The 55740-nt window shown below is 65.0% G+C and carries 55 protein-coding genes and 1 pseudogene; 30 read left to right on the forward strand and 26 right to left on the reverse strand.

Annotation, left to right across the window (positions count from 1 at the left end):
• Positions 1–14: 14 nt before the first annotated feature.
• From F464_RS0125560 to F464_RS0125585, 7 genes are all read right to left on the reverse strand, one after another.
• On the reverse strand, positions 15–1142 hold the full coding sequence (locus tag F464_RS0125560; RefSeq protein WP_026296036.1) for an ISAs1 family transposase: 1128 nt from the start codon (positions 1140–1142) through the stop codon (positions 15–17).
• A gap of 302 nt (positions 1143–1444) precedes the next feature.
• Positions 1445–2716 carry an AAA family ATPase gene (locus F464_RS0125565; RefSeq protein WP_084600605.1) on the reverse strand — a complete coding sequence of 424 codons (1272 nt, stop codon included), beginning with the start codon at positions 2714–2716 and terminating at the stop codon, positions 1445–1447.
• Positions 2717–2804: 88 nt separating this feature from the next.
• Positions 2805–3350, reverse strand: coding sequence for a hypothetical protein (locus F464_RS29605; RefSeq protein ID WP_018992713.1), 546 nt, complete (start codon positions 3348–3350; stop codon positions 2805–2807).
• 125 nt (positions 3351–3475) lie between these two features.
• A complete protein-coding gene (locus F464_RS0125575; RefSeq protein ID WP_018992714.1) occupies positions 3476–4087 on the reverse strand; it encodes a hypothetical protein in 612 nt (203 codons plus the stop codon).
• An 84-nt stretch (positions 4088–4171) separates the two neighbouring features.
• A complete protein-coding gene (locus F464_RS30675; RefSeq protein WP_084600606.1) occupies positions 4172–4708 on the reverse strand; it encodes a metal-dependent hydrolase in 537 nt (178 codons plus the stop codon).
• A 19-nt stretch (positions 4709–4727) separates the two neighbouring features.
• Positions 4728–5675 (reverse strand): putative phage abortive infection protein, encoded by a 948-nt coding sequence (locus F464_RS0125580; protein WP_084600607.1) that lies wholly within the window; start codon positions 5673–5675, stop codon positions 4728–4730.
• 70 nt (positions 5676–5745) lie between these two features.
• The gene (locus F464_RS0125585; RefSeq protein ID WP_157354193.1) at positions 5746–6546 is read right to left on the reverse strand and encodes a hypothetical protein; all 801 of its coding nucleotides are present in this window, start codon (positions 6544–6546) and stop codon (positions 5746–5748) included.
• A 763-nt stretch (positions 6547–7309) separates the two neighbouring features.
• Here F464_RS0125585 and F464_RS31810 point away from each other — a divergent pair.
• Positions 7310–8334: pseudogene (locus tag F464_RS31810) on the forward strand (integron integrase).
• 34 nt (positions 8335–8368) lie between these two features.
• Here the strand turns inward: F464_RS31810 and leuA are convergent.
• Positions 8369–10084, reverse strand: a complete 1716-nt coding sequence (gene leuA / locus F464_RS0125595) for a 2-isopropylmalate synthase (RefSeq protein WP_018992719.1) — start codon at positions 10082–10084, stop codon at positions 8369–8371.
• A gap of 171 nt (positions 10085–10255) precedes the next feature.
• Between leuA and F464_RS0125600 the strand changes: the two genes are divergently transcribed.
• The 3 genes from F464_RS0125600 (at position 10256) to F464_RS0125610 (ending at position 11877) form a co-directional block, all read left to right on the forward strand.
• Entirely contained in the window at positions 10256–10726 is a 471-nt protein-coding gene (locus F464_RS0125600) for an Lrp/AsnC family transcriptional regulator (RefSeq protein ID WP_018992720.1), read from the forward strand.
• A 91-nt stretch (positions 10727–10817) separates the two neighbouring features.
• Complete coding sequence (locus tag F464_RS0125605; protein WP_018992721.1) at positions 10818–11453, forward strand: response regulator; 636 nt, start codon at positions 10818–10820, stop codon at positions 11451–11453.
• Between the two features lie 13 nt (positions 11454–11466).
• Entirely contained in the window at positions 11467–11877 is a 411-nt protein-coding gene (locus F464_RS0125610) for a response regulator (RefSeq protein WP_018992722.1), read from the forward strand.
• Here F464_RS0125610 and F464_RS0125615 read toward each other — a convergent pair.
• The gene (locus F464_RS0125615) at positions 11871–13307 is read right to left on the reverse strand and encodes a CHASE3 domain-containing protein (protein ID WP_018992723.1); all 1437 of its coding nucleotides are present in this window, start codon (positions 13305–13307) and stop codon (positions 11871–11873) included. The two genes, F464_RS0125610 and F464_RS0125615, sit on opposite strands and share 7 nt — an antisense overlap.
• 202 nt (positions 13308–13509) lie before the next feature.
• On the opposite strand from F464_RS0125615, the gene F464_RS30125 reads away from it, so the two are divergent.
• From F464_RS30125 to F464_RS0125675, 12 genes are all read left to right on the forward strand, one after another.
• Entirely contained in the window at positions 13510–13929 is a 420-nt protein-coding gene (locus F464_RS30125; RefSeq protein ID WP_018992724.1) for an EF-hand domain-containing protein, read from the forward strand.
• Positions 13930–13983: 54 nt separating this feature from the next.
• Positions 13984–14622 carry an MlaC/ttg2D family ABC transporter substrate-binding protein gene (locus F464_RS0125625; RefSeq protein WP_018992725.1) on the forward strand — a complete coding sequence of 213 codons (639 nt, stop codon included), beginning with the start codon at positions 13984–13986 and terminating at the stop codon, positions 14620–14622.
• A 25-nt stretch (positions 14623–14647) separates the two neighbouring features.
• Positions 14648–14956 (forward strand): BON domain-containing protein, encoded by a 309-nt coding sequence (locus F464_RS0125630; protein ID WP_018992726.1) that lies wholly within the window; start codon positions 14648–14650, stop codon positions 14954–14956.
• A gap of 23 nt (positions 14957–14979) precedes the next feature.
• Complete coding sequence (locus F464_RS0125635) at positions 14980–15252, forward strand: hypothetical protein (protein ID WP_018992727.1); 273 nt, start codon at positions 14980–14982, stop codon at positions 15250–15252.
• A 61-nt stretch (positions 15253–15313) separates the two neighbouring features.
• Positions 15314–15511, forward strand: coding sequence for a glycine zipper 2TM domain-containing protein (locus tag F464_RS0125640; RefSeq protein ID WP_018992728.1), 198 nt, complete (start codon positions 15314–15316; stop codon positions 15509–15511).
• Positions 15512–15714: 203 nt separating this feature from the next.
• Positions 15715–17490 (forward strand): glyoxylate carboligase, encoded by a 1776-nt coding sequence (gcl, locus tag F464_RS0125645; RefSeq protein WP_018992729.1) that lies wholly within the window; start codon positions 15715–15717, stop codon positions 17488–17490.
• 88 nt (positions 17491–17578) lie between these two features.
• Positions 17579–18358, forward strand: coding sequence for a hydroxypyruvate isomerase (gene hyi / locus F464_RS0125650; protein WP_018992730.1), 780 nt, complete (start codon positions 17579–17581; stop codon positions 18356–18358).
• 54 nt (positions 18359–18412) lie between these two features.
• The gene (glxR, locus tag F464_RS0125655; RefSeq protein WP_018992731.1) at positions 18413–19297 is read left to right on the forward strand and encodes a 2-hydroxy-3-oxopropionate reductase; all 885 of its coding nucleotides are present in this window, start codon (positions 18413–18415) and stop codon (positions 19295–19297) included.
• A 275-nt stretch (positions 19298–19572) separates the two neighbouring features.
• Complete coding sequence (locus F464_RS0125660; protein ID WP_018992732.1) at positions 19573–20841, forward strand: glycerate kinase type-2 family protein; 1269 nt, start codon at positions 19573–19575, stop codon at positions 20839–20841.
• An 88-nt stretch (positions 20842–20929) separates the two neighbouring features.
• Positions 20930–21328: a GlcG/HbpS family heme-binding protein gene (locus F464_RS0125665; RefSeq protein WP_018992733.1), complete on the forward strand. Its 399-nt coding sequence runs from the start codon at positions 20930–20932 to the stop codon at positions 21326–21328.
• 147 nt (positions 21329–21475) lie between these two features.
• Positions 21476–22894 carry a pyruvate kinase gene (pyk, locus tag F464_RS0125670; protein ID WP_018992734.1) on the forward strand — a complete coding sequence of 473 codons (1419 nt, stop codon included), beginning with the start codon at positions 21476–21478 and terminating at the stop codon, positions 22892–22894.
• A 103-nt stretch (positions 22895–22997) separates the two neighbouring features.
• Positions 22998–23387 (forward strand): DoxX family protein, encoded by a 390-nt coding sequence (locus F464_RS0125675; RefSeq protein WP_018992735.1) that lies wholly within the window; start codon positions 22998–23000, stop codon positions 23385–23387.
• A gap of 92 nt (positions 23388–23479) precedes the next feature.
• Here the strand turns inward: F464_RS0125675 and F464_RS0125680 are convergent, their stop codons facing one another.
• The 7 genes from F464_RS0125680 to F464_RS0125710 are packed head-to-tail and all read right to left on the reverse strand — an operon-like array spanning position 23480 to position 31491.
• Positions 23480–24043: an NADH-quinone oxidoreductase subunit B family protein gene (locus tag F464_RS0125680; protein WP_018992736.1), complete on the reverse strand. Its 564-nt coding sequence runs from the start codon at positions 24041–24043 to the stop codon at positions 23480–23482.
• Positions 24043–25587 carry a hydrogenase large subunit gene (locus tag F464_RS0125685; RefSeq protein ID WP_018992737.1) on the reverse strand — a complete coding sequence of 515 codons (1545 nt, stop codon included), beginning with the start codon at positions 25585–25587 and terminating at the stop codon, positions 24043–24045. The genes F464_RS0125680 and F464_RS0125685 overlap by 1 nt, the downstream gene beginning before the upstream one ends.
• A 2-nt stretch (positions 25588–25589) precedes the next feature.
• Entirely contained in the window at positions 25590–27044 is a 1455-nt protein-coding gene (locus tag F464_RS0125690) for a hydrogenase 4 subunit F (RefSeq protein ID WP_018992738.1), read from the reverse strand.
• Positions 27044–27703, reverse strand: a complete 660-nt coding sequence (locus F464_RS0125695; protein ID WP_018992739.1) for a formate hydrogenlyase — start codon at positions 27701–27703, stop codon at positions 27044–27046. Before F464_RS0125695 ends, F464_RS0125690 begins: the two co-directional genes overlap by 1 nt.
• Positions 27704–27709: 6 nt before the next feature.
• The gene (locus F464_RS0125700; RefSeq protein WP_018992740.1) at positions 27710–28657 is read right to left on the reverse strand and encodes a respiratory chain complex I subunit 1 family protein; all 948 of its coding nucleotides are present in this window, start codon (positions 28655–28657) and stop codon (positions 27710–27712) included.
• On the reverse strand, positions 28654–30654 hold the full coding sequence (gene hyfB / locus F464_RS0125705; RefSeq protein ID WP_018992741.1) for a hydrogenase 4 subunit B: 2001 nt from the start codon (positions 30652–30654) through the stop codon (positions 28654–28656). Before hyfB ends, F464_RS0125700 begins: the two co-directional genes overlap by 4 nt.
• Before the next feature lie 15 nt (positions 30655–30669).
• A complete protein-coding gene (locus F464_RS0125710; protein ID WP_026296332.1) occupies positions 30670–31491 on the reverse strand; it encodes a spermine/spermidine synthase domain-containing protein in 822 nt (273 codons plus the stop codon).
• A gap of 112 nt (positions 31492–31603) precedes the next feature.
• Here F464_RS0125710 and F464_RS0125715 point away from each other — a divergent pair, with 112 nt between their 5' ends.
• Positions 31604–31786 (forward strand): hypothetical protein, encoded by a 183-nt coding sequence (locus F464_RS0125715; RefSeq protein ID WP_018992743.1) that lies wholly within the window; start codon positions 31604–31606, stop codon positions 31784–31786.
• A gap of 76 nt (positions 31787–31862) precedes the next feature.
• Here F464_RS0125715 and F464_RS0125720 read toward each other — a convergent pair whose 3' ends face one another.
• Positions 31863–32714, reverse strand: a complete 852-nt coding sequence (locus F464_RS0125720) for a UDP-2,3-diacylglucosamine diphosphatase (protein WP_018992744.1) — start codon at positions 32712–32714, stop codon at positions 31863–31865.
• A 4-nt stretch (positions 32715–32718) separates the two neighbouring features.
• Positions 32719–33945 (reverse strand): glycosyltransferase family 4 protein, encoded by a 1227-nt coding sequence (locus F464_RS0125725; RefSeq protein WP_018992745.1) that lies wholly within the window; start codon positions 33943–33945, stop codon positions 32719–32721.
• Between the two features lie 95 nt (positions 33946–34040).
• Here F464_RS0125725 and F464_RS0125730 point away from each other — a divergent pair, with 95 nt between their 5' ends.
• The 4 genes from F464_RS0125730 (at position 34041) to F464_RS0125745 (ending at position 37592) form a co-directional block, all read left to right on the forward strand.
• Positions 34041–34298: a DUF3862 domain-containing protein gene (locus F464_RS0125730; protein ID WP_157354196.1), complete on the forward strand. Its 258-nt coding sequence runs from the start codon at positions 34041–34043 to the stop codon at positions 34296–34298.
• A 188-nt stretch (positions 34299–34486) separates the two neighbouring features.
• Entirely contained in the window at positions 34487–35689 is a 1203-nt protein-coding gene (locus F464_RS0125735; RefSeq protein WP_018992747.1) for a cation:proton antiporter, read from the forward strand.
• Entirely contained in the window at positions 35686–36813 is a 1128-nt protein-coding gene (locus F464_RS0125740; RefSeq protein WP_018992748.1) for a YbdK family carboxylate-amine ligase, read from the forward strand. Before F464_RS0125735 ends, F464_RS0125740 begins: the two co-directional genes overlap by 4 nt.
• Positions 36810–37592: a gamma-glutamyl-gamma-aminobutyrate hydrolase family protein gene (locus F464_RS0125745; RefSeq protein WP_018992749.1), complete on the forward strand. Its 783-nt coding sequence runs from the start codon at positions 36810–36812 to the stop codon at positions 37590–37592. The genes F464_RS0125740 and F464_RS0125745 overlap by 4 nt, the downstream gene beginning before the upstream one ends.
• Here the strand turns inward: F464_RS0125745 and F464_RS0125750 are convergent.
• Positions 37589–38509 carry a DMT family transporter gene (locus F464_RS0125750; protein ID WP_018992750.1) on the reverse strand — a complete coding sequence of 307 codons (921 nt, stop codon included), beginning with the start codon at positions 38507–38509 and terminating at the stop codon, positions 37589–37591. The two genes, F464_RS0125745 and F464_RS0125750, sit on opposite strands and share 4 nt — an antisense overlap.
• Before the next feature lie 353 nt (positions 38510–38862).
• Here F464_RS0125750 and F464_RS0125755 point away from each other — a divergent pair, with 353 nt between their 5' ends.
• On the forward strand, positions 38863–40065 hold the full coding sequence (locus tag F464_RS0125755) for an ammonium transporter (RefSeq protein ID WP_018992751.1): 1203 nt from the start codon (positions 38863–38865) through the stop codon (positions 40063–40065).
• A gap of 135 nt (positions 40066–40200) precedes the next feature.
• Here F464_RS0125755 and F464_RS0125760 read toward each other — a convergent pair whose 3' ends face one another.
• The 5 genes from F464_RS0125760 to F464_RS0125775 all read right to left on the reverse strand — a co-directional run bounded on the left by F464_RS0125760 (position 40201) and on the right by F464_RS0125775 (position 48790).
• On the reverse strand, positions 40201–42411 hold the full coding sequence (locus F464_RS0125760; protein WP_018992752.1) for an OsmC domain/YcaO domain-containing protein: 2211 nt from the start codon (positions 42409–42411) through the stop codon (positions 40201–40203).
• Between the two features lie 498 nt (positions 42412–42909).
• Positions 42910–43542 carry a hypothetical protein gene (locus F464_RS31215; protein WP_157354199.1) on the reverse strand — a complete coding sequence of 211 codons (633 nt, stop codon included), beginning with the start codon at positions 43540–43542 and terminating at the stop codon, positions 42910–42912.
• 630 nt (positions 43543–44172) lie between these two features.
• Positions 44173–46221 carry a M1 family metallopeptidase gene (locus F464_RS0125765; protein WP_018992753.1) on the reverse strand — a complete coding sequence of 683 codons (2049 nt, stop codon included), beginning with the start codon at positions 46219–46221 and terminating at the stop codon, positions 44173–44175.
• Positions 46218–47438 carry a ChaN family lipoprotein gene (locus F464_RS0125770; protein WP_018992754.1) on the reverse strand — a complete coding sequence of 407 codons (1221 nt, stop codon included), beginning with the start codon at positions 47436–47438 and terminating at the stop codon, positions 46218–46220. Before F464_RS0125770 ends, F464_RS0125765 begins: the two co-directional genes overlap by 4 nt.
• 242 nt (positions 47439–47680) lie before the next feature.
• The gene (locus tag F464_RS0125775; protein WP_018992755.1) at positions 47681–48790 is read right to left on the reverse strand and encodes an NAD(P)/FAD-dependent oxidoreductase; all 1110 of its coding nucleotides are present in this window, start codon (positions 48788–48790) and stop codon (positions 47681–47683) included.
• A gap of 238 nt (positions 48791–49028) precedes the next feature.
• On the opposite strand from F464_RS0125775, the gene F464_RS0125780 reads away from it, so the two are divergent.
• Positions 49029–49475 (forward strand): SRPBCC family protein, encoded by a 447-nt coding sequence (locus F464_RS0125780; protein ID WP_018992756.1) that lies wholly within the window; start codon positions 49029–49031, stop codon positions 49473–49475.
• 51 nt (positions 49476–49526) lie between these two features.
• On the opposite strand, the gene F464_RS0125785 is transcribed toward F464_RS0125780, so the two are convergent.
• Positions 49527–50717: a benzoate/H(+) symporter BenE family transporter gene (locus F464_RS0125785; protein ID WP_018992757.1), complete on the reverse strand. Its 1191-nt coding sequence runs from the start codon at positions 50715–50717 to the stop codon at positions 49527–49529.
• Positions 50718–50843: 126 nt separating this feature from the next.
• Here F464_RS0125785 and F464_RS29625 point away from each other — a divergent pair, with 126 nt between their 5' ends.
• The 7 genes from F464_RS29625 (at position 50844) to F464_RS0125820 (ending at position 54404) form a co-directional block, all read left to right on the forward strand.
• Positions 50844–51506, forward strand: coding sequence for a helix-turn-helix domain-containing protein (locus tag F464_RS29625; protein WP_018992758.1), 663 nt, complete (start codon positions 50844–50846; stop codon positions 51504–51506).
• 232 nt (positions 51507–51738) lie between these two features.
• A complete protein-coding gene (locus F464_RS0125795; protein WP_018992759.1) occupies positions 51739–52317 on the forward strand; it encodes a YceI family protein in 579 nt (192 codons plus the stop codon).
• Between the two features lie 18 nt (positions 52318–52335).
• Positions 52336–53208, forward strand: coding sequence for a gamma-glutamylcyclotransferase (locus tag F464_RS29630; protein WP_198292347.1), 873 nt, complete (start codon positions 52336–52338; stop codon positions 53206–53208).
• A gap of 203 nt (positions 53209–53411) precedes the next feature.
• On the forward strand, positions 53412–53648 hold the full coding sequence (locus F464_RS29635; RefSeq protein WP_018992761.1) for a hypothetical protein: 237 nt from the start codon (positions 53412–53414) through the stop codon (positions 53646–53648).
• Between the two features lie 60 nt (positions 53649–53708).
• The gene (locus F464_RS0125810; protein ID WP_018992762.1) at positions 53709–54038 is read left to right on the forward strand and encodes a hypothetical protein; all 330 of its coding nucleotides are present in this window, start codon (positions 53709–53711) and stop codon (positions 54036–54038) included.
• Positions 54005–54163, forward strand: a complete 159-nt coding sequence (locus tag F464_RS30770; RefSeq protein WP_198292348.1) for a hypothetical protein — start codon at positions 54005–54007, stop codon at positions 54161–54163. Before F464_RS0125810 ends, F464_RS30770 begins: the two co-directional genes overlap by 34 nt.
• A gap of 61 nt (positions 54164–54224) precedes the next feature.
• Positions 54225–54404 (forward strand): hypothetical protein, encoded by a 180-nt coding sequence (locus F464_RS0125820; protein ID WP_157354204.1) that lies wholly within the window; start codon positions 54225–54227, stop codon positions 54402–54404.
• Between the two features lie 85 nt (positions 54405–54489).
• Here the strand turns inward: F464_RS0125820 and F464_RS0125825 are convergent, their stop codons facing one another.
• Positions 54490–55563, reverse strand: a complete 1074-nt coding sequence (locus F464_RS0125825; RefSeq protein WP_026296334.1) for an ABC transporter ATP-binding protein — start codon at positions 55561–55563, stop codon at positions 54490–54492.
• Between the last annotated feature and the right edge of the window lie 177 nt (positions 55564–55740).

A 55740-nucleotide genomic window follows, 5' to 3' on the forward strand; every position in this document is an offset into this window, starting at 1 on the left:
CAGGGCCATCGCACTTATCCGTCATGAGCCGGCGTAATCCCGAGCATCGCCATCCTGTATCCGTCATCCCAGGAGGCCAATTTGCGTTTCTTGCTGAGGCTGATCTTGCCGAAGGAGGCCGTCGCGGTCTCTGCCTTGAGGAGATTGAGCACGATGCGTTTCAGACGCGAGAGGTTGTCGGCGGCGTGATCCTTGCGCACGGTGGCAGCGTCCTCGCGGAAATTCACGTCGAGCATCCAGTGCACGCGGTTCTCGATGCCCCAGTGCGCGCGCACGGCAGAAGCGAAGGCTTGCGCCGAGAGCATGCGGGAGCTGATGTAGTAGCGGCGTTCCGGCGCCGATTCCTTGTCGCCGACCTTGCGCAGCGATTCAACCATGCCCAGCATGCGGCAGCCGGGCCAGCGTGCGGTGTCCACGTCGCCCGCGTTGGGCGCGACCCAGAACCCTTGCCAGACGAAGCGGCCGTGGGATTGCTCGGTGCACTGGGCATATTGCCCGGCCTGTTCCATTGCTTGACGCTGGGCGAGGCCGAAGCGCTCGTGCAGCAGGCTCTGCAGGCCCGGCTGGTTGCCTTTGACGGCCAGCAGGTAGTCGGCCTTCTTCTCCAGAATCTTCGCGGCGATCTCGCTCTGGCAGCCCATCGCGTCGAGGCTGACCAGGTAGCCCTTGATCAGCAGGGCGTCGAGCAACTCGGGAATGGCGCTGATCTCGTTGCTCTTGCCATCGACTTTCTGCTGCCCCAGCACGAGGCCGCATTCCGTGGCAAATGCGCTGACCATATGGATGGGTCCGTTCTGACCGTCGCCCGAGCCGCGCACGGTCTTGCCATCGACGGCGAGCGTGCCGCTGCCCACCGCCGCCGGGACGATCCCGCCCACCCAGCGTCGGAAGGCGTCTTCGAAGGTGCGTGGATCGAGAATGCGGAACACCCGGTTGAAGGTGTCGTGGGACGGGATGCCGCCCGCGAGTTTCAGAAAGCGCTTGAGCCAAGCCTCCTTGTGCTCGGCCCAAAACGCCATCTCTTCGAAGCTGTTCATGTCGCACAGCACTGCACAGACGGCGATCGCCAGGATCTCCTGCAGGTCATGGCGACACGCATAGCCCGCTCGGCGCGGATCTTCGATTTGGGCAAGGCAACTCATCAAAGGCATCGGCGCCGGCGCTTCCATTCGCATCGTCCAAAGGACGAGAGTAGACGCCTTTTGCGTGAGGTCCACAAGACGTCTGCGCAAGTGCTTGAGCGTGAACGACTTTCAATGGCGACGGATGCAATTTGGATTCACAGGGAGGGCCAATGACAATTAAGTGCAATGGCCCTGCCCACGATCCTAAGCATTACCCATCCAATATTTGCAACGTCTTGCATTTTTTTTGGATTGTCTAACGTGGCGCTTCAGCGGACGGCAAAATGCGCAGCATTTTGACGGTCCGCTGCAAGCACTGGTTATGCATCTTCTTGGTCGCCAGGCTTTAGTTCAAACGGCCGGGCCGCTGCATATGCTTTGAAGACGCTGTCCGCAAACTGGTAGTAGCGTTCTCTCGTTTTTCTCAACACAGAACCATATTTGTCGCTTCCGAGGTGACCCACATATACAGATACAGTGCCTGACTCTATGCCTAGTTCCTTACCTATCTCAGCATAGAGCCCTGTAGTATGGATTTCTTCCTCCGTTCGCTCTGCGAACTTCTTCAGGATCACCTCCCTCGTATACGAGTGGCCGATAGCGGTCTTGTACGTCGTCTCTTGTACCGGAGCAGACCCTTTTAATGCAATTTCGGACAGAGCTTCCTTCGCAAGCCCCTCAGAAATGCAGTCCGTGCCAGTTGCAATCGCACGCAATAACGAGTGCTTTCCAACAAGGTGGACGTAGAAGGGATGGCCACGAGCAATTTTTATGATCCAACTACGAGCAGCTGGATCAAATACGTACTTATTGCCTAAAAGACTTTCGGCTCGATCAAAAATCTCGTTCAACTCGTCGTCGCGCATGGGCTTCACATGAACCGACCCATCCGCCAACTGCCGCGCGACAGATTCGTGTTCGGTCACTAAATCCTGCACCGTCGTAGCCACGCCCACCAACGCGAACGTTACGCCTTCTGGTCCGAGCGTTTTGAGTAGCGATGCGAGGCCGGTGCGGTTCTTTATCCGATCGAACTCATCGATGATGATAAGAAGCCCGTGTTTTGCCACACCGGCCTTGACCACTGCCCTGCATGCGCTTGTAAAGACGGAAACGATGTCCGATTCCATCTCTTGGGCCCTTTCGGTAATGGCATCTGTCTTCTTTCCTCCAAGCTCTATAACCTTGACAGAGAACTTAGACCCGACTTCGCCAGAAACCTTTTTCTCGACCACTTTAAAGGGCACCCAGGGCGCCAATGCCTCCTCGTCAGAGAGAAGGCGAAGCATGAGAATTTCGATGTCTTTGATCGAGTCGTCACATGCCAAGTACACGGGTACGAAATCTAAGGTTTCAAATGGAGGCTGCTTAAGTCTCGCAATAAGGTCCGCATCGTTCGTTGCCAATTTTGCCAGTTGCCGAGCGAGAGAAGATTTTCCTACGCCCCGTTGCCCGTATAGAACAATTTGTGCGCCGTGAGATTGAAGCGCTGTTGAAAGTGCCGTTAGTTCATCGTCACGACCCGCAAATCGATCGATATCTTTCACCTCCTGCGCTGGAGTGAATACGTTGATCGGATTAATGTCAGTCATGAGCCCCTCCAAAAATGATTTTTCGCTGCATAACGTTTGAATTCACCGGCCTGCGCGGCTTTTCGCGCAGGTCCGCTCGACTGAAAGGCTAGGCGGCTGCACGGCGCACCTCGAACTGTCTGTCTATCCGATTGCGCAGCCGAGCAAGCTCCTCCTTGTATGTGCCCTCCGCCTGTTCAAAAGAAAGCTCACGGAAGCTAAGCTCGAGCACGAAGGACTTTTGCATACGGGACGATATCTTCTTCCGGTAACGCTCAAACCTATCAAGCGCGAAGTAGTCGTAGATTGGATCACTACGTCCCAGTACCTTCGGCGCAGATATGCCCTCTACGAGTTCGTGAACTTTATGGCCGATCTTGTTGCGGACATCAATGATTTGTTGAAGGTCAATGCTCTCCTTCTCGGTAATGACATCTTCCTGTACCAAGATAGCGAGCGCCTTTTCCATTGGCCTTTTGGCATTGAGCGGCAGGCGACCGCCCCGTCCGCCGGTAGCGGAGGCCAGCCTGTCGGTCGCTCGAATTGAACCGATAACGAATGTTCGAAGAGACTCCACCTGATGCAACAGCAATACCATTTGGAGCGCGCGGTACTTCAATATGTTCTTTTCGAGAGCCGGCAGTGCGGGGCGCATATTTCTAGCCGCCTAACGTCGGAGTTGACCGGCACGCAGCGGCATTGCGCCGCGAGGCGTACGCTCACCAGCACGCCTCGCGGCGCAATGCCGCTGCGTGTCCGTGTCGAACGACCTGTTAGCCTTCATCGGCGCCTCGGTAGACGCAGTGGGTTTTCAACCCGCCAGTCACCGTGATACGGAAAGTGCTCCAAGTGGAACCTGATGGTTTCAAGAGCGAACTTGCGGAATATCCTGTCGTTCCACAGGGCGGTGATCTTCTTCTTCGGCTCACGGCGAACTTGCCTGGTGCGGTCATAGACCCATCCCTGGTAAGGATCCAATTTCGGACGATCGCGCCCCTCCCAGTGTCCGTGGGGCACCGCTGGGTACGGATCAGCATCAAGGGGCCGGAACTCCCATTTCGCTAAGCCGGTATGCGGCCCAGGATAAAGGTAAAGGAAGTCAGGCTCGTCATCGAAGTCGCCGCCATTCCCGCCACCAGGGCGCAGCGTGGTCCGACCTTGTTCATTTGACCCGGAGGTGATCTCACCTTCCTCCCAGTCGTCTTCCATAGGCCACTCGCTCAAAGCGAGTATGCGTTCGGCCGAAGTCCGTGTGGGATTCTTCGGAGCGCACATGGCACAAAGCGCTAACAGCCTGTCCATGGTCTCTGTCCAGCTCGCCAAACCGGCGAACTGCGAGAGCCTGATGATTTCGAGCAGATCAGCAGCCGCTCGATACGAGAGGTGTTCCATGAAGGCTAACGTAGAGCTAACCGGCGCTGCGCGGCTTTATCGCGCAGCGTCCAGCGACCGAAGGGAGCGAGGTTGAGCGTAGTGTTAGGGAACAGTGGGGGCATTGGTTGCCGTTACTGTGATTTTGTGATGGCGTGCCTTACGCCAGAGATAAATAGCCCAAACAACCACGGCAATTTCGATTGCAAATGACCAATGCAGCAGGAAGTTTAGCCACCACGGTTTATAGAGGGCTGGAACGGTAAAGAAGGCGAATGGCTCGCTGCCCCAAGGCGCAAACCACCAAATGTCACCAACGATGGTGTCCAGAATCATATGGACAAACCCATTCAACGAGAATATTGAAGCGCACGCTGCGTAATTCTTTTTTGATGCGGTGAAAAGCCAAGCTGAGGACGCAGTCAGTAGTACGAGCCAGACAACCGGGTAGTGTGTGAAGTAAGTGTGGTGATGGTGTTGCCGGTGGTCAACGAGGTGGAAATAGAACATGTCTAAGTCGGGAGCCACGGCGCCGATTACACCGGCCAAAATAAACGCCTTCGCCGACACCTCCGTTGGTTCCGCATAGCGAATTAATAGCCTTGAAATTATGTAGCCGGCAGGCAAGTGGCCGATGAGCATGCGTGCCCTAACGTGGAGGTCAGGGGCGCTGCGCGGCTTTATCGCGCAGCGTCCCCTGCACCGAAGTGTTAGAGGTCTTGGCAACCTTTCGCAGAAGCACCAGCGTCCAAGACCGGAATGCAAAGCGTGAGGCGCGAACTTCTGTGTCTCCGGTATTTTCGTACTCGAAGTCAATGTACGGAAACTGTTCTTTGACGCTGAACTTTCTGTCGAAGGTAAAGAACAGTTCGGGAATGTTCTTGATCGGCTTGTACTTTTCGAGGATGCCTGTTCGCTCCCACTCTTGGCCAAGTTGGCAGATCACATTAAGTGCGAGAAGGCCTTGCTCGTAGTTTGAAAGCTTAGATCGAAGTACTTTCGCTAGTGCGATCTTTTCCGTGCTCGTAAGGTCAGCGTTGTCGATGAACGAGTAGGCCGAGTAAAGGTTGCGAAAGTAGTGGGACAGGCGATTTTGATGCCCAGCGAAGACTCTCTTTGGATTTTTGTTTTCTTGCCGCTCACGATGAACTGCATCATGCACTTTCTTAATCAGAGCTTGATCGTAGTTTTTGAGGACATGCAGAGCGAGTAATTGCGGACCAAAGAACGTGTATGTGTAAGCGATGTCAATTCGGTTTGAAACGCTCCAGATTGTGTCGCCTGGGACTGCCTCCCTTGTCAATTTGTAGATTGCGTAGAACTCGCTCAATACAAGGACAAAAGTATCACGGCCAGAAAAGCTATTAATTCGCATTGAAGTAACGATCTCCTCATGCGTGCGCAGCATCTCGGCAAAGACTTGGTAGGTTTTTGAACGGTAGTCAGTGCGGCGAGATGCGCGCCAAGTGAGGAGAACAACAAACAGTGTCAATACACCGACGACCGTTCCCCAGAAGCCACCCACATAATCGCCAAGCAGTCCGTAGTACTCCATTGCGTCTTTCGCTGGCGGGGTGGATGCGTCGGGAATGATCTGATTCCAATGCATGGGTAAGACCTCTAACGTTCGAGTTCAGGGGCGCGCCGCCGATAGGCGGAGCGTCCCCTGCAACGAAGGGTTAGCCACCACGGCCACTCCTTCCATCGAGAATTTCTCCCGGTTTGAATCGCTCGCAGTAAACCTCGATTCCAAGCTTCATTAGAAGTGCGGTTGCGGGCACCGCCACGGCTTTAGCCGCGAAGCCGATGTCTATAAGAGCAGCCGTAATGGCCATTGCATAGTACTTCTTGCTTAGGACGTGTGCCATCCCGTTCGTGTACCACGCTTTGTATATTTCGCTCTGCGGGTCGCACAACGCTTTCCAAATGACTAGTTTCAACGATGCAAAGAAACTGCGACCATGTTCAACCGTCTTTTCTATAGCGGCTGGCGACGGAAGGAAGCGAACTTCCTTCATCGTAAGTTGCTTGCGGGCTGCGCGATCTACGCGATAGACGACCTCGATGACTTCTCTTGGAATCGCAGATGCAATTTGTGCATAGAGTTCATCGTCGGATTTTGTCTTTACAGCTTCAATTGCGGCGGCATCGATTTCGTCAGCGTTCAATGACTCGTGTGCAAGATCGCGTACAGAGGACATATAGCTTTCGAGTTGATACCTGGCCGCAACGCTTTCTATGAAGTGACGACGACGATCAGCATCCTTGATCGCTTTGCCTTCGAGAACCTTGGTAATTAGAGGTTCTGCTTCAGAGACCTTTTGTTGCCGCAGAAGACATACGACAAGTAACGCAGTTGCTTCCAAGTGTACGCGAGTACTTTCCGCTGTCTTCGCCCGCACACCGCGAAACCCAAGCTCTGCTGTATTTAGCTCCCCAGCGTTTAAGGCTGCTTCAAACAGCCAGTTTTTCGAGCGCATGAGGCGTGTTTCGTGGCCTGTCGAACGAAGCAGAGATTGGATATCGGCGGCAAAAACCTTCGCACGTCTGTAGTCCGCAGCGTAAACGGCTGCCCTCAACGCCGGCTCCAGAACAGCTAGCCGATCTTTCTGTACTTGCGTCAGTAGTGGTGGCGTTGGCATCGGTAGTGGTGGCTAACGTCGAAATTGAGCGGCCTGCGCGGATTTTCGCGCAGGTCCGCTCGAATGTAGGGTTGGGCGTCTCATAGGTCTCGGTCTTGTGTGACGTGCCATGCAAAACAGGTGGCTAGTTTGCCAGGGATGCCCTTTGCGTTCCGACGAACCCACTTGGCAATTTCTCGGCCCTCGTACTTCGTTGCGGCCCCGCCCCACGTTGCCACGTAGGCAGTTTTCGTTGGGTCACCGGGGTAGAAGAGAAACGTTTCATCGGAAACGTGCGTATCAACGTAGACAATGAACCAACCGCGATATCGGTACGACTGAAGCACCGCAACCGACGCGATGTTGAGTTGTTTTGCGATGACCGGCGCCAACTCAACTTTGCGTTCCTCGGTTAGCGCTCGATCAACATCGGAACATGGCGCAGCGGATGCGCAGGCGGAGGCCACTACAAGAAGGAAGAAGGCGAGGCGGTTCACTGAGACGCCCAACGTGTTGTAGACAGCAAAGTTGCTGCATAAGTAAGTTACGCGCTGTATAAATTGGCGCGCACGTCACCGGTAGATGCCATTGTAATCGCACTCTTATTGGCTATACTGTACTTATGAACAGTATCCACGACACGACCAAACCCGCCGTGAAGCCTTCTGGGGACCATCCGAGGCCCGCACGGCTTCTCGATCAGGTACGGGAACGTATCCGGTACAAGCACTACAGCATACGAACGGAACAGGCGTATGTCTATTGGGTGCGCCTTTTCGTCCGGCATCAGGGCTTGCGCCATCCGTGCGAGATGGGTGCTGCCGAGGTCGAGAACTTTCTGCGCTGGCTGGTCAGCGAGCGCGCCGTGGCGCCTTCGACACACACTCAGGCGCTTTCCGCACTCCTGTTCTTGTACCGCGAAGTGCTTGGGATGAACTTGCCATGGATGACCGAGATTGGCCGCCCCAAACAGCGCGAGCGCGTTCCGGCGGTGCTGTCGCGCGGCGAAGTGGCCAGATTGCTCGCTGCGATGGACGGCGTGGAGGGCGTGGAGGGCGATCTTGCCCGACTCCTGTACGGAACGGGCATGCGACTCATGGAGGCTCTTCGCTTGCGCGTGAAGGATGTGGGCTTCGAGCGTAACGAGATTACGGTGCGCGAGGGCAAGGGGGAAAGGACCGGCGCGTGATGCTGCCTGCAATGCTTGCGCCTGCGTTGGCCGCACAGTTGGAATATGCGCGAGGAGTGTGGCGGCAGGACCGGGCGGCAGAAATCCCCGGTGTTTCGATGCCCGACGCACTGGCTCGGAAATATCCACGGGCGTCCGAATCATGGCCTTGGTTCTGGGTATGGCCGTCGGACAGGCTTTCACGGGATCCGCAATCCGGAATCGAGCGCCGCCATCATCTATATGAACAGCGGCTCCAGCGAGCGGTGCGTCGGGCGGTGCGTGACTCGCATATCGACAAACCGGTGAGCGTGCACACCCTGCGCCACTCTTTCGCCACCCACTTGCTCGAAGGGGGCTACGACATCCGCACGGTTCAGGAACTCCTGGGCCATGCGGACGTTTCGACAACGATGATCTACACGCATGTGCTCAATCGGGGCGGACAAGGCGTCGTCAGCCCTCTGGACAGACTGTAGCGCAAACGCCTGAGCGTCTGCGCTACCGATCCTGTCAGGCCGCTTGCGGCTTTTCGCTGGCGAGGGCGGCTCCGCCGGCGCGATTCAGCGCGCTGACCATCGCCTTGATCGATGCAGTGACGATGTTCTCGTCGATGCCGACGCCGTAGCAGTCGCCGCCCGCGCCGGGTTTCGCGACTTCGATCAGCGCGTAGGCGCGGGCGTCACCGCATTGGGCGCTGCTGCCGAAGGAGCGTTCCTCGTAGCTCCTGACCTGCAACTCGATGTCGAGGTTGTGGAGCGCGCGCACCGCGGCGTCGATCGGGCCGTTGCCTTCGGCGACGAGCGTCTGCTCCTGGCCATTGACGTCAAGCGTGAGGCGGATGCCCTGGGCGGCGTCGTGCTCGAAGAGGTGGTGCGCGACGTAGCGCACCGACTTGTCGTTGGCGAGGTAGGTTTCGGAGAAGAGGCGCCAGATGTCGGCGGCGATCACTTCGCCCTTGTGGGTGTCGGCGTGCTTCTGCACGACGGCCGCGAACTCGACCTGCAGGCGCCGCGGCAGGACCAGTCCGTATTCGGTTTCGAGCAGGTAGGCGATCCCGCCCTTGCCGGACTGGCTGTTGACCCGGATCACGGAGTCGTAGCTGCGGCCGACGTCGGCCGGGTCGATCGGGAGGTAAGGTACGTTCCACGGACCTGCTTCGCCGCTGAGCGCCTTGTGGGCAGCTGCTGCAAAGCCCTTCTTGATGGCGTCCTGGTGGGAGCCGGAGAAGGCTGTGAACACGAGATCCCCGACGTAGGGGTGGCGCGGGGAGATGGGGAGCTGGGTACAGTGCTCCACTGTTCTGGCGACGGCGTTGATGTCCGAGAAGTCGAGGCCCGGATTGACGCCTTGGGTGTAGAGGTTGAGCGCGAGCGTGACGATGTCGACGTTGCCGGTGCGTTCGCCGTTGCCGAAGAGGCAGCCTTCTACGCGGTCGGCGCCGGCCATGAGGGCGAGCTCGGCTGCGGCGACGGCGGTGCCGCGGTCGTTGTGCGGGTGCACGCTGATGAGGACGCTGTCGCGGCGGGCGACGTTGCGGTGCATCCATTCGATCTGGTCGGCATGGATGTTGGGCGTGGCGACTTCGACCGTCGCGGGGAGGTTGAGGATGACCTTGTTGTCGGGGGTCGCGCCCCAGGCTTCGGTGACGGCGTTGCAGACTTCGAGCGCGAAGTCGAGTTCGGTGGCGGTGAAGGTCTCGGGGCTGTACTGGAGACGGATCTCGGTTTCGGGCTGCTCGGCGGCGAGCTGCTTGATGAGCTTCACTGTGGAGACGGCGAGCTCGACGATCTGCGGCTTGCTCATGCCGAAGACGGTTTCGCGGAAGGTTTCGGAGGTGGCGTTATAGACGTGCACGATGGCGCGCTTGGCGCCGCGGATCGATTCCATGGTGCGACGGATGAGTTCTTCGCGCGCCTGGGTGAGGACTTCGATGGTGACGTCGTCGGGGATGTGATTGCCTTCGATGAGTTCGCGCACGAAGTCGAATTCGATCTGCGAGGCGGACGGGAAGGCGACTTCGATTTCCTTGAAGCCGATGTCACACAGCGTGTGGAAGAGCTGCATCTTCTTCGCGGCATCCATCGGTTCGAAGATCGACTGGTTGCCGTCGCGCAGGTCCGTGCTCATCCAGACGGGATGTTTGTCGATGACGCGGCCGGGCCATTGGCGGTCCGGGAGGTTCACCGGGGGGAAGGGACGGTACTTGCTGGACGGGTCGGTCAACATGGTGGGGTCCGGGGGCGCTGAAGTTATTGTCGATGAGGAGCATGGTACGCAAAAGGGATTGGCAGAGGCTTGCGTTTTTGCAGTGCATCAAGGCTATTTTTGGCAGATTATTGCGCGCTGATCACATTTGCAGATATAACGACAACCACACACCGATAATCTGGCAATCTCATGGAACTCGACCGCTACGACCGCGAGATCCTGCGCGTGCTGCAGCAGGACGGACGCATCAGCAACCAGGATCTGGCCGACCGCATCGGCCTGTCGCCCTCGCCCTGCCTGCGGCGCGTGCGTGCGCTGGAGGAATCCGGCCTGATCGCCGGCTATCGTGCGCAGGTGAATGCGAAGGCGTTGGGCCTCACGCTGATGGCGCTGATCCAGATTTCGATGGACCGCCACACGCAGGAGCGCTTCACGGACTTCGAGGCGGCGGTGCTGGATATCCCGGAAGTGCTGGAATGCCTGCTGATTACCGGGCAGGCATCCGATTACCAGCTGAAGGTCGTGGTGCGCGACATGGACGCCTACCAGGAGCTGCTGCTGAACCGCATCACGCGCATTCCCGGCGTGACGGGCGTGCATTCGAGCTTCGTGCTGCGGCGGGTGGTGGACCGGCAGGCATTGCCGGTGGGGGATGCGTAGGGCGGGTGCGGGTGCTGGGCGAGGATCCGGGCCTGCGAACGGATGCGGGGTTCGGCGGACTAATCCGGCAGGAACCACTTCGGGAGGCTGAATGCTGCGAATCGCCATCGTCGATGACCACCAGATCGTGCGCGCGGGTTTCCGCGAGATGCTCGCGGAAGAGCTGGATCTGGAAATCGCTTTCGAGGCCGCGTCGGGCGAGGATGCGCTCGACGCGCTGCGCGAGACGGGCTGTGACGTCGTGCTGCTGGATCTGGCCCTGCCCGGCCAGAGCGGCGTGGACGTGCTGCGCGCGATCCGCCAGCGCTTCGAGGGCGTGCGCGTGCTGGTGCTGTCGGGCTTCCCCGAGGAACGCTACGCGATGGCGATGATCCGCAATGGGGCCGACGGCTATCTGTGCAAGGACTGCGAACGCGACGAGCTGATCCGCGCGATCCGCACCGTGGCGGAGGGGCGGCGCTACGTGTCGGCGCGCACCGCGGAGCTGCTCGCGGAGGAACTGGCGGGAGGCAGCACGGCGCTGCCGCACGAATCGCTGTCCGACCGCGAGCTGCAGGTGTTCCTGCGGCTCGCGGTCGGGGAGTCGGTGTCGGACATCGCGGATTCGCTCGCGCTGAGCGTGAAGACGGTGAGCACCTACCGCTCCCGCCTGCTGGAGAAGCTGGAGGTGGCGAGCAACGCGGAACTCGCGGCCTACGCGATCCGGCACGGGCTGCTGGTGGAGTGAGGGCGGCAGGACGATGACGCCACACGCCCGCCCGCCGCTGAGAATCCTGCTGATCGAGGATTCGCCGCTCCTCGGCAGCCTGCTCGGGGCGATGCTGGAGGAGCTGGAGGGCGTCGCGGTCGTCGCGATCGCGGCGGACGAGGCGGAGGCGCTGGCGGCGCTGGAGGAGCGGCGCCCGGATCTGGCGATCGTCGACCTGAATCTGCGCGAAGGCAGCGGGCTGGGGGTGTTGCGCGCACTGCGGACCAAACCCGAACGCTACGGCCGGCCGGCGACGGCGGTGTTCACGAACCACGCCCACGCGCATCTGCGCGAGCGCTGCCGCACGCTGGGGGTGGATCGCTTCTTCGACAAGGCGCTGGAGATGGACGCCCTGCTCGACTACGTCGAGGCCGTGCGCCGCGCGGGGACTGAGGCTCACTGAGCCGCGTCGGCGGCCGCTTCTCCCTGCGCGGCGTGCTCGTACGGCAGACTCGCGCGGATGCGCGTGCCCTGGCCGGGGCGGCTGTCGATTGCGAGTTCGCCGGCGAACATCTGCACGCGGTGGCGTATTCCGGCGAGGCCGTGCCGCCCGCGGGCCGCGGCCGCATCGAACCCGGCGCCATCGTCCGCGACCGCAAGCTCGGTGCGCTCGGGCGTGATCTGCAGGGACAATTCGACTCGGCGCGCATGCGCATGGCGGCGCACGTTGGTGAGCGCTTCCTGCGCGATGCGGAAGAGCGCGAGCGACACCTCGGACGGCAGCGGCACGTCACCATCGGGGAGATCGAGGGCGACCTCGACGCCGGCGTTCTTGGCGAATTCCTCGCCCAGCGTGCGCAGCGCGGCGACGAGTCCCAGTTCCTGCAGCAGCGGCGGGCGCAGGTCGTCGATGATGCGGCGCTTGAGCGTGATGCCGCTGTCGAGCGTGCGCAGCAGACGGTCGAAGCGTTCGCGGTGCGGGGCAAGTGCGGCCGGGTCGAGCTTGCGGGCGATCCACGCGACGTCCATGCGCACTGCGGTGAGCAAGGCGCCCAGTTCGTCGTGGAGTTCGCGCGCGAGCCGCGCCTTCTCGGCCTCGCGCGTGTTCGTGAGGTAGCTCGCGAGGTCGGAGAGCTCGGCCGTACGTGCGCGCACCTGCCTTTCGAGGCGGACGTTTTCCTGGGCGAGCAGTCGCGCGATCTGTTCGCGCAGGCGCACCTGCGCACGCAGCACGAGGAACAGGATCAGCAGCAGGGCGAGCGCAGCGCCCGACAGCGTCGCGACCACCCAGCGCGTGCGGTCGACGTGGGCGATGGATTCGTCGAAGGACTGCTGGCCCTGTGCGCGCGTGCGGCGCTTGATCTCGCCCAGCGTCTTGCGGATCTCGTCCATGTAGCGCCGCCCGTCCGCGGAGGCCGAGCGGTCGATGAGCTGGCCGCGCTCGACTTCGTCGGAGAGGATGCGCATGCGCAGCGTGATGAGCCCCGTGAGCTGCGCGAGGATCTGCTTGTTCTCCGGCCCCTTGCCGAGGTCCAGGTGGATGTCGTCCAGGGTGTAGCTGACGGTCGCGAGGCTGTTGAGATACGGCTCGAGATAGGCGCGGTTGCGCGTGAGCAGGTAGCCGCGCACGCCGTTTTCGGCTTCGACGAGCTGGATCATCAGGCTGTCGACACGCCCGGTGCGCTCGGCGTGCAGTTGCAGGTTTCCGAGCGCCCGCAGGCTGGTGCCGGCCTGCCAGAAACTCGAGCCGAAGAGCGACAGCACCAGCGCGCAGCCCAGGGCCAGCAGGCTGTGGCGTCCGAAGCGCGCGATGCGCTCGGCGCGCATGTACGCGCGAAAGGACGCACCAAAGGACGCTCGAAGGGACGCCTGTAAGGGCGTGATCAGTTTCATGGCGAATCTCCACGGCGGGCCGCGTGCGCCCCGCGTCTTGCAGGAATCGTCCTACACGCGATTCCGCCTCGTCCGACAGACCCTCCCCGGCGCGATCCCTAACATGGATCTTGCTCGCAGCGAGCCCCGCATATGGCGCGAAGCAGCACTGCCCGGCGGGGCCGCGAACGAACAATAGCCCCACAACTGCAGGAGAAGATCGATGAAAAACATTCTTACCACGCTCGCCCTGACCGCCGTGACTGCCCTGCCCCTCGCAGCGACCGCTGCCGATCCGGCCCAGCCCGCGAGTCCGGCGCAGCGCGCGACGCCGGCAGTACCCGCGACGCCGATGCAGTCCGGCACGCCGGCCGAGCGTGCAACACCCGCCCAACCCGCAACGCCGGCCGAACCCGCGAAGACCCCGCCCAAGGGCGTGCCGCCCGAGGCAGGCCGCACCGAACTGCCGCCGATGTTCAAGGAACTCGACCAGGACAAGGACGGGCAGATCTCGAAGGACGAGAGCAAGCGCTCCGCCGAGGCTCAGGCGAACTTCGATTCGATGGACAGCGACCACAACGGAAAGATCTCGCTGGTCGAGTGGAACGCGGCCGACAAGGCGAAACAGCGCTCGAAACAGTAAGCGCGGCCGGGTGAATCACCCGCACGACCGCGGCCCACTGCAAGGAGACCTTCCATGATCCGACAACTGAGAACCTGCCTCGTCTGCCTGCCGCTGATGCTGGCGCCCCTGGCGCTCCACGCGCAGGAAACCAGCCCCGATGCGCTCGTGAAGGGCGTGACGGAGGACGTGCTGACCGTGCTGCGCGAAGACAAGGCGCTACAGGGCGGCGACCAGCGCAAGGCAATGACGCTGATCGAAGAGAAGATCGGCCCCCACTTCGACTTCCCGCGCATGACCAGCCTGGCGGTCGGCCAGGGGTGGCGCCAGGCGGCGCCCGAGCAGCGCGAGGCGCTGACCCGCGAGTTCCGCACGCTGCTGGTGCGCACCTACGCGAACGCGCTGACCTCGTACAAGAACCAGACGGTCAGCTACAAGCCGGCAGCCCCCGGGCGTGAGGACGGCGGGGCGATGGTACGCACGCAGATCAACCAGCCGGGCGGCCAGCCGATTGCAGTGGATTACCGGCTGGCGAAGAACTCGGGTGCGTGGAAGGTGTTCGACGTGAGCATCGACAACGTGAGCCTGGTGACGAACTACCGCGGCAGCTTCGCGACCGAGATGTCGAAAGGCGGCCCGGACGCATTGATCCGCACGCTGCAGGAAAAGAACCGCGGCGCGGCCCCGAAACCCGCCAAGGGCGGCAACGCGTGATCCACACTGAAGAGGAGGACTCATCATGAAACGCATCATCACCCGAACGACCGTGCTCGTCGCGGTACTGACCGCGCTGACGGCCTGCAGCGGTTCGCCGACCCGTGAAAGCACCGGCGAATACCTCGACGACAGCATGATCACGACCAAGGTCAAGGCGGCCTTCGTCGACGACAAGGCGGTCAATGCCCTGGACATCAAGGTCGTGACCTTCAAGGGCGCCGTGCAGCTTTCGGGCTTCGCGAACAACCCGCAGGAAGTCGACCGGGCCGTGCAGCTCGCCCGCAACGTGAAGGGCGTGACGTCGGTGAAGAACGACATCCGCCTGAAGTGAAACCGGACACACAGGAGAACACCATGAGCACCAGGAAGACTTCCCGCAAGCTTGCCCGCCCGTTGCTGATCGCGGCCCTGATGGCGCCGCTGATGCTCACGGCCTGCGGCAAGAAGGAAAGCGGGACCTCGATGCCGTCCGGTTCGGCGGCGCAGCCTGCGTCGCCACCGATCAGCTCGCCGCCGCCGGCAACGCCGGAAACACAGGCGCCGCCGCCCGCTTCGACGCCACCGGCAGGCAATTCGACCTCAACGCCACCGGCCGCCCCTGCGACGGGCAGCGAACCGGCGAAGTAAGCGCGGCACATCCGGCCCCGCCGCCCGAGGCGGCGGGCCGGCCTTCCGCAAGGAGGAGATCATGAAAAGCCAAAGCCTGAAATCGATACTCGTCATCGTGGCCACTGCCTTCAGCCTGTCGGCCTGCTCGACGACCGGCGGCACGGTCCTCGGCGCTGCCGTCGGCGCGGGGGTCGGCCACGCCGTGACCGGCTCGACTGCCGGCGCAGTCGGCGGTGCGGCCGTCGGCGGCATCATCGGCCACGAAATCAGCCACTGATACCGACATCCCTGTCATCCGAAGCCCCCGGCCACCCGCCGGGGGCTTTGTCGTTTCTGCGCGCACTCTTCTGCCAGCACTCGATACTTCAAGTATCGACAGAAAGGACCCCCGCTCCAATTCAGTCCGACCGCATTCCTCCCTATCCTGCACTCAAGGTCAATCAACGGCAATCAGCCGATTCGGAAACAGGAGGAGACACCATGGCCCGCATGAGAGCAGTCGATGCTGCCGCGGCAGTGTTGCGCAAGGAAGGCATCACGACCTTGTTCGGCATTCCCGGCGCGGCAATCAACCCGCTGTACTCGGCGCTGCGCAAGGACGGCAGCTTCAGGCACTACCTTGCCCGCCACGTCGAGGGCGCCTCGCACATGGCCGAAGGCTACACGCGCACCAAGGCCGGCAACATCGGCGTGTGCATCGGCACCTCGGGCCCGGCAGGCACCGACATGATTACGGGCCTGTACTCGGCGTCAGCCGATTCGATACCCATCCTCTGCATCACCGGCCAGGCGCCGCGTGCGCGCTTGTACAAGGAGGACTTCCAGGCCGTCGACATCGAGTCCATCGCCAAGCCCGTCACGAAGTGGGCCGTGACCGTGCGCGAGCCGGCGCAGGTGCCGCGCGTGTTCCAGCAGGCTTTCCACCTGATGCGCTCGGGCCGCCCCGGCCCGGTGCTGATCGACCTGCCCTTCGACGTGCAGATGGCCGAGATCGAGTTCGACATCGACACTTACGAGCCGCTGCCGGTGTACAAGCCCGCGGCGACCCGCGCCCAGGCCGAGAAGGCGATCGCGATGCTGAACGCCGCCGCGCGTCCGCTGATCGTCTCGGGCGGTGGCGTGATCAACGCCAACGCTGCCGCGAAGCTGCAGGAATTCGCAGAGATCATGGGCGTGCCGGTGATCCCGACGCTGATGGGCTGGGGCTCGATCCCCGACGATCACGCACTGATGGCCGGCATGGCGGGCCTGCAGACCTCGCACCGCTATGGCAACGCGACGATGCTGGCGTCCGACTTCGTGATGGGCATCGGCAATCGCTGGGCGAACCGCCACACGGGATCGGTGGAGGTGTACACGGAGGGCCGCAAGTTCGTGCATATCGACATCGAGCCGACGCAGATCGGCCGCGTGTTCGGGCCCGACTACGGCATCGTTTCGGACGCCGGCCTTGCGCTGGATCGCCTGATCGAAGTCGCCCGCGAGCTGAAAGCCGAAGGGCGGCTGCCCGACCGCCGACAGTGGGTCGAGGAATGTCAGGGCCGCAAGCGCACGATGCTGCGCAAGACGCACTTCGACGAGGTGCCGATGAAGCCGCAGCGCGTGTATGAGGAGATGAACAAGTCCTTCGGCCGCGACACCTGCTACGTCACGACCATCGGCCTGTCGCAGATCGCCGCCGCGCAGTTCCTGCATGTGTACAAGGAGCGCCACTGGATCAACTGCGGCCAGGCCGGCCCGCTCGGCTGGACCGTGCCGGCGGCGCTCGGCGTGTGCGCGGCGGACCCGAAGCGCAAGGTCGTCGCGATCTCGGGGGACTACGACTTCCAGTTCATGATCGAGGAGCTGGCGGTGGGGGCGCAGTTCAAGCTGCCCTACCTCCACGTGGTCGTGAATAACGCCTACCTCGGCCTGATCCGCCAATCGCAGCGCGGCTTCGACATGGATTACTGCGTGCAGCTGGCGTTCGAGAACATCAACGCACCGGAGACCGAAGGCTATGGCGTCGACCACATCGGCGTCGTCGAAGGGCTGGGCTGCAAGGCGATCCGCGTGCGCCAGCCCGAGGACATCGGCCCCGCCTTTGCGCAGGCCAAGGCGTGGATGGAGGAGTTCCGCGTGCCGGTGGTGGTGGAGATCATCCTCGAGCGCGTCACGAACATCGCGATGGGGACCGAGATCAACGCCATCAACGAGTTCGAGCCGCTGGCCGAGCGGCGCGAGGATGCGCCGACGGCCGTGGCCTTGCTCGATTGAACTCCCGCAGGGCGGGAGGAGCGAAGCGCATCCCGCCACGCGGCGCCCGAATCAACCACGAATCAAACGCTTACGGGAGAACCTGAACATGCCCAGATTCGCTGCAAACCTGACGATGCTCTTCAATGAGCTCGCCTTCCTCGACCGCTTCGAGGCCGCCGCCGATGCCGGCTTCAAGGGCGTCGAATACCTCTTCCCCTACGCCTTCAAGAAGGACGAACTCGCCGAGAAGCTCGATCGCTACGGCCTCACGCAGGTGCTGCACAACCTGCCGGCCGGCAACTGGGACGCCGGCGAGCGCGGCATCGCCTGCGACCCGTCGCGCGTCGGCGAATTCCAGGACGGCGTCGGCCGTGCGATCGAGTATGCACAGGCGCTGGGCTGCGGGCAGGTCAACTGCCTTGCCGGCAAGACGCCCGCCGGCGTCGACGCGGGCCGCGTGCGCGAGACCTTCATCGAGAACCTGCGCTTCGCCGCGGGCGAGCTGAAGGAAGCGGGCATCCGCCTGCTGGTCGAGCCGATCAACACCTTCGACATCCCCGGCTTCTACCTCAACCGCACGGCGCAGGCGGCGGAGATCCTGGAGGCGGTGGGCTCGGACAACCTCTTCATCCAGTACGACATCTACCACGCGCAGCGCATGGAAGGCGAACTGGCGAACACGATCAAGCGCTACCTGCCGCAGATCGCCCATATCCAGCTCGCCGACAACCCGGGCCGCAACGAACCGGGCACGGGCGAGATCAACTGGCGCTACCTGTTCGATTTCATCGACCGCAGCGGCTACGAAGGCTGGATCGGCTGCGAATACAAGCCGGCGACGACGACGCGCGAAGGATTGGGCTGGATCGAGGCGCTGACGCGCTGAGCGCCCCCGCCCCACAGAGACCACATCACATATAAAAGGAAAGGAGAAACCACCATGGCAAACATCGGATTCATCGGACTCGGCATCATGGGCACGCCGATGGCCCAGCACCTCATCGACGGCGGCCACACGCTGTTCGTGAACACCCACGGCAAGATGCCGCGCACGATCATCGACGCCGGCGCGACCGCCTGCGAGACCGCGCGCGAAGTCGCCGAAAAGTCGGACTTCATCATCCTGATGGTGCCCGACACGCCCAACGTCGAAGAGGCGCTGTTCGCAGCCAATGGCGTCGCCGCAGGCCTCACTGCCGGCAAGATCGTCATCGACATGAGCTCGATCAGCCCGGTCGCGACGAAGGTCTTCGCGCAGAAGATCAACGATCTGGGCTGCGAATACCTCGACGCGCCGGTCTCCGGCGGCCAGGTCGGCGCGAAGGCCGGCACGCTGTCGATCATGGTCGGCGGCAAGCACTCGACCTTCGAGAAGGCGCTGCCGCTCTTCCAGCTGATGGGCAAGAACATCACGCTGGTCGGCAAGAACGGCGATGGCCAGACCTGCAAGGTCGCCAACCAGATCATCGTCGCGCTGAACATCGAGGCGGTTGCCGAGGCGCTGCTGTTCGCGGCGAAGAACGGCGCCGACCCGGCCCGCGTGCGCGAGGCGCTGATGGGCGGCTTCGCTTCGTCGCGCATCCTCGAGGTGCACGGCGAGCGCATGATCAAGCGCAGCTTCGAGCCGGGCTTCCGCATCGAACTGCACCAGAAGGACTTGAACCTCGCACTGACCGTCGCGCGCCAGATCGGCATGTCGCTGCCGAACACCGCGACCGCGCAGGAACTGTTCAACGCCTGCGCCGCGCACGGCGGGGCCGGCCGCGACCACTCGGCGATGGTGCAGGCGCTGGAGAAGATGGCGAACTTCGAGATTGGGCAATGAGCGATCAGTAAGTCGCCCCACCGTTCGGACCGAACCTGTCGAAGCCCTGCCAACGCCCTTGGACAGGCTCGGTCCGAACGGCAATGTTCGATTGCCCAACTTTTCCCGCATGAGCCGCCGCCCGCTGGGGAATACGCGTAATACCGGATGTTCCCCGCACTGCGCTCGGAGGAACATCCCGTGGCGGCTTGCCGACAAATGCGAAAGTGCGCTGTCGAACGCGCTGAACGTGCTGCCGCCCGCCCCTGCCCTCCTTCCCCGATACGGATCCTGCCATGAGCACTAAAACCGACATCCGCGCCCTGCTGCGACAGATGTTCACCGCGGCAGTGGACGCCGCCCAGCCCGAACACTGCATCCCGCGCCACCTGCCCGCGCCGCCGAAAGGGCGCACCATAGTCATCGGCGCCGGCAAGGCCTCGGCTGCGATGGCGCAGGCATTCGAACGCAACTGGCCGGGGCCGCTCTCCGGTCTCGTCGTCACCCGTTACGGCTACGCCGTGCCCTGCGAGCGCATCACCATCGTCGAAGCGGCCCACCCCGTGCCCGATGCCGCCGGCCTCGCCGCGGCGCGCGCGATGCTGGAAACCGTGCAGGGCCTCACCGCGGACGACCTCGTGATCTGCCTGATCTCGGGCGGAGGCTCGGCGCTGATGCCGCTGCCGGGAGAAGGCATCACGCTGGAGGACAAGCAGGCGATCAACCGTGCGCTGCTGAAATCCGGTGCGACGATCTCGGAGATGAACTGCGTGCGCCGCCACCTCTCCGCGATCAAGGGCGGGCGGCTGGCCGCGGCCTGCCATCCGGCGCGCGTCGTCAACCTGTTGATCTCGGACGTGCCCGGCGACAACCCGATCGACATCGCCTCCGGCCCCACCGTCGGCGACCCGACGAGCTGCGCCGATGCGCTGGAGATCGTCGCGCGCTACGGCATCGATCTCCCGGCCGCGGCGCACGCGCTGCTCGAAAGCGGCGCGGGCGAATCGATCAAGCCGGGCGACGCGCGTCTCGCACGCGTGACCACCACACTCATCGCCACGCCGCAGATGGCGCTCGAAGCCGCGGCAAAGGTCGCCGCCTGCGCCGGGTTCACACCGGTGCTGCTCGGCGACAGCATCGAAGGCGAGGCGCGCGACGTCGGCAAGGTCATGGCCGGCATCGCATTGCAGGCGCGCCGCCACCGCCAGCCGGTCGCTGCCCCCTGCGTGCTGCTCTCGGGCGGCGAGACCACCGTGACCGTGCGCGGCAATGGCCGCGGCGGGCGCAACGTCGAGTTCCTGCTCTCGCTCGCGGTGGCGCTCGACGGCGAACCGGGCGTGCATGCGGTCGCAGGCGACACCGACGGCGTGGACGGCCTCGAAGAGATCGCCGGTGCCTTCGTCACCCCCGACACCCTCGCGCGCGCCTGGGCGCAGGGCATCCGCCCGCGCGACAGCCTCGCGAACAACGACGGCCACGGCTTCTTCGAGGCGCTCGGCGACTCGCTCGTGACCGGGCCGACGCTCACCAACGTAAACGATTTCCGCGCCATCCTGGTGCTGTAAACCACCGTCCCCGCAGGGCGGGAGGAGCCGAAGGCGCATCCCGCCGCGCGATTCGATCGACACACTGAACAAACACAGGAGAACACTCATGAAAACCATCAAGGCCCTCACCCTCGACGACGTCAAGCGCATCGCCGCCGCCGCCGAAGCCGAAGCGCTCCGCAACGGCTGGGCCGTGACGATCGCCGTGTGCGACGCTGGCGGCCACGCGCTGTGGCTGCAGCGCCTGGACGGCGCCCCGCTCTCGAGCTCGCTGATCGCACCGGAAAAAGCGCGCACCAGCGTGATGGCGGGCAAGCCGAGCAAGGCGCTGGAGGATATGATCAACGGTGGCCGCTATGCCGCGCTGGCGATGCCGGTCGTGCCGCTGGAAGGCGGCGAACCGATCATCATCGACGGCGCCGTGATCGGCGCGGTCGGGGTATCGGGCGTCAAGGCCTCCGACGACGCGCAGATCGCCCGCGCAGGCATCGCTGCCGTCGTCTGACCGGACAATGAACGCAGGGCGGGAAGCGAAGCGCATCCCGCCAGTCCCAACGGCCGGAAATGCCGCAACCGCCGCGTGGCGGGATGCGCTTCGCTCCTCCCGCCCTACGAATCGATTCGAGCACCACAGAACAACGAGGAGACACCCATGAGACGCCACCGCCAGTCGCGCATCCTCGCGACGCTCGGCCCGTCGAGCTCCACGCCCGAGCGCATCCGCGCGCTCGTCGACGCTGGCGCCGACGTGTTCCGCCTGAACTTCAGCCACGGCACCCACGCCGACCACGCAGAGCGTTTGCGCCAGATCCGCGAGATCGAACGCGAGGTCGGCCGCCCGATCGGCATCCTGATGGACCTGCAGGGGCCGAAGCTGCGCATCGGCAAGCTCGCCGAAGGCAAGGTCATGCTCGCGGCAGGCAGCCGCTTCCGCCTCGACCTCGACCCGGCCGAGGGCGACGCCACGCGCGCCAGCCTGCCCCACCCCGAGATCTTCGCCGCGCTCGAGACCGGCACCGAGCTGCTGCTCGACGACGGCAAGCTGCGCCTGCGCGTGGATGCCTTCGGACCCGATTTCGCCGACACCACCGTACTCGTCGGCGGCGCGCTGTCCGACCGCAAGGGCGTGAATGTGCCCGGCGTCGTGCTGCCGATCTCGCCGCTGACGCCCAAGGACCTCGCCGACCTCGACTACGGCCTGTCGCTGGGCGTCGACTGGGTCGCGCTGTCCTTCGTGCAGCGCCCCGAGGACGTCCGCGAGGCACGCGAGATCGTCGGCGACCGCGCGTGGATCATGGCCAAGCTGGAAAAGCCCGCCGCGATCGAGCGCCTGGACGAGATCGTCGCGCTGGCCGACGGTGTCATGGTCGCGCGCGGCGACCTCGGCGTCGAACTGCCGCCGCAGCAAGTGCCCATCCTGCAGAAACGCATCGTCCGCGCCGCCCGCGCCGCCGGCAAACCGGTCGTCGTCGCGACGCAGATGCTCGAATCGATGATCAGCTCGCCCGTGCCTACCCGCGCCGAAGCCTCCGACGTCGCCACGGCGATCTACGACGGCGCCGACGCGGTGATGCTGTCCGCCGAATCCGCATCCGGCCAGTATCCGGTCGAGGCGGTCACGATCATGGATCGCATCATCACCCAGGTCGAACAGGATCCCGAGTGGCGCACCGGGCTCGCAGCGAGCCACACGCCCGCGCAAGCGAACACCCCGGACGCCATCTGCGGCGCACTGCGCGGCATCACCGCGCTGCTCGCCCCGGCGGCGACGGTCGCCTATTCCAGCAGCGGCTTCAGCTGCCTGCGTGCGAGCCGCGAGCGCCCGGGCACGCCTATCCTCGGTCTCACGCCGCATCTCGCCACCGCCCGCCGCCTCGCGCTGGTGTGGGGCGTGCATCCGGTGCCCTTCGAGGACGTGCATGACGTCGGCGAAATGGTGCAGCACGCCAGCGCCGCCGTGGTCACGCACGGCTTCGCGCAGCCCGGCGACGACGTCGTGATCATCGCCGGGTTGCCCTTCGGCCGCAGCGGCAGCACCAACCTGCTGCATGTCGTGAAGATTCCGAAGTAAGCCCGTCCGGCAGGCCGTTCCACACCGGGACGGCCTGCAAATGCGTCGCATTTCGACTACATCGATAGGAGGGCACTACGCCCGATCCTACAAGGAGAAGTCGATGAAAGACGCAACCGTGCTCGTTGCACGCATTCTTCTCGCGTTCATGTTCATCATCGCCGGCTGGGGCAAACTCGGCGCCGGCTACGCGGGCACACAGCAGTACATGGCCTCGATGGGCGTCAGCGGCGCCCTGCTGCCGCTCGTGATCTTCGCCGAGCTCGGCGGCGGTCTCGGTGTGCTCTTCGGCGCCCTGACGCGCCTCGCGGCCGCCGGGCTTGCTGCGTTCTGCATCCTCAGCGCGATCTTCTTCCACACCAACTTCGCCGACCAGACGCAGTCCATCATGTTCATGAAGAACTTCGCGATCGCGGGCGGGATGCTGGTGCTGGCCGTGCATGGCGCAGGCGCCTGGAGCCTCGACGCGTGGTGGCAAGCGCGCAGGAGCTGAACCGGTGGGGCGGCGCCACGGCCACGCGACCGGCGACACGGATCGCGCTCGGCTGAACGTCGGGTCGAGACGCGATCGCCCCGCCCGCCTCTTCAGTTGAAACCGGGCTCGAAATCCGCGGACGCAGCCTCGCCCGCCCCGATCGGCGGCCGCGCCTGCACCGCGGCGAGAATCCCCGCCAGGATCTCCGCCGGCGGCGGCGGACAGCCCGGCACCGTCACGTCCACCGGGATCACGTTAGCCACGCCGCCGCAGCTCGCGTAGCTCTCGCCGAAGATCCCGCCGCTGCAGCCGCAATCCCCCACCGCGACGACGAGCTTGGGCGCCGGCGTCGCGTCGTAGGTGCGCCGCAGCGCGACTTCCATGTGGCGCGACACCGGCCCGGTCACCAGCAGCATGTCGGCATGGCGCGGGCTGGCGACGAAGCGGATGCCGAGGCCCTCGATGTTGTAGTAGGGGTTGTTCAGCGCATTGATCTCGAGATCGCAGCCGTTGCACGACCCGGCATCGACGTGCCGGATCGCCAGCGCGCGGCCGAGGATCGCGAGGAGGTCCGCGTGGATCGCGTGTGCGGCACGGTGCGCGCCCTCCAGCGGTTCGGGCGGCGGCTCGGTGACACGGCCGCGGCGGGCGATGTACTTCAGGATGTGCCACATTACAGATCCTGCCCCGAGTAGCTCAGATTGAAGGACTTGTTGATCAGCGGGAAGTCGGGAACGATGTTGCCGATGATCGCGTGCTCCAGCACCGGCCAGTTCTGCCACGACGGATCGTGGCAATGGCAGCGTGCGATGCGCCCCTGCGCGTTGGTCTCCAGCGCGACGAACACTTCGCCGCGCCAGCCTTCGATCCAGCCGGCGCCGACACCGTCCCGCACGACGAGGACCGGCTCATGCACCGCCCCGCCCGGCAGACCGGCGACGAGCGCGTCGATCATCCGCAGCGACGCGAAGCACTCCTCGAAGCGCATCGCGACGCGGGCCGCGACGTCGCCGTTGCGATGCGTGCAGGCCGTGACCGCGAGACCGTCGTAGGGCGGCCACGGAAAGTCCGCCCGCAGGTCGGCTGTCTGCCCGCTCGCCCGTCCCGCTAGCCCCGTCAGGCCCAGGCGCTGCGCGAGCTCCGGCGTGACGCGGCCGGTCGTGACGAGCCGGTCCTGCAAGCCGGCGTGTTCGTCGTAGATGTCCTTCAGCTCGGCGACCTCGCGCGCGATCGCCGTCACCTGGCGGCGCAGCTTCACGCAAGCGTCCGCATCGAGGTCGCGCGCGACCCCGCCGGGACGGACGCAATCCATCAGCAGGCGATGGCCGAAGCACTCGCGGTTCAATCGCAGCCAGTCCTCGCGCAGACGCGAAAACTGCGCGAGGGCGAAGCCGAACGCCGCGTCGTTGCCGAGTGCGCCGAGGTCGCCGAGATGGTTCGCGACGCGCTCGCGTTCGAGCAGCAGCGCGCGCAGCCACGCCGCGCGCTGGGGCGCCTTCACGCCGGCGAGCGATTCCGTCGCCATCGCGTAGGCCCACGCATACGCAACGGTGCTGTCGCCCGACACCCGCCCGGCCAGCCGCGCGCCCTCGTCCGTGTCCATGCCCATGAAGCGGCGCTCGATGCCCTTGTGCTTGTAGCCGAGCCGCTCCTCGAGCCGCAGCACCTTCTCGCCCACCACCGAAAAGCGGAAGTGCCCCGGTTCGATCGTGCCGGCGTGCACCGGCCCGACCGCGATCTCATGCACGCCGTCGCCGTCGACAAGGACGAAGGGGTAGGCATCGGCCTGCGGCTCGAAGTGCTCCTGGCCAGTGTTCCCGATGCGCAGCGGGAAATAGTCCGCCGGCCACGCGCCGTGACGCAGCCACGGGCGGTCGTCGGCTGCATCCTCGGCCTCGATGCCGACCAGGTCGCGCGCGGCGCGCTGCATGCGGATCGCCGCAGGGAAGAAGCGCGAGATGTCCGGGTAGGCGGGTTTCGCCGCATCCAGCCCGAGCTTCGCCCACAGCAGCCCGTCCGCTGTCGCATACGCCGCCGACACCGCGAAACCGTCGCCGGTGGCACGCTCGTCGCTGCCCCACAGGCTCACGAGCCGCCCCCTGGCCTCCGCCACGGCCAGCGCGAGCGCGCTCCACTGCGCGGCATGCACCCGCGCGCCGAAGATCGGCAAGGGCGCATCGAGTCGGTCGAAGCGGCAATCGAGTCCGAAAAACTCCATGCTCAGCCTCCGATCATCTGGGCCGCCTGGCGGTACCAGCCGTCGAGGTAGGGCGGAATGTAAAGCCCGAGCAGCAGCGCGAGCCCGAGATGGACGAACACCGGCAGCAGCGCCGGCGGGTGGGCGAGCGGGCGCAGCGAGGTCTCGCCGAACACCATCGGCTGCACGCGCCCGAAGATCGCGGCGAACGCGACGCCCAACGCCACGAGCAGGAAGGGCGTGGCCCACGGCGCCTCGCGCATCGCCGTCGTCAGGATCAGGAACTCGCTTGCGAACACGCCGAAGGGCGGCATGCCGAGGATCGCCAGCGAACCGAGCATCAACCCCCAGCCGACCGTCGGATTCACCTTCAGCAGGCCGCGGATGTCCTCCATCGCCTGCGAACCGGCCTTCTGCGCGGCGTGGCCGACGGCGAAGAAGATCGCGGACTTCACCAGCGCATGCACCGTCATGTGCAGCAGCCCGGCGAAGTTCGCGATCGGGCCGCCCAGGCCGAACGCGAAGGTCATCAGCCCCATGTGCTCGATCGACGAGTACGCGAACATGCGCTTGACGTCGCGCTGGCGCGACAGGAAGAAGGCCGCGACGACAACCGTGACGAGGCCGAAGCCGATCATCATGCGCCCGGGCAGGCCGTTCGCGAGCGCCCCGTCCGCCAGCACCTTGCAGCGCAGCAGCGCGTACAGCGCCACGTTCAGCAGCAGGCCCGACAGCACCGCCGAGATCGGCGTCGGGCCTTCCGCATGCGCGTCGGGCAGCCAGTTATGCACCGGCACCAGGCCGACCTTGGTGCCGTAGCCGAGCAGCAGGAAGACGAAGGCCAGCGACAGGATGCCGGGATCGAGCAGGTGCTTGGACTGCGCGAGGTGCGTCCACAACAGCGCCCCCTCGCCGCCCCCGATCGCGCGCTCGGCGGCGAGGTAGAGCAGGATGGTGCCGAACAGCGCCTGCGCGATGCCCACGCCGCACAGGATGAAGTACTTCCACGCCGCCTCCAGGCTCGCCGGGGTGCGATACACCGACACCAGCAGCACCGTGGTCAGCGTCGCCGCCTCCATCGCCACCCACAGGATGCCGAGGTTGTTGGTCGTCAGCGCGACCAGCATCATGCCGTTGAAGAGCTGGTACATGCTGTGGAAGAGCCGCATGCGCCCGGGCGTCATCTTGCCGTGGTCGCGCTCGATGCGCATGTAGGGCCGCGAGAACAGCGAAGTCGTGAAGCCGACGAAGGCGGTCAGGGTGACGAGGAAGACGTTGAGCGGATCGACGAAGAACCACTCGCCCCACACCGTGAGCGGCCCGTCGCGCACGACGATCACCGTGAGCCAGACGGAGGCGGCCAGCGTGAGCAGGCTCATGCCGGCGTTCAGCTCCCCGGCCCGCTCGCGGTGGCCCCACAAGCCGAGCAGCACGCCGCCCAGCAGCGGAGTCGCGAGGACGAGGACTAGGGGATCCATCAGTCTTCCTTCAGCTTTTCGAGATGGCGGATGTCCAGACTGTCGAACTGCTCGCGGATCTGGAACATGAACACGCCGAGGATCAGGATGCCGACCAAGACGTCGAACGCGATGCCCAGCTCGACGATCATCGGCATGCCGCTGGTTGCCGCGGTGGCCGCGAAGAACAGGCCGTTCTCCATCGACAGGAAGCCGATCACCTGCGGCACCGCCTTGGCGCGCACGATCATCATCAGGAAGGACAGCAGCACGCAGGCGAGCGCGATGCCCAGCGTGCCGCGCGCGACCGACTCCGACAGCCCGGCGATCGGCGCGGCGAGATTGAACGCGAAGATCACCAGCACGATGCCGATCAGCATCGTCGTCGGGATGTTGAACAGCGTCTCGACGTCCCAGCGCACGTTCAGGCGCCGGATCACCCGGTGCAGCAGGATCGGAATCAGGACCACCTTCAGCACGAAGGTCAGCACGCCGGAGAAGTACAGGTGGTGCTGGCCGGTGAGATACCCGACGATCAGCGTCGCCGCCGCGAGCGCCGCGCCCTGCAGCGTGAACAGGTGGATCAGCGTGAGGATGCGGCGCTGCGCGATCATCGCGAACGCGAGCACCAGCAGCACCACCGCGAAGAGGTTGATCGACTGGGAGAGGAGCGTGTTCATGAGCGTCTATGCTCCAAGCAGCACATGCACCAGCAGCGCGATCACCGCGAGCAGGAAGGCCGTCGCGAGGAACTCCGGCACGCGGAAGAGCCGCATCTTCGCGTTGATCGTCTCAATCAGTGCCAGCAGCACACCGCCGACCGCCAGCTTCACGACCAGCATCGGAATCGCGAACAGGATCGCCAGCGGCGTACCCGCCTCCGCGACGCCCCACGGCACGAACAGCGCGAGGCCGATGCACGAATACGCGAACAGCTTCAGCGACGCCGCCCATTCGACCAGCGCCAGATGGCGCCCCGAATATTCCAGGATCAGTGCCTCGTGGATCATCGTCAGTTCGAGGTGCGTGGCGGGGTTGTCGACCGGCACGCGCGCATTCTCCGCCAGCGACACCATCGTGAATGCGACGCCCGCCACCGCCAGGCTCGGGTAGATCGCGAAGGGCTGGTGCGCGAGCGTCTCGACGATCATCGCAAGCGAGGTCGACTGCGTGATCAGCGAGGCCGAGAACAGCACCATCAGCAGCGCCGGCTCGGCGAGGAAGCCGATCAGCATCTCGCGCCGTGCCCCCAGCGTGCCGAAGGAGGTGCCGATGTCCATCGCCGCGAGCGAGATGAACACGCGCGCCAGTGCGAACAGGCCGACCAGCGCGATCGCGTCGGCCGCGGGCGCCAGCGGCAGGTCGGTCGACAGCGTCGGCGCGATGCCGCACGCGAGCGCCATGCAACCGAACATGATGTAGGGCGCGACGCGGAAGATCGGCGTGGCGTGCTCGGCGACGACCGATTCCTTGTTGAAGAGCTTGTGCAGCACGCGGTAGGGCTGAAGCAGGCCCGGCGCGCGCCGGTTCTGCAGCCACGCGCGCCACTGGTTCACCCACCCCGTCAGCAGCGGCGCCAGCGCCAGCGCGAGGAGAATGGCGAGCAACTGCGCGAACAGGCCGACGATGCTCATGATTTCACCACCACCAGCAGGACCATCAGGGTCACGAAGCTGTACAGCAGGTAGATCGCGATGCGCCCCTGCTGTAGCCGCCCCACGACGCGCGCGATGCCGGCCGTGAGGCGCGCGACCGGCAGGTAGAGCCAGTGCCAGAAATGGTCCTCGATCGTGACGCGATAATGCGGTTTCGCGTCGAACGGCGAAGGCAGTTCGCGTCGCATGCGGAAGAAGGGCTCGAAGATCTGGCGGATCGGCTGGCCGAAGCCCTCGGCCGTATCCTGCATGCGCGCCGTTTGCGCCGGATAGCCGCAGTCCCATGCCGGCGCGCGGCGCAGGCGTCCGTGATAGAACTTGCGCACGAGCACCGCCGCGAACAGCACCGCGACGCTGACGACCAACAGGAACACCAGCGGGCTGTAGCTCGCACGGTCGGGCGAACTCGGCGACAGCAGCAGCCAGCCGTTCGCACGCACCGTCTCGGCGATGCCGCCGCCCACCAGCAGCTGTGTGACGGGGTCGATGAGACCGATCGCCGCCACCGGGAACAGGCCCAGCAGCACACAACCCGCACCCAGCCAGACGAGACCCGCGCGTTCGAGCGGCGATGCCGGATGCGCGTCGGCGAGCTTGGGCTCGCGTGGCTGGCCGAGGAAGATCACGCCGTAGAACTTCACCATCGTGTAGCCGGCGAGCGCCGCGACCAGCGCGATGCCCGCGGCGAGCACCGGCACCAGCATGTTGAGGAAGGAGTCCGGCAGGCCCGTCGTGAACAGGAAGCTCTGCAGCAGCAGCCATTCCGACACGAAGCCGGAGAACGGCGGCAGCCCCGAACTCGCCAGCACGCCGACGAGCGACAGCCACGCCACCCAGGGCATGCGCCGCATCAGGCCGCCCAGCTTGCCCAGACTGCGCTCGCCGGTCGAGTGCAGCACCGAGCCGGTCGCGAGAAACAGCAGACTCTTGAAGAAAGCATGGCCGAGGGCGTGGTACAGCGCCGCCGTCAGCGCCAGCGCCGACAGCGCCTTCATGCCGTAGGCGTTGAACAGCACGCCGAGGCCGATGCCGACGAAGAGCAGGCCGATGTTCTCGATCGACGAATACGCGAGCAGGCGCTTCATGTCCGTCTGCACCGCGCTGAACACGACGCCGTACAGCGCGGTCGCGAGGCCGACCGCCAGCAGCAGCACGCCCCACCACCACTGCTGCGCACCGAGCAGGTCGAAGCTCACGCGCAGCAGGCCGTAGATCGCGGTCTTCAGCATCACGGCGCTCATCAGCGCGGACACGGGCGACGGCGCTGCCGGATGGGCTTCCGGCAGCCACACGTGCAGCGGCAGGATGCCCGCCTTCGCGCCGAAGCCGACCGTCGCGAGCAGGAAGGCGACCGACGCCCACAGCGGCGACAGCGACTGCGCGCGCATGTTGGCGAAGGTGTAGTCGCCGGTGTTCGCCTGCAGCACGCCGAAGCACAGCAGGATTCCGATTGCGCCGATGTGGGCGATGAGCAGGTACAGGAAACCCGCCTCGCGGATCGCCGGCACGCGATGGTTGGCGGTGACGAGGAAGAACGAGGACAGCGCCATCGTCTCCCACATCACCATGAAGGCGTAAGCGTCGTCGGCCAGCACGACCAGCGCCATGCTGGCGAGGAATAGGTGGTATTCGAGGCACATCAGGCCGGGCGGCGTGCCCTCGCCGTGGCGGAAGTAGCCCGCGGCGAAGACCGAAACCCCGACCGAGATCGCGCCGATCACGAGCAGGAAGAAGGCCGACAGCCCGTCGAGCCGCAGGTGGAAAGGCAGGTCCGGCAGCCCGATGGCGAGCACCGCGGTTTCCGGAGTGCCGAGCAAGCCGGCGAAGGCGAGCCCCGCGAGCGCCATTCCCAGAGCGGCGCCGGCCGGAAAGAGCACGCGGGCGACGAACGCGGTGTTGCGCAGCACGCCGATCCCGGCAAACCCCAGTATGAGCCAGCCGGCGATAACGATCAGGATCCAGTCGAGAAGCAGCACGCCCCCTCCCCGATATCAGCGGCGGCGACGGTCGACGATCCAGTCGTCGGGGCCGCGCTCGCGTCGTCGTTCGAGACTGTGCTGGATGCGCTGTGCGAGCGGGACCAGCCCGATGGGATGCGCGGCCGAGAGCGCCTGCGCACGCTCCAAAAGTTCCCTGCGCCCAGGCGGGAAATGCCTGTCCTTGCTCGCGAAGACGATGCGATTCGAATCCTCGCCCGCACGCACGACGACGACACGGCCATCGAAGCTTTCGCGGATACGCGACGCGTGCACGCCGTAACGCGGATCGCCGGACCACAGGTTGAGGACCACCATCCCGCCCTCCGCAAGCATCGCGCAGCAGTGATCGTAGAAACCGGCCGAGCACAACTGGCCCGGAATGCCTGCGACATCGAATCCGTCGACGATCAGCACGTCGGGCGACTCGCCCGGATTGCGCACGTAGTCCGCACCGTCACGACACAATACCCGCAAACGCGGGCCATCCTGAGGAATTCCGAACGCTTCGCGCAACGCAATCACATCCGGATTGATCTCGACCGCCGTGACAGTCGTTTCGGGCAAGTTTTCGAGGCAATACTTGACCAGCGAACCGCCGCCCAGGCCGATCATCGCGATGTGGCGCGGGGCCGGGTGCAACAGCAGGAAGCCCATGATCGAGCGCGTGTAATCGAGCACGAGCGCACCGGGATCATCCACCGCCATCTGGCTCTGGATCGTGACGCCGTCGAACTGCAGCGAACGCTGGCCGTCGACTTCGACGATGAAGGGTCGCCCGTCACCGCGCCGGGACATCAACCCGCACCAGCCGACCATATCCTCCCTGTCGCCCACTTGCTGCACTCCCTGAGTGTGCCATTGCGTTTGCATCAGTTGCACACTACATTATTATCCTTGCTGCTTTCAATGTTAATTTGATGTTAATCGCAACTCCGGCCACCGCGTGATGAAAGAGAACCGAACCGCCCGCCTGACCCTGCTGATCGATCCGGAAAAGAAGAAAATCTTCGAGGAAATCTGTGCCGGCAAGGACTTGACGCCCTCGCAGGTGGTACGCCGACTGATCCGCCAGTACGTGCAGGAGAATGCCGGCAACAGGACGCTGCCGGAGTGGCTGAAGGACGACTGAGGCGTTCCGCCCGGTTCCGATTTCCGGCGGGATGACCGCCGGGCAAATCCCCCGGGCGTCCGGGTGCCCCGCCCGCTCAGGGCATGCGCCGGCGGATATCGCCCGATGCCGCCGGGTCGGCCATGCGGGCCGTCACCAGCCCCGGCAGCTCCTCCGCGCGGTCGAACAACCGTTGTGCGGCAACGAGGGCACGCGGCATGCCCCAGCGCACCACCGCCATGCGCCCGTCGAAGTGCTCGACGATCGCGCTGCAGCTGTCCACCCAGTCGCCGCAGTTCAGGTAACGCACGCCCTCGATCTCGCAGTCCGCGGCCCAGTGGATGTGCCCGCAGATCACCCCGTCCAGCCCCTTGCGACGCGTCGCGTGCGCGATCGACGCCTCGAAATCGAAGATGAAGCTCACCGCGCGCTTCACCTTCTGCTTCGCGTAGCCCGCCAACGACCAATAGCCCGGCCGTCTGAGCACGCGCCGCACGCGCGACAGCCACAGGTTGATGCGCACCAGCGTGTTGTAGGCCACGTCGCCCAGCAGCGCGACCCAGCGGTGATGGCGCGTGACCTGGTCGTACTCGTCGCCATGCACGACCCAGTAATGGCGGCCGTCGGCTGCCTCATGCACCCACTCGGATTCGACGCGGATGTCGCCGAACGCGATCCCCGCATACTCGCGCAACGCCTCGTCGTGGTTGCCGGGAACGAGGAACACCTTGCAACCCTGGCGCGCGCGCCGCAGCACCTTCTGCACCACGGTGTTCTGCATCACATTCCACTGGATGCCGCGGTTCATGGCCCAGAAATCGACGATGTCACCGACCATGTAGAGGTAGTCGGACGGATGCTCGCGCAGGAAGTCGAGCAGCGGCCCGGCCTGGCACGCGCGAGTGCCGAGATGGACGTCGGAGATGAAGACGGAGCGGACCTGGGGCATTTCGCTAGCGCACCGTGGCCTTGAAGGGAAGAAAGTCGGGAAGCGCGGACTGCGCCTCGTCCACCACACGCTGCAGCAAATTTGCAAAACGGTCGTTGATGCGCTCCCACTCGAGCGATTCGCTGCGCTTGCGGGCCGCCAGCGCGATCCGCGCGCGCAGCTCCCCGTCCGACGCGGCGACCACCGACTCGGCCACGAAGGCCGTCGCCGCACCGGGCCGCACCAGCATTCCGTCGCCCCCGCTGGAGATCACCTCGGCGGCCGCGGCGCAGTCGTAGGCGACCACGCACAGCCCGCTCGCCATCGCCTCCAGCGTGACGTTGCCCCAGGTTTCCGACAGGCTGGGGAACAGGAACAGGTCGCCCGACGCGTAGTGCGCGGCCAGATCCCCGCCCCGGCGCGCACCGGCAAACACGACATCCGGGTTGCCCTCCTGCAGCGCCTTGCGCAGCGGCCCGTCGCCGACGATCACCAGCCGCGCGGCGGGCCTGCGGCGGCGGATCGCGGCGAACGCCTCCAGCACCAGCGGCAGGTTCTTCTCCGGCGCGACGCGCCCCACCCATACCACCACCGGATCGTCCGCCCCCGCACCCCAGGCCTCGCGCAGCGCCGCGCTGCGGCGCGCCGGGTTGAACATATCCGTATCCACCCCGCGCGCCACCACCTCCACGGAACGGTAGCCGCGCGCGCGCAGATCCTGCGCCATCGCGCGCGTCGGCACGAAGGTCACGGCGGTACGGTTGTGCATGCGCTTGAGCCACGCGGCGACGGGTCGCTCCAGCCAGCCCACGCCATAGTGCGCGCTGTAGCTGTCGAAGTTGGTATGGAAGTCCGACGTCACCGGAATGCCGAGACGGATCGACGCCGACACCGCCGACCAGCCCAGCGGCCCCTCGGTCGCCACATGCACGAGGTCCGGCCGCTGGCGCGACCACAGGCGGAAAAGCCGCGTGCGTGCGGGCAGCCCGAAGCGCAAGCCGTCGTAGTTCGGGATCTTCATCCCGTGCGCCAGCACCTCCTCGAAACCCGGGCCATCCGCCGCCCGGTCAGACAGGGCCTGGCGCGGGCGCACGAGCTGCACCCGGTGCCCGCGCGCGATCAGGCCATCGACCATGCGCCCCAGCGTCATCGCCACGCCGTTGATCTCCGGCGCCCAGGTCTCGGTGACCAGCGCGATGCGCAGGCTGGGCCGCAGGCAGCGTTCTTCGGTCACGAAATCGACGTCTTTCATGAACCCGAACGCTAACGGGCGGAAACGAAAAACTCGTGACCAATGGATTAAGCTTCGGTTACATGGCCCTACTCACAACCGGACACATGATCGACATGAAACGCACCGCACTCCTCGGACTCGCCACCCTGGCCCTCACGCTGGGGGCCTGCAGCAAGCTCACCGTCGAGAATTACGACAAGCTGAAGATGGGCATGACCTATAACGAAGTGAAGCAGCTGCTCGGCGCTCCGGACAAGTGCAGCGACCTGCTCGCGGTGAAAAGCTGCACCTGGGGCAACGACGCGCGCTACGTGCAGGTGAATTTCGTCTCCGATCAGGTCGTGCTGTTCAACTCCGCAAACCTGCGCTGAACTCCGTCCCGCCCCGCCGCCTGCGAACGGGTTCCGGGCGGGCACACAAATCATTACATTTGCACAAATCAATATTTCTAAAATAAAATTAATAGTCTCGATGCCTCTCCATCCTTCCGGATAAATCGCTCCCCCGCCGCTGTCGGAGGGAGATAGAACATCAAACCGGCTTCGGAGGACTCCCCCTGATGGACCTGCTGATCTGGCCGGACTGGCCACTGGCGCCTGGCGCCCTATTCCCCGTTGCGGTCGCCCTCGTGCTCACCGCCCTCGTGGGCGAAGCCGGCGGGCGCTTCGGCGTGCCGCGCGTAAGCGGCTATGCCCTCGCCGGCCTCGTGCTCGGCCCGCTCGTGCTGGGCTGGTTCGACACCAACGACCTGGCCGGCCACCGCCTCATCATCGATTTCACGATCGCGCTGGTGCTGTTCGAGCTCGGCATCCGGCTCGACCTGCGCTGGCTCGCCGCGAACCGCTGGGTCGTCGCGGCGAGCGCCGGGGAAATGGCACTGACCTTCGCCCTCACCTACGGCGCGTTGTGGGCCGTGGGCACCGGCGCGGGTATCGCGCTGGCCGTCGCCGCGATCGCCGTCGGTACTTCGCCGGTCATCCTCATGCACGTCAGCAACGAGCTGCGCGCCGCCGGCCAGACCACCGACCGCCTGCTCGCGCTGTGCGCCCTGAACGTCGCGGTGTCCGTGATCCTGCTGAAACTCCTCGTCGGCGCCCTTCACGGCGTGCACTCCGGCTGGCAGCTCGCGCTGCTCCACCCGCTCTACCTGCTCCTCGGCTCGGCGCTCGCCGGTGCGGTCATCGCCGCGGCCTATCTCGGCCTGCGCAAGCTGGTCGACCCGGCCACCGAACAAGGCCTTGTCGCGATGGTCGCGCTGCTGCTCGCCGCCATCGCACTGCTCAGCGCGCTGCGCCTGCCTACCGCGCTCGCGCCGCTGTTCGCCGGTGCCCTGATCAAGTGGCGCGACCGGCGCCCCCACCTGTGGCCAAAGCAGTTCGGCAGCTTGGGCGGCATCCTCGTGATCGTCGCCTTCATGCTCGCCGGTGCCGCCGTCACCGCCGGCGAACTCTTCGCCGGCGCCGCCATCGGACTCCTGGCCATCGCCGCACGCGCGCTCGGCAAGCTCGGCGGTGCGATGGCCTTCGGCCCGCCCAGCGGGCTCGACCTGCGCAAGAGCATCGCCCTCGGCGTCGGCCTGATGCCCCTGTCGATGCTCGCGCTGCTGCAGGCCGAGGATGTGCGCCTGCTGTATCCCGAATTCGGCGCCCGCCTGCTGCCAATCGTCATCGCGATGACGGTGGTACTGGGGCTCCTCGGGCCGATCGCGACCCGGCGGGCACTGATCCGCGTCCGCGAGACCCGCGGCGGAGAAACGTCATGAACCTGGAAAACTTTGCCTCCTCGCGCGCCCTGTCGCTGGGGGTCGAACTCGAACTGCAGCTCGTCAGCACGCACGACTACGATCTCGTCTCCTCCGCCGAGGATCTGCTGCGCGTGATGGCACGCAAGGACGTGCCGGGCGAGGTCAAGCCCGAGATGACCTGCTCGATGATCGAGGTGTCCACCGGCATCTGCAACGACTACGCCAAGGTCGCCGAGGAGCTCGAATCGCTGCGCGGCGCCCTCACGGAAGCCGCCCGCAAACTCAACATCGGCATCTGCGGCGGCGGCACCCACGCCTTCCAGGACTGGAGCGAGCGCCGCATCTTCGACAAGCCGCGCTTCCACTACCTCTCCGACCTGTACGGCTACCTCGCCAAGCAGTTCACCGTGTTCGGCCAGCACGTGCACATCGGCTGCCCGGGCCCCGACGCGGCGCTCTACCTGCTGCACGGCATGTCGCGCTACATCCCGCACCTGGTCGCGCTGTCGGCCTCCTCGCCCTACGTACAGGGCAAGGACACGGGCTTCCAGTCCGCCCGCCTCAACTCGGTGTTCGCGTTTCCGCTCTCGGGACGCGCGCCCTTCGTCGAGACCTGGCAGGAATTCGAGGCCTACTTCCGCAAGATGAGCGACACCGGCGTCGTCCAGAGCATGAAGGACTTCTACTGGGACATCCGCCCCAAGCCCGAATACGGCACCATCGAAGTGCGCGTGATGGACACCCCGCTCACCGTCGGCCGCGCCGCCGCGATCGCCGCCTACATCCAGGCGATCGCCCGCTACCTGATGATCGAGCGCCCCATCCGGCTCTCCGAGGACGACTATCTCGTCTACACCTTCAACCGATTCCAGGCCTGCCGCTTCGGCTTCGCCGGCACCTACGTTCATCCGGAAACGCATGAACACTGCACCATCGCCGAGGAAATCGAAGCCAGCTTCGCGCGCATCGAACAGCACGCCATCGAGCTCGGCTGCGACGGCCCGCTCGGCGAACTGCTGCGCCAGGTGCGCGAAGGGCGCAACGACGCGGCCTGGCTGCGCGAGCGCCACACCGCCGGCGCATCCCTGCCCGAACTCGTGATGGATCAGTGCGCGCGCTGGATGGGAGGAGACGCGATGTGAGCAGGGCGCCGCTGCGCATCGGCCTCTCGGCCCGCCTGCTGCACACGCCGCCGGCGGAACTCGGCTTTCCGGGTAAAACCCTGCAGTACCTGGAACAGTCGATGGCCCACTGGATCATGTCGCACGGCGCACTCGTCCTCATGGTGCCCACCATAGGCCAGCACCTCGGCCTGCGGCGGGCGCAGATCTCGGTGCACGACTACGTCAGCGCGCTGGATGGGCTCGTGCTGCAGGGCGGCGCCGACGTCAGCCCCACCACCTACCGCCAGGAACCGCTGCGCCCCGAATGGACCGGCGACCGCATCCGCGATCTCTACGAGATCGAGCTGCTGTGGGAGTTCGTCATCCAGGGCAAGCCCGTGCTGGGCGTATGCCGCGGCGCGCAACTCATCAACGTCGCGTGCGGCGGCACGCTGTGGCAGGACATCTCGGAATACGTGCCCGGCGCGGCCGCGCACCGCGATGTCGACCTCTACGACAAGCATCACCACGAGATCGACTTCGTCGCCGGTAGCCGCCTCACGACGCTGTATGACGGCACCGCCGGCGGCCTGGTGAACAGCATCCATCACCAGGCCGTGCGCGACCTCGGCTCCGACCTGCGCATCGAAGCCTACTCGCGCGGCGACAATGTCGTCGAGGCGATCCGCTGGCAGGGCAAGGGCTATCTCTTCGGCTGCCAGTGGCACCCCGAATTCCACGGCGGGGCCGGCGCCCTGCTCGACGGCAGCCCGATCCTGCAGGACTTCCTCGAAGCCGCCGAACGCGCCCGCAGCTAGCCGCGGGCTCCCGATTTCGTGCGCGCCGCCACCGCATTGCGCCCGCGCATGGCGACGACGCTGACCCCCACCAACGCGGCGGCGATGCACACCATGCCCAGGGACTCCATCGTGTCTGGCCGCTCGCCGAGCTCGACCCAGCCGCTCAGCACGCCCACCGCCGGCACCGCCAGCGAGGACAAGCCCGCCAGCCCGGCCGGCAGGCGGTCGAGGATGAAGAGCCACAACAGCCACGCCAGCGCCGTCGCGAACAGGGCGTTATAGGCCAGCGCGCCGACGAAATACGGTGTGATACGGGGCGGCTCGGACGGCAGCACCCAGGCAAGCACGCACAGCACCAGCGAACCGAGCAGCATCTGCCACGCCGTCAGCGACAGCAGGTCGACCTGCACCTTGGCGCGCAGGCGCTTCACCAGCACCGCGCTGATCGCCCACACCAGGCCGGCCGACACGCCGAGGGCCGCGCTGATCACGTCGCCACGCATCCGCCACGGCTCGAGCACCAGCACCAGCCCTGCGAGCGCGAGCGCGTTCGCCAGCCACTGGACCCCACGCATCCGCTCGCCGAGAAACATCCACGCCATCGCCATCAGCCAGAACGGCATCGTGTAGACCAGCACGGCCGTCTTGCCCGCACCGCCGCCCACCAACGCGCACTGCAGCAAGGCCGTGAAGGCGGCGGTCTGCAGCAGGCCCAGCCACAGCGTCGTGCCGGGCGCGACGAGCCGCAGCGAACGGCGACGCAGCGCGAGCACCGCGAACAGCGAAAGCGCGCCGATCAGCGTACGCAGCGCCGAGAAATCGAAAGGGGCTACGTACTGCATGACCCGTTTCATGACGACGTAGTTGTACCCCCAGATCAGGGACACCAGGAGCATGGCTCCACCGGCAAGGATCAGGCTACGGTCGCGATTCATTCGGCGCTTTCGGGAACAGGAAAATTCGACGGAATACACATTGTAGACACTTCGTTATTTTTTAGTATACAAACTTGTCGACAACAGGACCAACCAACGGCCCCCGTCATCTCGTTTCCGGATCGCGCACCGGTGCGCAGCGAATCGACCCGCCCGGCGATGCACCACGATCAAGCCCCACAACGGATCGCGCTGCACCGTCACGGTGCATCTTACCGATTTCAATGCACCATTCGCGGGACACTCGGGCCGCATTTTTGTGCATTGAAATTGCAAGCCTTTGATTTTTCGTGAAAGCAACTTTGGCACATCTGTTGCTATAACGCACCAGTCCAAGCCACCGGAGCACTTTGATGGAGCAGTTCAAGACTTCTGCGGATGTCCTTTTCGTGTTGCTGGGCGCCATCATGGTGCTCGCGATGCACGCGGGCTTCGCCTTCCTCGAACTCGGCACGGTGCGCAAGAAGAACCAGGTGAACGCACTCGTGAAGATCCTCAGCGACTTCGCGATGTCCACGCTGGCCTACTTCGTCATCGGCTATTCGCTCGCCTACGGCAACGGCTTCTTCGTGAACGCCGAGCAACTGGCCGCCAACTCCGGCTACGAGCTGGTGAAGTTCTTCTTCCTGCTGACCTTCGCCGCCGCGATTCCCGCGATCATCTCCGGCGGCATCGCCGAGCGCGCGCGCTTCGGGCCGCAGCTCGTCGCCACCTTCCTGATCGTCGGCATCCTCTACCCCTTCTTCGAAGGCATCGTGTGGAACGGCAACCTCGGCCTGCAGGACTGGCTCGAAGGCACGTTCGGCGCGAAGTTCCACGACTTCGCCGGCAGCGTAGTCGTGCACGCATTCGGCGGCTGGATCGCGCTCCCCGCGGTGCTGCTGCTCGGCGCCCGCCGCGGCCGCTACCACAAGAACGGCCAGATCTCGGCGCACCCGCCGTCGAGCATCCCCTTCCTCGCGCTCGGCGCGTGGATCCTCGCCGTGGGCTGGTTCGGCTTCAACGTCATGAGCGCCCAGCGCCTCGACGCCATCAACGGTCTCGTCGCGCTGAACTCGCTGATGGCCATGATTGGCGGCACCCTCGCCGCCCTCGCGGCCGGCAGGAACGACCCCGGCTTCGTGCATAACGGCCCGCTCGCCGGCCTCGTCGCGGTGTGCGCCGGCTCCGACCTCATGCACCCGCTTGGTGCGCTCGCCGTCGGCGCCATCGCCGGCGTCCTCTTCGTCAATCTCTTCACGATCGCGCAAAACCGCTGGAAGATCGACGACGTCCTCGGCGTCTGGCCGCTTCACGGCCTTTGCGGCGCCTGGGGCGGTATCGCTGCCGGCATCTTCGGCAGCAAGGCGCTCGGCGGCATCGGCGGCATCAGCTTCGGCGCGCAGCTAGTCGGCACCCTGGGCGGCATCGTGATCGCCCTGGCGGGCGGCACCCTCGTCTATGGCCTGATCCGCGCCACCCTCGGCCTGCGCCTCGACCCCGAGGAAGAATTCGCCGGTGCGGACCTCTCGATCCATAAGATCTCGTCGACCGCTGAGCGCGAGACGGCATGGTGACCACCGGTTAGGGAAAATAAAGCCGGCACCCGAGCGCTCAGGCCACGCGACAGCAGAGGGTGGCCTTGCGCGCCAGGGTGCCGCAGCGCGCCGGGAGCCGCCCGGCCGCTCTTGCGCTTGATCCGCCCGTGACGCTCAACCCGGAGCGGACTTGGCCGCCACCTTGGCCCGCGCCATGTGCAGCTTCCTGTAGCTGTCGATCAGGCGCTGATGCCGATCGAGCCCTTCCAGTTTCATGCTCGTCGGCGTCAGGCCGAAGAAGCGCACGCTCCCGTCCACCGATCCCAGCACCGCATCCATCCGCGGGTTGCCGAACATCCGCCGGAAATTGACCTCGTAATCGTCCAGTTCCAGCTCGTCGTCCAGCATCACCTCCAGCACCACGTTCAGTGCCTGGTAAAACAGAACGCGCTCGACCGTGTTTTCGTTATATTGCAGGAAGGCCTCCACCCGCTCCTTCGCCGCTTCAAATTGCTGCAAGGCGAGGTGGATCAGCAGCTTCAACTCCAGAATCGTCAGCTGACCCCAGACCGTATTCTCGTCAAACTCGATGCCGATCAGGGTAATGATGTCGGTGTAGTCATCCAGCTCGCTGTCTTCCAGACGTTCAAGCAGCGCCTCCAGGCCGGCATCGTCGAGACGATGCAGGTTCAGGATATCGGAGCGGAACGACAGCGCCTTGTTGGTGTTATCCCAGATCAGGTCTTCCACCGGATAAATTTCCGAATAACCCGGCACCAGGATGCGGCACGCCGTTGCGCCGAGCTGGTCGTACACCGCCATGTACACTTCCTTGCCCATGTCGTCGAGAATGCCGAACAAGGCTGCGGCCTCCTCGGCATTGGAGTCTTCACCCCGACCGGAAAAGTCCCACTCGACAAAATCGAAATCGGCTTTGGCACTGAAAAAGCGCCACGACACGACGCCGCTGGAATCGATGAAGTGTTCGACGAAGTTGTTCGGCTCGGTGACGGCGTTACTTTCAAAGGTGGGCTGGGGCAAATCGTTCAGGCCTTCAAAACTGCGCCCCTGCAGCAACTCCGTCAGGCTGCGTTCGAGCGCCACCTCCAGGCTCGGGTGCGCCCCGAACGAGGCAAACACACCGCCAGTGCGGGGGTTCATCAAGGTGACGCACATCACCGGATACGTCCCGCCCAACGACGCATCCTTCACCAGCACCGGAAAGCCCTGCTTTTCCAGCGCCTCGATGCCGGCCAGAATGCCGGGATACTTTGCCAGCACTTCGTGCGGCACGTCGGGCAGCGCGATTTCACCTTCCAGAATTTCACGCTTCACCGCCCGCTCGAAGATCTCCGACAGGCATTGCACCTGCGCTTCGGCCAGCGTATTACCGGCACTCATGCCATTGCTGAGGAACAGGTTGTCGATCAGGTTGGACGGGAAATACACCACCGCGCCGTCCGACTGACGCACATACGGCAGCGAACAGATGCCGCGCTGCACATTGCCGGAGTTGGTGTCGTACAAATGCGAGCCGCGCAGCTCGCCATCGGGGTCGTAAATCTTCCGGCAGTATTCGTCGAGGATTCCAGCCGGCAGCGCTTCGTCAGGGCCGGGTTCGAACCAGCGCTCATCCGGGTAATGCACAAACGCCGCGTCGGCAATATCCTCACCCCAGAACTGGTCGTTGTAGAAATGATTGCAATTCATCCGCTCGATGAATTCGCCCAAGGCCGACGCCAACGCGCTTTCCTTGCTTGCCCCCTTGCCATTGGTAAAACACATCGGCGACTGTGCATCGCGGATATGCAGCGACCACACATTGGGAACAAGATTGCGCCACGAAGCAATTTCTATCTTGATGCCCAGACCCGCCAAAACCCCGGACATATTGGCGATGGTCTGCTCCAGCGGCAGATCCTTTCCCGCGATATAGGTGCTCGTTCCGGAGTCCGCATCGAGCGTCAGCAAGGCCTGCGCATCGGCGTCCAGGTTCTTGACCTCCTCGATCACGAACTCGGGCCCGGTTTGCACCACCTTTTTAACGGTGCAACGCTCGACGGAGAGCAAGATCCCTTCCCGGTCCTTGGCCGAGATATCCTCCGGCAACTCGACCTGGATCTTGAAGATCTGCTTGTAGCGGTTTTCCGGATCGACGATATTATTCTGCGACAGGCGAATGTTGTCGGTAGGAATATTGCGGGTATCGCAGTACAGCTTCACAAAGTAAGCCGCACACAAGGCGGATGAAGCCAGAAAGTAATCGAACGGACCAGGCGCCGAGCCATCGCCCTTATAACGGATAGGCTGATCGGCCACCACCGTGAAGTCGTCGAAGCGGGCTTCAAGACGAAGCTTGTCGAGAAATTTAACCTTGATTTCCATGCGGGGATCCTGAAATAGCGCTCAAAAGCAGTTGCGCGCCATTATCGCCGTTTTCGCAGCGGAAAACCCGTGTTCTCGGCAGTTGGGGATCCGGGTATTGGCGCCGGCAGCAGCATGCACGGCCGCGATGAACACTCAAAGATCGGGCACAGGCACCACGAAGCCAAGCCCGACCCGCTCGATGAGCCCGACCTGCGCAAGCCGCACTTTTGCTGGCGTCGATCCCGCTGCCGCCGGTCGCCCGCCTGTCACCCGGCCGCACTGCTCAAGCTCTACATCTGCGGCCCGGCGACTCGGCCGAACCTGACAGTTGGCAGGTCGATGATGGGTAGCCGCTTCCGACCCACAGGAGACATTCGTTGACTTAGCTCCTAACGGCAGTTTTCTGAGTTAGTCGGCCTATCACGCCAGCCTGAAACCTTCTCGGCTGACCTGCCATAGGCATTGTTGTCGCCATGCGGTGGCGGTGCGTCGGATACGCGCTCGGGTTCGCGTCCTCTAGTTGCTCGGCAAGGCCTTGTCGCTATTATCTATGCTATCAAGCTTCTCGTTTATTTCCTGCCAGCACATCAATACTAAAAATGCGTAGGCCAATATAAGCAATGGGAGAAAAATATGTGCGCCGCGATTATGGCGAACCAGCCTTTCCGGCCTCGCGTAAATATAAACGCCTGTGTCGTAGGACATTCCGTCTCTTGCCGGGCTATCAAGAAACTCGTAAGCGAGTACACCGAAGGAGCTGTTGAAGTATACCCGTACGTGGTCGCCCGTCGTCAGACGCGGCGAGAAGGGGAATCCGCAAAGTATGAGTTGGGTTTTGAATCCGCAATGTACTTGTCGTGAACCAAACCCTCCATCAATAAAGTAAAGAGGCGCCAACAGCCTGCTCTTTCCTGAGCGCACTTCGCCTTCTTGCCTCCAAGTTCCGTCAAGAATCTCTAATGTTTCCTTTGGTGGAACGCCTCTCACGTAATAAGTGAGCAGTGGGCTCAGGAGGTATGAATATAAAATCGATAGGAAAATTAGTGTTACCCAACAAGGCAGCGGATTTATATTCGGGTGCCCCTTCAAAGCGAGTGCCTGCAGTAGGCGCCGAGTGATTGTCAATTTGCGCTCCAAAGCATCTTTCACTGGATATTGCTGCAAGCAACGCCGATACATTCAGGCTACCCGTGATCAACGTGATGCGGTGAGGACGTTGAAGCGGGGGCGACTCTCTGAAAGCGGTTCAGCATTAGTCTCCCGGTCAGATAGGCGCCTTGGGTAGCTGTTGCAGGCGCATGCATAATATCCCATTGGAATCAATCAGCAAATGCAAAGAAAAGCATTGTGGGCTGTCTTAGGGCACTTACTTAACATCAATAGCAGGGCGGATTACAGGTACCCGAGGGGGGGGGGACGCCCCGTCGGATCAAGTAACGTGACGAGGTTGTCTGGCCGGTTTCAGAACAAGTTGTCGTTCTATCGGCGCCAGTGTCGGAATGATGACTGTCCGGTTGTGGCCGGATACAGAATTTCAGGACTCGCGCCGGAAAGTTGGCGTTGCCGGACCATGAGTGACAAGAGTAATCGTCGGCTCCCGGCATACGGTGCGGCAAATGGGCGCCAGCACGAGTGGACGAGAACGGCGCGGAGACCAGGCTTGAGCGAGTTTGTTCTTTAGCCCCCGAGGCTGCGTCCTGATGTCCTGATACGCATCGCTGACATCGGGCAGATGTGGCGGCCGGCCGCTATATTTCGGGTGCGGAGAGGCAAAGCGCGTCACCGGGCGGCGCGGACCGGGACGAGATGCGCGGATGCGGGCCACACGCCGCGTTCCACTGCCCGTGCATTCTCGAACACCAGCCAGCTCTGCGCACCGTAGTGCGGCAGAGGGCGCAGCAGCGCCTGCAGCGCTTGCGCATCCCGCACCGACACCACGGCCACCGGCGCGGCAGCTGCGTCCGTGACGGTCCACACCTGGGCGCTGCCGCGGCCGGCCAGGCGCTCGGGCCGGGATGGCAGGCCGGCGCGCGCGAGCGCTTCATCCACGTCCGCGTGCAGGCCGGCCAGCAGCACCGGCTCGCTTCCGTGGGTGATTTCAGAGGGCGCGATGGTCTGCGGCTTCGCCTCGAAGAAGCGTTGGGCCAGCGCAGCGGCGGCCTCGCGCACGTGCGGCGCGGCGGAAGCCAGCGCCAGCCGGGGCGCCCGGGCGCCTATCCACTGCCGCAGGATGGGCGGCAGCTGCTCCGGCGCGAGCACGCGCCAGACTTGCAACTGCGGATCCAGGCGCACGCCTGCGGGCGGCGTCGCCACCTCCATCGTGACCACCTGGCGCTCGGCCGCGACGTCGATCCAGCGCAGCTCGCTGCGGTCGGGGAAGACGAGCTCCACCGGCAGGCGCAGCGCGTAGGCCGGCGCCTTTTGCTCCACCGCCAGCGACAGGCGGTGCCGGCCGCCTTCGCCGCGCGCCTCGGCACTGGCAATCCTGATCTCGGGGCCGCCGGCCCTTTCGAGCCATTGGTCGAAGAACACTTTCAGCGGGCGGCCCGAGGCGCGCTCGAAGGCCGCGCGCAAGTCGCTCCAGGAGGCGGTGCGGAAGCGCTGCGCCTGCCAGAATGCGCGGATGCCGCGCTGGAATGCGTCCTCCCCGATGAGGTCGCGGAGCATCACGAACAGCATCGCTGCCTTGCCATAGCCGACCGCCGCCGCGGCGCCATGGGTACGGGAGCGGAAATCGGCCAGCGGCTGCCCCTCGCCGGCAGGCACGGCGGCGAAATCGCGTAGCCATCCCAGCCGCATCGCGCGTGCCGCATCGGCGGACTCGGACGCCTTGTAGGCGTAGTCCGCCATGAAAGTGGTCAGCCCCTCCGACCAGTTGCCCCGCGCATAATCGACGTAGACGCCATTGCCCCACCAGTTGTGCAGCACCTCGTGCCCGAGCGAGGTGGCGCGGATGAACGGCAGCTTCAGCACCTCGGCGCCGAGGTAGGTCAGCGTGGGCATGCCGAAGCCGGTCGGCAGCGGGCTCGCCACCACCGAGAACTCGGTGAACGGATAGGGGCCGATCTCCTCGCCATAACGTTCGAGGTAGCGCCGGGTGTCGTCGAGGTAGCCGTCGGCAAGGCCGGGGGTCGCGTCGAGATCCCGGAAGAAATAGGTGCGCAGGCGGACCGGCGCCGCAGCGGTCCGCGCCATCATCCGCTCGCGCACGAGCCAGGGGCCCGCCATGAGGTCGATGCCCTCGGCGGGCTCGCCGAACTCGAAGCGCGCCCGGTAACGACCGGACCCGTGGCCCGATCCGTCGGTGGGCAGATCCTCGGACTGCAGGCGTCCGGGCACCACCGCGCGCTGGTCGGCCGGCACGCTCACGGTGACCCGGTACGCGAACAGGGCCGCCGGCCGCGGGTACCATGCGCCGCCCGCGGGCAGGAAGCTCCCCTGCGGCGAGGCCATGGGGGGCAGGCCTTGCAGCACGTCGCGGTGATCGAGTTGGGCGTCCAACGCGGGCAAGGTGCCGGCGTATTCGAGGTGCAGCCTGGCCGCAGTGGGCGGGAGCGCGACGTGCCAGACGCGGCTAGCCCCGACGTGTCCGCCCGCGCGGACCGGCAGTGGCGCGCCGTCGGCGGAGGCTGCGGTCACGTTCAAGGTTTCGTGCAGTTCGAAGCGGAAATCGCGCGTCGCCGGAACGATGTCCGCGCGCACGGCGAGGCGGCGGGTGCCGGGGTCAAGTTCGACCGCGAGTTCCAGGTCCGGTGAGCTCGCCCCCGCCACGGACGGGCTGGAGGCGAGGACGCCCAGCACGGCGAGTGCGGCGAAAATAGCCCTCATGGCGTGGCGGGAAACTTGACGACGAAGTCGAGCGTGTCGGCGCCGCGCTTCACCCGCAGCGGCAGCCAGGTGCCCGGCGGTTGCCCGCGCACCGCAGCGGACACGGCGCCCGTCTGCTTCACGGGCAGCCCCGCCACCTCGACGAGGCGGTCGCCGTCCTTGAGGCCGGTCCTGTCGGCCAGACTGCCGGCGGTGACTTCCGCAATGCGCACGCCGCCGCCGTCCTCGTCCAGGCGCACGCCCAGCCGCGGCGGCTCCCGCTGGGGCACCGCCTGCTTCGGCAGCGCGAACACGGCGTCGGCCAGGCCGGCGCGAAGCTGCTTGCAGTCGAAGTCGGCCGGCACGGGCAACAGGGTGCCGACGCGCGTAACACCGAGGTCGCGCAACTGGTGCGGCACGCCATGGCCGAAGCGGATATGGCCACTGCCCATGATGCCGACCACCAGCGGCTTGCCGGCCGCCGGTCCCGGGACCAGGTAGCGCGCCATCGCTTCCGCCATCGCGCGGTCCCAGGTGATCTGCGACTCGACGAAGTAGCGGAAGGCGGTATCGCTCCGCGTTGCCTCCGTGCCCTCCTTGCGGTTCCGCACAGGGTGCTCGCGGTACACGTCGAACAGAAAATCGCGGTAGGCCTCGGAGGGTGCCGCGGGGCGGCCCACACCTTCCCGCTGCGCGGGCGCAATCGCGTCCCAGCCCTTCTCGGCGATGGCCTGGTTGAGTTGTCCGTCGACATTCAGCGCGGCCATGCGGATGCGATTGATGCGGGCGAACTGGAAGAGCGGCAGATACAACTCGACCGGCATCTTCCACACCTTGCCCCAGTCGGCCTGCTCCAGGAACTCCTTGAGCGTGAGCTCGCCCGCTACCCAGCGGTCCAGCGCCGGCTGCACGCGCCGCGGGAACATCTCGAAGCCGATGACCATGTCCGGTCGCAGCGCATGCAGCGCCGCCAGCGCCTGGAGCTGCCAGCGATGGTCGTCGTCCTCGTCATGCTGCTCCCCCAGCAGGACGGCGTCGCGTTTGGCCATCTCGGCCAGAAGTGCCATGGCGCCCGTCGCACGCGGGCGCTCGCCGTCGAGGCTGCTCCAGCCGGCGGGGGTGAGACAGGCGGGGGCGACCTGGCCGTCCTGGCGGTCCTGGCCGATGGCCGCGCCAGCGAAAGCGGCCATTGCGAGGGCGACGGCGGTGGCAAACAGGCGAGCAAGGTTGGGTTTCATCGCTTTCCGGAAGAGCGGGACTTCCCTCTGATTGCGTCGTGGCGGCCGAATTCCCGAGCAGGGGGTGCACGAGCTGCACACCCCATGAGCTGCGCACCTATATCGTCGGCATGATCCAGCCCGGCGTCCCGGTCCGGAGTGCGCGCCAGACAAGGTGCCACAAAGCGCCCGTAGCCGGAAGCTTCGCGTCCGTGCATGGCAGCGTGATGAATCCGTGGTGCAGTCACCCTGCCGGATTGTGGCTACTCGCCGTCCAGCACGATCCCGGCGACATGGCGCCCGATCGCCATCGCCGCGGTGAGGCCGGGCGATTCGATGCCGAACAGGTGAATCAGACCGCGCACGCCGTGGCGGTTCGGCCCGTCGATGCGGAAATCCGCTTCCGGCATCCCCGGACCGGCGATCTTCGGCCGCACGCCGGCATATCCCGGCACCAACCGTCCGTCTTCGAGAGCAGGCCACCAGCTGCGGATCGCGGCGTAGAAGCGAGGCGCCCGCTGGAGATCGACGTCATAGGCGGGGCTGTCGATCCATTCGACGTCCGGTCCGAACTTCGCCTGACCGCCGAGATCGAGCGTCAGATGAACGCCAAGCCCGCCCGGTTCGGGGATGGGATAGATCAGCCGCGAGAACGGCGCCTTGCCGCTCAATGTGAAATACACGCCGCGCGCGAACCATGCGCGGGGCAGGTCTGCGGCGACCGGGCCGCGAATGCGATGGCCGAGCGCCACGGCGTCGAGCCCCGAGGCGTTGATGACCCAGCGCGCGTGCAACTCCATCTCGCGTTCACCGCCGACCTGCAGCACCATGCCATCGGCAACCGGGTAGCCGCCCAGCACCGGACTGCCGAATGCGACCATCGCCCCGTCGCGCTGGGCGTCGCCGAGTAGCGCGAGCATCAGCGCGTGGCTGTCCACGATGCCGGTCGAAGGCGACAACAGGGCCGCATGGACGTCCAGCGCAGGTTCGAGCGCAGCCACGGCCGCGCGATCGAGCTCGCGCAGGTCGGCGACACCATTGGCTTCGGCACGCGCGCGGATCTGCCGCAGCGCATCGGCCTGTTCGGCGCGCGCGGCGACGATGAGCTTGCCGCAGCGCGCATGGGCGATCGCGCGCTCGTCGCAGAACGCGTAGAGCAGTTCGCGCCCTTCGACACACAGCCTCGCCTTGAGCGAGCCCGGCGCGTAGTAAAGGCCGGCGTGGATCACTTCGCTGTTGCGCGAGCTCACGCCGGTTCCGAAAGTCGGTTCGCGCTCGAGCACGAGGACTTCGCGCCCCGCGGCGGCGAGCGCGCGGGCGCAGGCGAGGCCGACGACGCCGGCACCGATCACGACGCAATCGATGGTGTCCACACATTCCTCCACGAATTCAGGGCGGTGTTGCCGGGGCACGTATGGATTTCGCGCGATGCAGGCCACTTGTGCGCGAATCGCCAGAAGGTCGCCGAGGCCGCACGCACAGAACGGACAAAAATACGCGATTTCCCCTGCGCGCGGCGATCAAGCTGAAGCACTTTCCCGCCGTTCGACTAAGGTACGAGAAGCGGCGACGACAGTCGCGCACCCCCACCCCCGACGAAAAGGAGAGATCATGCCTAACGGTACCGTCCGCCTTCACCGCGTGCTGCGCGCAAAACCCGAGAAGGTCTACCGTGCCTTTCTCGATGCGGAGGCCCTCGCCCGATGGCTGCCGCCCAACGGCTTCACCTGCAAAGTAGATCAGCTGGACGCCAGGGTGGGCGGCAGCTTCCGGATGGCGTTCCGGAATTTCAGCACGGGCAACGGCCAATCCTTCGGCGGCAGCTATCTGGAGCTCGTTCCGAACGAGCGCATCCGCTACACCGACAAGTTCGACGATGCCAAACTGCCGGGCGAGATGGTGACAACGGTCAGCCTGCGTGCGGTGGCCTGCGGGGCGGAGGTGAATATCGTGCAGGAAGGCATTCCGGAAGCCATTCCTGTGGAGTTCTGCTACCTCGGCTGGCAGGAGTCGCTCGAACATCTGGCGCGACTGGTCGAGCCTGAAATTCCGGATTGAAGTCCCGCCCCGGGTTCGCGGCCTGACACGCATTTGTCATTGAACGGGAACTCAGGCCGCCACCTTCTGCGGACGCCGCAAGGCATGGCTGACGGCATAGCCGAACACCAACCCCCAGAACGCGCTGCCGATACCGAACAGCGTGAGACCCGATGCGGTGACGAGGAAGGTAACCACGGCCGCATCGCGTTCTTCCTCATGGGCGAGCGCCGTGGTCAGGCTGCCGGCGATGGTGCCCAGCAGCGCGAGTCCGGCGATGGCGACGACCAGGGCCTGGGGGAAGGCGCTCAGCAGGCTTGCGACCGTTGCGCCGCCGATGCCGGTGAGCAGGTAGAAGCCGCCCGCCCACACCGCGGCGAGGTAGCGCCGGGCCGGGTCGGGATCGGCGTCGCGGCTCATGCAGATGGCGGCGGTGATCGCGGCGAGGTTGAACGAGAAGCCGCCGAAGGGCGCGAGCACGACGCCGGTGACGCCGGTCCAGCCGAGCAGCGGCGAGGCCGGCGTGGCGTAGCCGTTGGCGCGCAGCACCGCCAGGCCGGGCACGTTCTGCGTGGCGAGCGTGACAACGAAGAGCGGCAGGCCGACGCCGATCAGCGTCGCGAACGAGAAGCCGGGCGTCATCAATTCAGGGGCCGACAGTTGCCAGCGGATCTCGCCGGTGGCAATGCTGCCGCTCGCCGCGGCGACCACCAGGCCGGCGAGGAAAGCGAGCGGCACGGCATAGCGCGGCCACAAGCGGCGCGCGGCGAAGAACACGACGATCATCGTCCCGACCAGCGCGAGGTTGTTGCCGAGCATGGAAAACGCACCGAGGCCGAAGCGCAGCAGGATGCCGGCGAGCATCGCCGCCGAAAGCGACGGGGGCACGTGACGCATGATGCGCTCGAAACCGCCGCTGAAGCCGAGCACGGCCATCAGCACGGAGGCGAACAGGAAGGCGCCGATCGCCTCGCGCATCGGCACACCGACGAGCCCGGTGGCCAGCAGCGCGGCACCCGGCGTCGACCACGCGGTGAGGATGGGCGCGCGGTAGCGCAGCGACAGCGCGATGCAGGTGACGCCCATGCCCAGCCCGAGCGCCCACAGCCATGACGCGAGCTGCGATGGCGTGGCGCCTGCGGCGTGGGCCGCCTGGAAGACGATCGCGGCCGAGCTAGTGTAGCCGACCAGCACCGCGATGAAACCGGCCGCGACGTGCGGAAAATGGCGGACGATGCCCGATGCGGCGTATTGGTTGCCCATGCTTCGCCCTTTCTGGTTTAATCGGATAACTGTGCGCTATAACGCACAAACAAAGCCTAGCAGCGTGCGCCATAACGCACAAGCGCGCACAAACGCGTACAAGCGAAAAACCCGGGCACGACTCACATGCCGAAGAAAGAGAACGTCGCCACCGCCACGCCCGCAGTTGCCGATCATCTGGCCGCGACCCTGCGGAGGCTGCGTGCCGAGCGCGGCTGGAGCCTCGACCGTGCCGCCGGCGAGACCGGCGTCAGCAAGGCCATGCTCGGCCAGATCGAGCGCGCGGAATCGAGTCCGACGGTGGCGACGCTCTGGCGCATCGCCTCGGGCTTCCGGACGCCGCTGTCGGCCTTTATCCAACCGCCGGTGCATCACGAGAAACCGGCATTCCGCTCCGCTGGCGCTTTGCGCGACCGGCCGGCGAGCGACGCGATGTGGGTGGCGCCGCTCTTCCCCTACGACGCGCAACTGGGGTTCGAGATGCTCGAACTGACGCTGGCGCCGGGCTACGAGCGGCATTCCGAGGCGCATCTCGCCGGCGTCGTCGAGCATGTGATCGTCGTCCGCGGCGCGATGGAGGTGCTGGTCGACGGATGCTGGCACACCCTGAACGAAGGCGAGGCGGTGCGTTTTCCGGCAGACCGGCCGCACGGCTACCGCAACCTCGGGAGCGAGCCTGCGGTTTGCCACAATCTCATCTGCTATACGGGAATCGCGGTCCCTGAAGCCGCTCGCCCGGCTGCCGATGACCTGCGCGGCGTGATCGGCAAGTCCGTGCCGGGCCGATAACCCGCTCCCTCCGCATTTGCGCCCCTACGAAAGCCGACGCCTGGTTTCGTCGCGATACGCGCGCGGAGCCGCTCCCCGGATTGAACTGTTGCGATATTCGCAACCGTATATTTGCGATTGTTGTCTATTTTACCGGGAGCCGTGCACGTAAAGTTCGCCCAACGCCGCGAGCAAACTAATGAGCAAGCGGCTGGAAGAATCACCCCATCCGCTATCCACAAGGAGTCTTCACATGCACAAGTTCGCCAAACTCTTCGCCGCCATCGCGATCTCGACCGCCGCTGCCGCGCCCGCGCTGGCTGCCCCGGAAACCTACGCGGTCGACGGCACGCACACCTTCCCGCGCTTCTCGTACAGCCACTTCGGCATGTCGACGCAACTTTCGCGCTTCAACAAGACCAGCGGCACGGTGACGCTGGACAAGGCGGCCAAGACCGGCGCGGTCGATGTCGTCATCGACACGACTTCGGTCGACACCGGCTTCGCGGACTTCAACGGCCACATCCAGGGCGAGGACTTCCTCGACACCACCAAGTACCCGACCGCGACCTTCAAGTCGACGAAGGTGAATTTCCAGGGCGACAAGCCGGTGAGCATCGACGGCAACCTGACGATCAAGGGCGTGACCAAGCCCGTGTCGCTGAAGGTCACCAACTACGTCAACATGCCGCACCCGATGCTGAAGAAGGACACGATCGGCGCCGACGCAACCGTCGTGATCAAGCGCAGCGAGTTCAACGCCGGCAAGTTCGCCCCGCACGTGGGCGACGACGTGACGATCACCCTCTCGCTCGAAGCGATCAAGGGCTGAACGACCCCTTGACCGGGCATGGGCGCCCTTCGCGGCGCCCATGCCCGGAAGCTTCCGCCGGCCGGGATGTCGAACCGGCCGCGGGAGCGAGGTCCGCAGCACGAGCATCGTCCAGCAACGGGGACATCCATGAACGACGCATTCCGGCACCTCCCCGAACTGTGCGACCGGATCGTCGGCGCGGAAGTGTCCGGGTTGCGCATCACGGACGAAATGCTCGCCGCGTGGGATGTCCAGGCGCTCGCCCGCGGACTCGGCAGGGCATGGCGGGTATCGGACGGAGCGCTCGACGCATCGCGCCGCGCCACGCTTTCAGGCATCGCCGACTCGCAGGATCTGTGGGTCTTCGCCTACGGATCGCTGATGTGGGATCCGGGCTTTCATTTCGCCGAGGTACGGCGCGCCTCGCTGCCGGACTACCAACGCCGCTTCACGCACACGACCACGATCGGGCGCGGATCTCCCGAACACCCGGGCCTGGTCCTGTCGCTGGAACCCGGCGCGGGACGCTGCGATGGTCTGGCCTTCAGGATCGAACGCGCGATCATCGAGCGGGAATCCCGCATCATCTGGCGCAGGGAAATGATTCTGGGCGGATATCAGCCCCGGATCCTGCCCGTGTCGACGCCCCAGGGCACCGTTGACGCCCTGGCGCTGATTTCCGATCCTGCGGATGAGCGCGGGGCACCGGAAATGCCGCTCCATGAAGTGGCAACCGTGATCATCCATGCCTGCGGCAATCGCGGCACGAATCTCGATTACCTCCGCCAGGTCGTGGAGCAGCTCGACCGCCTGTGCGTGACGGACGACTATGTCAGGCGCCTCGCCTGTCTTGCCGGCATCGGCCCTCGCGGCGGGTGCCCGACCACGCCGGCGGGTTGCGGAAACTGAGGGCTTTGCACGCGCGCGAAGACACGTGCGCGACCGTGAAAACCGGGAGAGACTCACCGCTCGAATCCTGAGCCGTCGGGCGAAGCTCGATGCCCCTACCACAGGCACGGAGCCCCCCCCCGAGCGAAGACAACGTCGCACTTGACACACGACGAGGCGCACCTACAATTGCGAGTGATTCTCATTTTCACTTGGAGATCACCATGCAAACCGGATTTCACGACGAAGCGCCCTCTCACGACCAGTTCGCGGTCCTCACGGGTACGTTGGTGCATCTGTCGACCTACCTGCAGTCAGGTTGCTCACGCTCGCTGCACGTCGCACGCCTGCTGCTGCAGCGGCTCGATGAAGAATCGGTGGCCGACGATGGCATCCAGGCGTTCTGCCACCTGCTCGAAGAAACCGTGGTAACGGCCCGCGCCGCACACCGCCCCGCATGACTCGGCGCACCCGCGCATTGCACGGCCTTGGCTTCGAATTCGCTTCCGTAGCGCTGTTTCGTGAATTCGCTCGGCAAACTGCGTCGGCAGCGCCTTCCCCACGAATTCATCCAACCGATCCACAACAAGGAGCACTCCTTGTCTCGCTACGCCGGTCCCCGCCTGAAGATCCTCCGCGCCCTGGGCACTGAACTGCCCGGCCTGTCCCGCAAGTCACCGGCCGAGCGCAACCGTCCCCCGGGGCAGCACGGACGGAAGCAAAAGCATACGTCCGACTTCGGCATCGAACTGATCGAAACGCAGAAGCTGCGCTACGCCAACTTCCCTCGCGCTACCCCGCGACGCGCAAGCCTGCCGTGGCCCATGCCATCATCGACCACCTTCGCATGATCGGTGGCGATGCACGGCTGGCTCCCGCGCTACGCGAATGCGCGCAGGCGCTGGTCGACGACTGGCAGGGCGACGCCATGCTCAGCGGCGACGCCTCGCCCTCTTCTCCACGCAGTTACTACTGAAGGGAACGCAATGCCTCCCCACCCCGATCCGAGCGCCCTCCTGGCGTCGATCCTCAAAGTCATGACACGGCACGCGGAAACGGGGTGCCCCAAGCTGGCCCAACTGGTCGCACGCGAACTTCAGGTGCTCATCCAGCTCAGTGCCGACGACCCACTGCTCGGAGCAACCGCCCGTCATCTGGCTCAACGCTGGCAGCTCATGGGCACGACGGGAGCATCGTCGGGGACCTCCGTGCACTGAGCACGCACGAGCACCACCCACTGGTACAGCACCCTCGCCCCCGGGTGTCTGCACGGCTTCCGGCGCTTTTCGACTATCGACCTACCTAGCGATGGCTCGCCCCGGCTTCTTCATGGAAAGCCACCACGTGGTTGGCATCGACACGAATACCAATCCACTCGCCCAGTGCGTAGTCATGATGGCTGGGCACGAGCGACAATACCCGAGCACCGCTCGGGAGTTGCAGGGTGTATAGAAATTCCGCGCCGCGAAAGGCTTTTCCTGCCACCAGCGCCCTCATGTCGGCCGTCTCGTCGCATACGACGTCGTCGGGACGCAACAGAACATCCACGTCGCAGCCGGACGGGCAGCCGGCGATGCATTTCTCTGGAACATTCCCATCCAGAATGCCCAGTTCAATCGCCACTTGCCGAGGGCCAAGGACTCTGCCGGGTAGCAGCACCCCCTCCCCGACAAAATCTGCCACGAACCGATTCGCCGGCCAGTGATACAGGTTGTACGGGGTATCCCACTGCTCGATCCTGCCCGCCTGCATGATGCCGATCTCGTCGGCGACGGCGAAGGCCTCGCGCTGATCGTGTGTAACGAGGATGGCGGTCGTATTGCTGGCCTTCAGAATTCCGCGCACTTCGAGGGCGAGACGTTCGCGCAGTTCGGCGTCGAGATTCGAGAAAGGTTCGTCGAGCAACAGGAGTTGCGGTTGCGGCGCAAGCGCGCGGGCTAGAGCGACCCGCTGCTGCTGCCCACCTGACAGTTCATGAGGCCACGCCTCCTCGATTCCCGCAAGTCCGACTGCTGCAAGCACCTCGGCAACGCGCACCCGCCGTCCGGTGGCATCGCGGCCCCGCAGACCGAACGCCACGTTGCCCGCGACCGTGAGATGGGGGAAGAGCGCATAGTCCTGAAACACCATGCCGCAATGACGTCCCTCCGGCGGCAGATGCGTGCCCCCGCTGCTCACAACCAGGTCATTCAGATAAATTTCCCCGGCAACAATCCGCTCGAATCCTGCAATGCAACGCAGCACAGTCGTTTTCCCGCAGCCGGATGGACCGAGCAGGCAGGCGATCCCGCCGCGTTCGACACCGAACGACAGCGACTCCAGAACGCAGCGGCGAGCGTACTCATGGGCAACATTCGTCAGGAGCAGAAGTGGCATCGGGCCGGCCGCGAAATGGGGCAACACAGAGTTTAAACGCGAACGAGACGCATTGTCATTATTTCGCGCTGCACACCACCGAAGTCGGAGAGCAATGCGGACCGCGCTGACGAAAGCGGGCAGGCACCAAAATCATCGGCTTTCCTGATATTCGATGCGTAATACGTCTCATTACGT

Source organism: Aromatoleum toluclasticum ATCC 700605, from assembly GCF_000378245.1.
GTDB classification, from domain to species: domain Bacteria; phylum Pseudomonadota; class Gammaproteobacteria; order Burkholderiales; family Rhodocyclaceae; genus Aromatoleum; species Aromatoleum toluclasticum.

What these genes read in the sequence shown, in the direction of transcription:
- F464_RS0125635 (WP_018992727.1), top strand. Translation starts at nt 14,980, where the DNA reads ATGAGCACCAGGAAGACTTCCCGCAAGCTTGCCCGCCCGTTGCTGATC.
- F464_RS0125725 (WP_018992745.1), bottom strand. Translation starts at nt 33,945, where the DNA reads ATGAAAGACGTCGATTTCGTGACCGAAGAACGCTGCCTGCGGCCCAGC.
- F464_RS0125720 (WP_018992744.1), bottom strand. Translation starts at nt 32,714, where the DNA reads ATGCCCCAGGTCCGCTCCGTCTTCATCTCCGACGTCCATCTCGGCACT.
- F464_RS0125605 (WP_018992721.1), top strand. Translation starts at nt 10,818, where the DNA reads ATGCTGCGAATCGCCATCGTCGATGACCACCAGATCGTGCGCGCGGGT.
- F464_RS0125685 (WP_018992737.1), bottom strand. Translation starts at nt 25,587, where the DNA reads ATGGAGTTTTTCGGACTCGATTGCCGCTTCGACCGACTCGATGCGCCC.
- F464_RS0125700 (WP_018992740.1), bottom strand. Translation starts at nt 28,657, where the DNA reads ATGAGCATCGTCGGCCTGTTCGCGCAGTTGCTCGCCATTCTCCTCGCG.
- pyk (WP_018992734.1), top strand. Translation starts at nt 21,476, where the DNA reads ATGAGACGCCACCGCCAGTCGCGCATCCTCGCGACGCTCGGCCCGTCG.
- F464_RS29605 (WP_018992713.1), bottom strand. Translation starts at nt 3,350, where the DNA reads ATGCGCCCCGCACTGCCGGCTCTCGAAAAGAACATATTGAAGTACCGC.
- F464_RS29625 (WP_018992758.1), top strand. Translation starts at nt 50,844, where the DNA reads ATGCCGAAGAAAGAGAACGTCGCCACCGCCACGCCCGCAGTTGCCGAT.
- F464_RS0125665 (WP_018992733.1), top strand. Translation starts at nt 20,930, where the DNA reads ATGAAAACCATCAAGGCCCTCACCCTCGACGACGTCAAGCGCATCGCC.
- F464_RS0125750 (WP_018992750.1), bottom strand. Translation starts at nt 38,509, where the DNA reads ATGAATCGCGACCGTAGCCTGATCCTTGCCGGTGGAGCCATGCTCCTG.
- F464_RS0125760 (WP_018992752.1), bottom strand. Translation starts at nt 42,411, where the DNA reads ATGGAAATCAAGGTTAAATTTCTCGACAAGCTTCGTCTTGAAGCCCGC.
- F464_RS0125565 (WP_084600605.1), bottom strand. Translation starts at nt 2,716, where the DNA reads ATGACTGACATTAATCCGATCAACGTATTCACTCCAGCGCAGGAGGTG.
- F464_RS0125820 (WP_157354204.1), top strand. Translation starts at nt 54,225, where the DNA reads ATGACACGGCACGCGGAAACGGGGTGCCCCAAGCTGGCCCAACTGGTC.
- gcl (WP_018992729.1), top strand. Translation starts at nt 15,715, where the DNA reads ATGGCCCGCATGAGAGCAGTCGATGCTGCCGCGGCAGTGTTGCGCAAG.
- F464_RS30675 (WP_084600606.1), bottom strand. Translation starts at nt 4,708, where the DNA reads ATGCTCATCGGCCACTTGCCTGCCGGCTACATAATTTCAAGGCTATTA.
- F464_RS0125680 (WP_018992736.1), bottom strand. Translation starts at nt 24,043, where the DNA reads ATGTGGCACATCCTGAAGTACATCGCCCGCCGCGGCCGTGTCACCGAG.
- F464_RS0125715 (WP_018992743.1), top strand. Translation starts at nt 31,604, where the DNA reads ATGAAAGAGAACCGAACCGCCCGCCTGACCCTGCTGATCGATCCGGAA.
- F464_RS0125610 (WP_018992722.1), top strand. Translation starts at nt 11,467, where the DNA reads ATGACGCCACACGCCCGCCCGCCGCTGAGAATCCTGCTGATCGAGGAT.
- F464_RS0125780 (WP_018992756.1), top strand. Translation starts at nt 49,029, where the DNA reads ATGCCTAACGGTACCGTCCGCCTTCACCGCGTGCTGCGCGCAAAACCC.
- glxR (WP_018992731.1), top strand. Translation starts at nt 18,413, where the DNA reads ATGGCAAACATCGGATTCATCGGACTCGGCATCATGGGCACGCCGATG.
- F464_RS0125625 (WP_018992725.1), top strand. Translation starts at nt 13,984, where the DNA reads ATGATCCGACAACTGAGAACCTGCCTCGTCTGCCTGCCGCTGATGCTG.
- F464_RS0125560 (WP_026296036.1), bottom strand. Translation starts at nt 1,142, where the DNA reads ATGAGTTGCCTTGCCCAAATCGAAGATCCGCGCCGAGCGGGCTATGCG.
- F464_RS29630 (WP_198292347.1), top strand. Translation starts at nt 52,336, where the DNA reads ATGGGCGCCCTTCGCGGCGCCCATGCCCGGAAGCTTCCGCCGGCCGGG.
- F464_RS0125730 (WP_157354196.1), top strand. Translation starts at nt 34,041, where the DNA reads ATGAAACGCACCGCACTCCTCGGACTCGCCACCCTGGCCCTCACGCTG.
- F464_RS0125600 (WP_018992720.1), top strand. Translation starts at nt 10,256, where the DNA reads ATGGAACTCGACCGCTACGACCGCGAGATCCTGCGCGTGCTGCAGCAG.
- F464_RS0125795 (WP_018992759.1), top strand. Translation starts at nt 51,739, where the DNA reads ATGCACAAGTTCGCCAAACTCTTCGCCGCCATCGCGATCTCGACCGCC.
- F464_RS0125615 (WP_018992723.1), bottom strand. Translation starts at nt 13,307, where the DNA reads ATGAAACTGATCACGCCCTTACAGGCGTCCCTTCGAGCGTCCTTTGGT.
- hyi (WP_018992730.1), top strand. Translation starts at nt 17,579, where the DNA reads ATGCCCAGATTCGCTGCAAACCTGACGATGCTCTTCAATGAGCTCGCC.
- F464_RS0125640 (WP_018992728.1), top strand. Translation starts at nt 15,314, where the DNA reads ATGAAAAGCCAAAGCCTGAAATCGATACTCGTCATCGTGGCCACTGCC.
- F464_RS0125755 (WP_018992751.1), top strand. Translation starts at nt 38,863, where the DNA reads ATGGAGCAGTTCAAGACTTCTGCGGATGTCCTTTTCGTGTTGCTGGGC.
- F464_RS0125695 (WP_018992739.1), bottom strand. Translation starts at nt 27,703, where the DNA reads ATGAACACGCTCCTCTCCCAGTCGATCAACCTCTTCGCGGTGGTGCTG.
- F464_RS0125765 (WP_018992753.1), bottom strand. Translation starts at nt 46,221, where the DNA reads ATGAGGGCTATTTTCGCCGCACTCGCCGTGCTGGGCGTCCTCGCCTCC.
- F464_RS0125690 (WP_018992738.1), bottom strand. Translation starts at nt 27,044, where the DNA reads ATGGATCCCCTAGTCCTCGTCCTCGCGACTCCGCTGCTGGGCGGCGTG.
- F464_RS0125630 (WP_018992726.1), top strand. Translation starts at nt 14,648, where the DNA reads ATGAAACGCATCATCACCCGAACGACCGTGCTCGTCGCGGTACTGACC.
- F464_RS29635 (WP_018992761.1), top strand. Translation starts at nt 53,412, where the DNA reads ATGCAAACCGGATTTCACGACGAAGCGCCCTCTCACGACCAGTTCGCG.
- F464_RS0125675 (WP_018992735.1), top strand. Translation starts at nt 22,998, where the DNA reads ATGAAAGACGCAACCGTGCTCGTTGCACGCATTCTTCTCGCGTTCATG.
- F464_RS0125660 (WP_018992732.1), top strand. Translation starts at nt 19,573, where the DNA reads ATGAGCACTAAAACCGACATCCGCGCCCTGCTGCGACAGATGTTCACC.
- F464_RS0125580 (WP_084600607.1), bottom strand. Translation starts at nt 5,675, where the DNA reads ATGCATTGGAATCAGATCATTCCCGACGCATCCACCCCGCCAGCGAAA.
- F464_RS0125770 (WP_018992754.1), bottom strand. Translation starts at nt 47,438, where the DNA reads ATGAAACCCAACCTTGCTCGCCTGTTTGCCACCGCCGTCGCCCTCGCA.
- leuA (WP_018992719.1), bottom strand. Translation starts at nt 10,084, where the DNA reads ATGTTGACCGACCCGTCCAGCAAGTACCGTCCCTTCCCCCCGGTGAAC.
- F464_RS30125 (WP_018992724.1), top strand. Translation starts at nt 13,510, where the DNA reads ATGAAAAACATTCTTACCACGCTCGCCCTGACCGCCGTGACTGCCCTG.
- F464_RS0125735 (WP_018992747.1), top strand. Translation starts at nt 34,487, where the DNA reads ATGGACCTGCTGATCTGGCCGGACTGGCCACTGGCGCCTGGCGCCCTA.
- F464_RS0125825 (WP_026296334.1), bottom strand. Translation starts at nt 55,563, where the DNA reads ATGCCACTTCTGCTCCTGACGAATGTTGCCCATGAGTACGCTCGCCGC.
- F464_RS0125575 (WP_018992714.1), bottom strand. Translation starts at nt 4,087, where the DNA reads ATGGAACACCTCTCGTATCGAGCGGCTGCTGATCTGCTCGAAATCATC.
- F464_RS0125785 (WP_018992757.1), bottom strand. Translation starts at nt 50,717, where the DNA reads ATGGGCAACCAATACGCCGCATCGGGCATCGTCCGCCATTTTCCGCAC.
- F464_RS0125740 (WP_018992748.1), top strand. Translation starts at nt 35,686, where the DNA reads ATGAACCTGGAAAACTTTGCCTCCTCGCGCGCCCTGTCGCTGGGGGTC.
- F464_RS0125585 (WP_157354193.1), bottom strand. Translation starts at nt 6,546, where the DNA reads ATGCGCTCGAAAAACTGGCTGTTTGAAGCAGCCTTAAACGCTGGGGAG.